At 71.8% G+C, this 43590-nt stretch carries 35 protein-coding genes and 3 pseudogenes; 19 read left to right on the forward strand and 19 right to left on the reverse strand.

Features of this window, described 5'->3' with window-relative positions:
• Window positions 1-1876 (reverse strand): glycosyltransferase family 2 protein (locus TR46_RS13850; protein WP_161790126.1); only part of this gene is annotated, 1876 nt, incomplete at its 3' end.
• A 398-nt stretch (window positions 1877-2274) separates the two neighbouring features.
• Between TR46_RS13850 and TR46_RS13855 the strand changes: the two genes are divergently transcribed.
• On the forward strand, window positions 2275-4485 hold the full coding sequence (locus TR46_RS13855) for a bifunctional glycosyltransferase/CDP-glycerol:glycerophosphate glycerophosphotransferase (RefSeq protein WP_042399569.1): 2211 nt from the start codon (window positions 2275-2277) through the stop codon (window positions 4483-4485).
• Window positions 4486-4512: 27 nt separating this feature from the next.
• Here the strand turns inward: TR46_RS13855 and TR46_RS45545 are convergent.
• Window positions 4513-5516 (reverse strand): annotated as a pseudogene (locus TR46_RS45545) (CDP-glycerol glycerophosphotransferase family protein); the annotation flags it as partial.
• A gap of 1220 nt (window positions 5517-6736) precedes the next feature.
• On the reverse strand, window positions 6737-8980 hold the full coding sequence (locus TR46_RS13865; protein ID WP_042399571.1) for a bifunctional glycosyltransferase/CDP-glycerol:glycerophosphate glycerophosphotransferase: 2244 nt from the start codon (window positions 8978-8980) through the stop codon (window positions 6737-6739).
• 241 nt (window positions 8981-9221) lie between these two features.
• Between TR46_RS13865 and TR46_RS13870 the strand changes: the two genes are divergently transcribed.
• Entirely contained in the window at window positions 9222-12758 is a 3537-nt protein-coding gene (locus TR46_RS13870) for a bifunctional glycosyltransferase/CDP-glycerol:glycerophosphate glycerophosphotransferase (protein WP_042399574.1), read from the forward strand.
• Between the two features lie 58 nt (window positions 12759-12816).
• Here the strand turns inward: TR46_RS13870 and TR46_RS13875 are convergent, their stop codons facing one another.
• Window positions 12817-14061 (reverse strand): glycosyltransferase 87 family protein, encoded by a 1245-nt coding sequence (locus tag TR46_RS13875; RefSeq protein WP_052432780.1) that lies wholly within the window; start codon window positions 14059-14061, stop codon window positions 12817-12819.
• A 128-nt stretch (window positions 14062-14189) separates the two neighbouring features.
• Complete coding sequence (locus TR46_RS13880) at window positions 14190-15464, reverse strand: glycosyltransferase family 39 protein (RefSeq protein WP_052432781.1); 1275 nt, start codon at window positions 15462-15464, stop codon at window positions 14190-14192.
• A gap of 302 nt (window positions 15465-15766) precedes the next feature.
• Here TR46_RS13880 and TR46_RS13885 point away from each other — a divergent pair, with 302 nt between their 5' ends.
• Both TR46_RS13885 and TR46_RS13890 read left to right on the forward strand, forming a co-directional pair.
• Entirely contained in the window at window positions 15767-16066 is a 300-nt protein-coding gene (locus TR46_RS13885) for a hypothetical protein (protein ID WP_152626459.1), read from the forward strand.
• A 264-nt stretch (window positions 16067-16330) separates the two neighbouring features.
• Window positions 16331-17392: a YihY/virulence factor BrkB family protein gene (locus TR46_RS13890; RefSeq protein WP_042399582.1), complete on the forward strand. Its 1062-nt coding sequence runs from the start codon at window positions 16331-16333 to the stop codon at window positions 17390-17392.
• On the opposite strand, the pseudogene TR46_RS13895 reads toward TR46_RS13890, so the two are convergent.
• A pseudogene (locus TR46_RS13895) lies at window positions 17383-17664 on the reverse strand (Uma2 family endonuclease); the annotation flags it as partial. The gene TR46_RS13890 and the pseudogene TR46_RS13895 overlap by 10 nt on opposite strands.
• A 39-nt stretch (window positions 17665-17703) precedes the next feature.
• Window positions 17704-17931, reverse strand: coding sequence for a hypothetical protein (locus TR46_RS13900; protein WP_042399585.1), 228 nt, complete (start codon window positions 17929-17931; stop codon window positions 17704-17706).
• 102 nt (window positions 17932-18033) lie between these two features.
• Here TR46_RS13900 and TR46_RS13905 point away from each other — a divergent pair, with 102 nt between their 5' ends.
• Both TR46_RS13905 and TR46_RS13910 read left to right on the forward strand, forming a co-directional pair.
• Window positions 18034-18774: a response regulator transcription factor gene (locus TR46_RS13905; RefSeq protein WP_042399588.1), complete on the forward strand. Its 741-nt coding sequence runs from the start codon at window positions 18034-18036 to the stop codon at window positions 18772-18774.
• Window positions 18771-20234 (forward strand): sensor histidine kinase, encoded by a 1464-nt coding sequence (locus TR46_RS13910; protein ID WP_042399591.1) that lies wholly within the window; start codon window positions 18771-18773, stop codon window positions 20232-20234. The genes TR46_RS13905 and TR46_RS13910 overlap by 4 nt, the downstream gene beginning before the upstream one ends.
• Before the next feature lie 5 nt (window positions 20235-20239).
• Here the strand turns inward: TR46_RS13910 and TR46_RS13915 are convergent, their stop codons facing one another.
• Window positions 20240-20494: a hypothetical protein gene (locus tag TR46_RS13915; RefSeq protein ID WP_174505121.1), complete on the reverse strand. Its 255-nt coding sequence runs from the start codon at window positions 20492-20494 to the stop codon at window positions 20240-20242.
• 70 nt (window positions 20495-20564) lie between these two features.
• On the opposite strand from TR46_RS13915, the gene TR46_RS13920 reads away from it, so the two are divergent.
• Window positions 20565-20957, forward strand: coding sequence for a hypothetical protein (locus tag TR46_RS13920; RefSeq protein WP_042399594.1), 393 nt, complete (start codon window positions 20565-20567; stop codon window positions 20955-20957).
• Window positions 20954-21151 (forward strand): hypothetical protein, encoded by a 198-nt coding sequence (locus TR46_RS41040; protein WP_152626460.1) that lies wholly within the window; start codon window positions 20954-20956, stop codon window positions 21149-21151. The genes TR46_RS13920 and TR46_RS41040 overlap by 4 nt, the downstream gene beginning before the upstream one ends.
• A 147-nt stretch (window positions 21152-21298) precedes the next feature.
• On the opposite strand, the gene TR46_RS13925 is transcribed toward TR46_RS41040, so the two are convergent.
• A complete protein-coding gene (locus TR46_RS13925; protein WP_063770590.1) occupies window positions 21299-22558 on the reverse strand; it encodes a D-alanyl-D-alanine carboxypeptidase family protein in 1260 nt (419 codons plus the stop codon).
• Window positions 22559-22642: 84 nt separating this feature from the next.
• Here TR46_RS13925 and TR46_RS13930 point away from each other — a divergent pair, with 84 nt between their 5' ends.
• Complete coding sequence (locus tag TR46_RS13930; RefSeq protein ID WP_042399600.1) at window positions 22643-22882, forward strand: SCO4848 family membrane protein; 240 nt, start codon at window positions 22643-22645, stop codon at window positions 22880-22882.
• A gap of 55 nt (window positions 22883-22937) precedes the next feature.
• Here TR46_RS13930 and TR46_RS13935 read toward each other — a convergent pair whose 3' ends face one another.
• The 6 genes from TR46_RS13935 to TR46_RS13960 all read right to left on the reverse strand — a co-directional run bounded on the left by TR46_RS13935 (window position 22938) and on the right by TR46_RS13960 (window position 28346).
• Window positions 22938-23732 carry a succinate dehydrogenase iron-sulfur subunit gene (locus TR46_RS13935; protein ID WP_042399603.1) on the reverse strand — a complete coding sequence of 265 codons (795 nt, stop codon included), beginning with the start codon at window positions 23730-23732 and terminating at the stop codon, window positions 22938-22940.
• A complete protein-coding gene (gene sdhA / locus TR46_RS13940) occupies window positions 23732-25486 on the reverse strand; it encodes a succinate dehydrogenase flavoprotein subunit (protein ID WP_042399606.1) in 1755 nt (584 codons plus the stop codon). Before sdhA ends, TR46_RS13935 begins: the two co-directional genes overlap by 1 nt.
• Window positions 25487-25514: 28 nt before the next feature.
• On the reverse strand, window positions 25515-25991 hold the full coding sequence (locus tag TR46_RS13945; protein ID WP_042399609.1) for a succinate dehydrogenase hydrophobic membrane anchor subunit: 477 nt from the start codon (window positions 25989-25991) through the stop codon (window positions 25515-25517).
• Between the two features lie 8 nt (window positions 25992-25999).
• Window positions 26000-26377, reverse strand: coding sequence for a succinate dehydrogenase, cytochrome b556 subunit (sdhC, locus tag TR46_RS13950; protein WP_042399611.1), 378 nt, complete (start codon window positions 26375-26377; stop codon window positions 26000-26002).
• A 312-nt stretch (window positions 26378-26689) separates the two neighbouring features.
• Complete coding sequence (locus TR46_RS13955) at window positions 26690-27232, reverse strand: 2-oxo-4-hydroxy-4-carboxy-5-ureidoimidazoline decarboxylase (RefSeq protein WP_042399869.1); 543 nt, start codon at window positions 27230-27232, stop codon at window positions 26690-26692.
• Between the two features lie 328 nt (window positions 27233-27560).
• Window positions 27561-28346, reverse strand: a complete 786-nt coding sequence (locus TR46_RS13960) for an SDR family NAD(P)-dependent oxidoreductase (RefSeq protein ID WP_042399614.1) — start codon at window positions 28344-28346, stop codon at window positions 27561-27563.
• A 320-nt stretch (window positions 28347-28666) separates the two neighbouring features.
• Here TR46_RS13960 and TR46_RS13965 point away from each other — a divergent pair, with 320 nt between their 5' ends.
• The 7 genes from TR46_RS13965 (at window position 28667) to TR46_RS13995 (ending at window position 37535) form a co-directional block, all read left to right on the forward strand.
• Window positions 28667-29896, forward strand: coding sequence for an amidohydrolase (locus TR46_RS13965; RefSeq protein WP_052432784.1), 1230 nt, complete (start codon window positions 28667-28669; stop codon window positions 29894-29896).
• Between the two features lie 188 nt (window positions 29897-30084).
• The gene (locus tag TR46_RS13970) at window positions 30085-31203 is read left to right on the forward strand and encodes a BMP family lipoprotein (RefSeq protein ID WP_052432785.1); all 1119 of its coding nucleotides are present in this window, start codon (window positions 30085-30087) and stop codon (window positions 31201-31203) included.
• Between the two features lie 158 nt (window positions 31204-31361).
• Window positions 31362-33008, forward strand: a complete 1647-nt coding sequence (locus TR46_RS13975; protein WP_042399622.1) for an ABC transporter ATP-binding protein — start codon at window positions 31362-31364, stop codon at window positions 33006-33008.
• On the forward strand, window positions 33005-34393 hold the full coding sequence (locus TR46_RS13980) for an ABC transporter permease (RefSeq protein WP_084718466.1): 1389 nt from the start codon (window positions 33005-33007) through the stop codon (window positions 34391-34393). Before TR46_RS13975 ends, TR46_RS13980 begins: the two co-directional genes overlap by 4 nt.
• A complete protein-coding gene (locus tag TR46_RS13985; protein WP_042399625.1) occupies window positions 34390-35691 on the forward strand; it encodes an ABC transporter permease in 1302 nt (433 codons plus the stop codon). Before TR46_RS13980 ends, TR46_RS13985 begins: the two co-directional genes overlap by 4 nt.
• Before the next feature lie 7 nt (window positions 35692-35698).
• Window positions 35699-36124: a cytidine deaminase gene (locus TR46_RS13990; RefSeq protein ID WP_042399628.1), complete on the forward strand. Its 426-nt coding sequence runs from the start codon at window positions 35699-35701 to the stop codon at window positions 36122-36124.
• A 124-nt stretch (window positions 36125-36248) separates the two neighbouring features.
• Window positions 36249-37535 carry a thymidine phosphorylase gene (locus tag TR46_RS13995; protein WP_174505122.1) on the forward strand — a complete coding sequence of 429 codons (1287 nt, stop codon included), beginning with the start codon at window positions 36249-36251 and terminating at the stop codon, window positions 37533-37535.
• Window positions 37536-37671: 136 nt separating this feature from the next.
• Here TR46_RS13995 and TR46_RS14000 read toward each other — a convergent pair whose 3' ends face one another.
• Window positions 37672-38973, reverse strand: a complete 1302-nt coding sequence (locus TR46_RS14000; RefSeq protein WP_042399634.1) for an MFS transporter — start codon at window positions 38971-38973, stop codon at window positions 37672-37674.
• A gap of 120 nt (window positions 38974-39093) precedes the next feature.
• On the opposite strand from TR46_RS14000, the gene TR46_RS14005 reads away from it, so the two are divergent.
• The 3 genes from TR46_RS14005 (at window position 39094) to TR46_RS14015 (ending at window position 41895) form a co-directional block, all read left to right on the forward strand.
• Entirely contained in the window at window positions 39094-40032 is a 939-nt protein-coding gene (locus tag TR46_RS14005; protein WP_042399637.1) for a LysR family transcriptional regulator, read from the forward strand.
• Window positions 40033-40080: 48 nt separating this feature from the next.
• On the forward strand, window positions 40081-41217 hold the full coding sequence (locus TR46_RS14010) for an adenosine deaminase (RefSeq protein WP_042399638.1): 1137 nt from the start codon (window positions 40081-40083) through the stop codon (window positions 41215-41217).
• Window positions 41218-41442: 225 nt separating this feature from the next.
• Window positions 41443-41895, forward strand: a complete 453-nt coding sequence (locus TR46_RS14015) for a hypothetical protein (protein WP_042399641.1) — start codon at window positions 41443-41445, stop codon at window positions 41893-41895.
• Between the two features lie 125 nt (window positions 41896-42020).
• Here the strand turns inward: TR46_RS14015 and TR46_RS14020 are convergent, their stop codons facing one another.
• From TR46_RS14020 to TR46_RS43080, 3 genes and pseudogenes are all read right to left on the reverse strand, one after another.
• Window positions 42021-42215, reverse strand: coding sequence for a PspC domain-containing protein (locus TR46_RS14020; RefSeq protein WP_201776404.1), 195 nt, complete (start codon window positions 42213-42215; stop codon window positions 42021-42023).
• A gap of 209 nt (window positions 42216-42424) precedes the next feature.
• Entirely contained in the window at window positions 42425-43009 is a 585-nt protein-coding gene (locus tag TR46_RS14025) for a VanZ family protein (RefSeq protein WP_052432786.1), read from the reverse strand.
• Window positions 43010-43121: 112 nt separating this feature from the next.
• Window positions 43122-43590 (reverse strand): annotated as a pseudogene (locus TR46_RS43080) (hypothetical protein); the annotation flags it as partial.

The following is a 43590-nucleotide window of genomic DNA, read 5'->3' on the forward strand; positions in this document are numbered from 1 at the left end:
AGCGGACCAGCAGGGCCCGGTCCTCGGACCGCACCGGGGCGCCCGCCCCGACCATGGGGAACTGGACCGATGACGGGCTGTCAGCCCCCTGGTCGACCACCAGGGAGAGGGTGGTGTCGTCGGCGAGGAGCAGTTCGGCGCTCCAGTGGTCGACCTGCCGCGTCCTGGCGCTTGCGCGGATCTCGGCCTCCTCCTGGCGCACCCGCTCCAGGTCGGCGGGGTCGATCCGGGTGCTGAAGGGCACCTGTCCGTCGGCCTCGGCGCCCAGCTCGACCGGGAAGGACAGCTTGCGGTTGCTGCCGTCCTCGGTGTGCCGCACCTGGAACCTGACCCCGTCCAGGCCCTCGCGCGCCCGGATCGAGCCGGCCAGCTCGATCAGGCCGTCGACCGGCCGGGCCGCGGAGACCCGGGCCCTGACCGTCTCGATCCGCAGGCCGAGGTGCTGGTCGGAGATCTGCGGGATGAGCCGCACGTCCTGGTTCAGCCAGACCGGGGTGGGGACCTGGCCGGAGCCGGTCCTGCCCTCCTTGATCCGGGTCCGCCGCGGGCGGCCGGCGCCGAACTGCGCCAGCGTCACCCCCCAGTTGCCGTCCTTCCACTCGCCGCGCTTCTTCAGGCGGTCCGGGTTGACCGTCACCGACCAGCCGGACCAGTCGGCGTGGTGGAACGGCAGGTTGCGCTCCCGGGCGGTCACGTCCGGGCGGCGCACGGTGCGGGTGGGCAGCAGCAGGGTGCGCTTGCTCTTGCCGCCCTGGCGGAGCATCAGCGCGCGGACCGAGTCGAAGCGGTGCTCGGCGCCGAGGTTCTTCTGGAAGGCGTGGCCCTCCAGCTTGAGCTCGCCGTCCTCCCAGGTGACCGTGTCCACGCTGGCGTGCAGGCCGACGGCGGCGACCAGGCTGGACACCGCCTCGTCCAGCGGTGGGCTGTCCTTGAGGGCGGGGTAGGCCGCCTTGGGCCGCAGCGTGCCCCGGGTCGGGATGGCCCGCGGGTACTCCTTCTCGAACTCCAGGATCGCCAGGATGTCGGCCATCCGGCGCTTGACGGTCAGCCAGAACTTGATCCGCAGCCCCTCGGGCAGGCGGTTCAGCACCGAGGGGTCGATGTCGTCCAGGATCGGCCCGACATGGTCCAGGAAGAGTGTGCGGTACTCCTCGTCGGCGAACGGCAGCACCCGGTAGAAGATCTGCATCTCCTCGACCAGCACATTGTGGTCGTAGGAGCGCAGGTACTTGCCGTATTCCTTGCCGGGCTGGGACTTCAGGAAGTCCCTGACCATGCTGATCGAGGCCATCCGGTCGATCAGGCCCTTGGGGTTGTCACGGTTCTGGGTGATCGACTTGGAGCCGACCTCGCGCATCCGCCACAGGTAGATCGGCTCCGACAGGGCGTCCACCTGCTTGGCCAGGTAGTGCAGCGGGATGCTCACCGGGGCGTCCTCGTACAGGATGCCGGGGTACTGCATCGCGTGCTCGTCCCAGAAGCTGCGCCGGTAGACCTTGTTCCAGGCGGTGCGGTCGGTGACCAGCGCCGGGAAGCTGCTGATGTGGGTGCCGATCCTGGTCTTCGCGAACGGCGCCTGGTGCACCCAGGACGGGTTGCTGCCGACGGCGCGGAAGCGGTGCACATTGCCGGCCACGAAGTCCGACCCGGACTGCTCCAGGGTCTCGATCATCAGCTGGTACGCCGTGGGCGGGACGATGTCGTCGCTGTCCACGAAGGCCAGGAACTCGCCGTCCTGGTGCATCTCGGCGGTGCCGGTGTTGCGGGCCGGGCCGAGGCCCTTGTTCTCCTGCTGGACCAGCCGGAACCGGGGGTCCCGCTGTGCGAACGCCTCGGCGATCACGGCGCTGGAGTCCGTGGAACCGTCGTCGACCATGACGACCTCGAAGGCGTTCGAAAGTCTGCGCGGCGAGGGATGCCAGGCACTCCTCGAGGTACAGCTCGACGTTGTAGATCGGGACGACCACGGAGAGACGGGGTGCCATGAGGTGGGGCGGACCTTTCTGGACTGACGGACACGGCGGACGTGCTCGACAGCGCGCACTGGTCCACTTGTACGACCCAGACTATCCGGCGCCCAGAGGGGTCGGCACCCTCCGTTCGGCTGGACGGCGGCAGCAGTAAAGGCCCCGGACATGTGCTGGACGGGGGCCCCGCGGCCGGACGCTAAGGTGTTCCCTCGGGTCGACCGCGTGGATGCCGCCTGCTCCACGCCCGCCACCTGGGTCTTTCGTGGGGGTTTCGGGGGTCGCTCCCGAAGAGATTGGAGCAGCCGTGCCCCGGTTCAGCATCATCGTCCCCGCCTACCAGGTTCAGTCCTACCTGGGCGAGTGCCTCGACTCCGTGCTCGACCAGTCCTTCGCGGACTTCGAGCTGATCGCCGTGGACGACGCCTCGCCCGACGGCACCGGGGCGATCCTGGACCGGTACGCCGCCCGTGACCAGCGGGTCCGGGTGCTGCACCTGCCGGACAACGTGGGCCTGGGCCGGGCCAGGAACGCCGGGCTCGACGTGGCCACCGGCGACTATCTGCTCTTCCTGGACAGCGACGACATTCTCACCGAAGGCTCACTCGCTGCGGTGGCCGCCAGGCTCGCAGCCACCGGCGACCCCGAGGTCCTGGTCTACGACTACGCCCGGCTGTACTGGGACGACCGCACCGTCCGCAGCCGCGCCGGCGACGAGGGCGAGTTCCGCCCCGGCGGGGGCCGGCCCGACGTGTTCACCGCCGCCGAGCGCGAGAACGTCCTGGAACTGCTGATGGTCGTCTGGAACAAGGCCTACCGCAGGGACTTCGTCGAGGCGGCCGGCTTCAGGTTCCCGGCCGGGTACTACGAGGACACCCCCTGGACCTACCCGGTGCTGCTGTCCGCCCCCGGCATCGCCCTGCTGGACCGGGTGGTGGTGCACTACCGGCAGCGGAGGCAGGGCGGCAACATCCTGGCCACCGTCAGCCGCAAGCACTTCGACGTCTTCAGCCAGTACGACCTGGTGTTCGCCTTCGTCCAGGAGCGCCCGGAGCTGCACCGGTGGCTGCCGCTGCTGCACCGCCGGATGGTGGAGCACCTGCGCACGATCGCCGCCCACCCGGACCGGGTGCCGGCCGAGTCCCGCAAGGAGTTCCTGGCCCTGGCCGCCGACGCCGAGCGCCGGCACCGGCCGGAGGGCGCCCCCGAACTGGCGGTCACCGGTGACTGGAAGTCCGGGACGCTGGGCCGGATCGCCCGCGGCGCCCGGCGCGGCGTCAACGAGGCCACCCCCAGGGCCAAGAAGGCGGTGGCCCGGCAGCTGCTCAGCACCTATCAGAGCGTCCAGCGCAGACTGCCGCTGGACCCGCAGCTCGCCCTGTTCTCCTCCTACTGGTACCGGCTGCCCTCCTGCAACCCGGCGGCGATCCAGGCCAAGCTCAGCGAGCTGGCCCCGGAGATCCGACCGGTCTGGGTGGTGGAGGCAGGCCGCCGCAAGGACCTGCCCAAGGGCCTGGCCGCGGTCTCGCCCGGATCCCGCGCCTACCGCGAGGCCGCCTCCCGGGCCACCTGGTCGGTCAGCAATGTCGACTTCCCGGTCAGCGTGCCCAAGCGCGAGGGCATGGTCTACCTGCAGACCCACCGCGGCACCCCGGTCAAGCAGATGGGTACGGCGCTGCGCGACTACCCGGCGGCCGGGTCGGCGCTGAGCTTCAACGCGATGCTGCGCCGGGTGGACTCCTGGGACTACAGCCTGAGCGCCAACCACTTCTCCACCCTGGTCTGGGAACGGGTCTACCCCTCCGACTTCCGGTCGCTGGAGTACGGCTACCCGCGCAACGACGTCTACTACTCGGCGGGCGCGGCCGAGGTGCTGGCCGCCCGCGAGGAACTGGGCATCAAGCCGGGGCAGACGGCGCTGCTGTACGCGCCGACCACCCGCGAGTACCGCAGCAGCTACCGGCCCTCGCTGGACCCGGCCGCGCTGGTGCGCGACCTGGGCCCGGACCATGTGCTGCTGTACCGCTCGCCGGAGCTGAACGCCGGGGCCGGATACGTCGCGCCGCGCCGGGCCACCGGTGCCGGCGTCGTCGACGTCAGCACGCACCCCTCGGTGGAGCGGCTCGCGCTCGCCGCCGACGCGCTGATCACCGACTACTCCTCGCTGATGGCGGACTACGCCAACCTGGACCGGCCGATCGTGCTGTTCGCCGACGACTGGCAGGTCTACCGGGAGACCCGGGGCACCAACCTGGACCTCTTCTCCGGCCGTCCGGGGCAGTCGCCGGGTCCCACCGCCGCCGGCCAGGCCGAACTGACCGAGCTGCTGCGCTCCGGCGAGTGGCGGTCCGCCGCCGGCGACGGGCTGCGGGCCGCCTTCAGGGAGCGCTTCTGCGAGTTCGACGACGGCCGCGCCGCCGAGCGGGTGGTCCGCACCGTGTTCCTGGGAGAGCAGGTCCCGCTGCCGGTGCTGCCGTTGGCGGACCGCACCCCGGCGCCCAGGCCCGAAGGGCTCTGAGGGCCGGTCCGGGAGCCTCCGTCGGGATCAGCCGAGACCGGCCGCGTCCAGGATGCGGTCGGCCACCGCGATGGAGGCCTTGCCGTCGTCCAGGTCGCAGAAGGTGTCGCGGAAGGCCCGGTAGGCCTCCTGGTGCCCGGCGACGGCGCGCTCGGGCGCGCGCAGCGCCTCGATCAGCTCGGCGGAGCCGGGGATGAGCGGCCCGGGAGCACTGGCGGCGAAGTCGAAGCAGAAGCCGCGCAGGGTGTCCCGGTAGTGCTCCAGGTCGTGGGTGTGGAACAGCATCGGCCGGCCGGTCGCGGCGAAGTCCACCATCAGCGAGGAGTAGTCGGTCACCAGGACGTCGCTGACCAGGTGCCGGACAGGTCGATGCCTATCCGCTTCAGCGGCGTGCCGTGCCAGGTCTGCACCACGAACTGGTCCTCGCGGCGCCTGAACCACTCCGGCAGCGAGTTGTTGGTGACCAGCACCCGGGACCGGGCCATCGCCCGGTGCCAGGCGGCGCTGCCGTACTCCAGCGTGCGGACGCCCTCGGGGACGGCGGCCTGCTGGTCCCTGACCACCCAGATGTGCTCCAACTGCGCGTCCCGGCGCAGTAGTTCCCGGTGCACGGCGCGCGGGGAGTCCGAGTACTGGCTGCCGTCGAAGCTGCTGTAGAGCACGGCCGGCAGCAGCGGGGCGCCGCGGTCGGCGCGGTACTGGGACTGCAGCCGGGCCTGCCGGTAGGCGCCGCGCTCGGCCGTGGCCAGCACACTGCCGGAGACCAGCAGCAGCCGGTCGTGGAAGCGCCGCTCCAGGCTGTAGTCCCGGCCGCCGAGCTGACAGGCCGTGGGGACCTGCGCGAGCATGGGTGCGGCGAGCCGGACCGGGTGCGGCGGCGCGTCCCCGGCGCCGTCCCGCTGCCGCAGGAAGAGGTACCAGTTGCCCTCGCCCAGCGGGAACGAGGCCCCGGCCCCGGTGACGGCGTCGGGGCGCAGCCGGACCCGGAACCGGGAGCCGTCGCGGTCCACCGGGAGGGTGATCTCCTCCTGGCTGCGGCTGTGCCGGGCGATCAGCTCGTAGCGGTGGCCGGCACCGACCGCGAAGGCCCCGGCGAGGGCGAGCCCGCCGTCCTCGCCCCACTCGGCCGAGTCGACCACCGGCCGGACGGCCTGAGTGCGAATCAGCAGGTTGCCGTAGGCGCTCTCGGCCAGGCACAGCTCCAGCCCGGTGCCATCGCTGTCGCCGCTGTGACCGGTCGAGGTGGGCAGCGGGCGGCAGCCGGGGAGCGCGGTGGCGGGGGCGTCGATCGGGAAGTCGCCGGCCGAGTCGACCAGCCGGACCGTGTACTGGGCCTCCTCCGCCCGGGCGAAGGAGGCCAGGGGTATCTCGGCGCTGAAGGAGGTCCCCTGCAGCCGGACCGGGCAGTCGGTGCGGCCGGAGCCGGACTCGCCGGAGCCGCCGGAGCCGCCGGAGCCGCCCGAGCCGCCCGGAGCAGTGATCCGGAGGGTCAGCGGGCCCTTCGGTGCGGCGCCGAGCAGGCGTCCGCGCAGCAGCAGCGAATCGGCGGTGTGCTCGCCGGCTTCGACCACCGCCCGGAGCCGCTCGGCCTGCAGCACCAGCGCGTCGCCCTCGATCGCGGCCACGATCCGGGTGCCGTCCGCCAACCGTAGCGCGGTGGGGGCGGCCGCGTCCTTGGCGGCGCCGACCGCGCCGCGCCGCAGCACCCCGGGGGCCGCGACCACGGCGTGCAGCCGCCAGGTGGTCCGGGCCCGGAAGCCGAACAGCCGCGCGGCGTCGATGCTGAGGTCGAAGCCGGCCCGGTCGTAGTCGCGGGTCCGCTGCCCGGCACGGAGGGTCGCCTCGGGCTCGGACCGTCCGCTCAGCCGCAGCGGGAGCACCGCGCCGCGATCCGAACGCAGCCAGGCGGTCCGGACCCGGCCCCGGCCGATCGGAAGATTGCGTATGTAGGCGAAGCCGTGCAGCCGAAGGGTCCCCTCCTGCCATTCCGCGCCGAGCACCTGGGCCTGCAGCGGGAGGTCGGCGGAGCGGCGGAGGCGGCCGGGAACGCGCAGGCCGGGACGGGACGACATGGTGAAGCGGTGACCCTCCGGGAGTACGACAGGTGTGACGCGCGCTGGGGGGCGCCGACACGTCGCAGCCTCCGCGACGGGGGGCTCTAACCTAATTTTCAATGAACACACAACGTCCTCATGCTTTCGAGGACATGAATGCGTGGTGCAGGCCGGTGCTGCCGGTGCTGTCAGTGCCGTCAGCGCACCGGGGCGGAGACCTGGAGCTGTGCCTGGCGGGGTGAGGGGGCGTGCGGCCGTTGCGCGAGCGGGAGCGGGGCCGGGAGCTCGCGCTGGTCCAGGAACAGCCTGCGGACCACCCGCTCGGCCGCCCGTCCGTCGTCGAGGGCGCAGAAGCGCTCCCGGAAGGCGGCGCGCAGCTTCGCCGAGTGCTCGCTTTCCCAGGCTCCGGAGCGGAACGCGTGCGCCAGGGTGTCCTCGTCCGCGGCCACCAGCCCGGGGGTCTCGCCGGGACGGCCGGACAGCAGGTCGAAGTAGACCCCGCGGGTCTCCCGGTACACCTCCCAGTCGGGGGCGTGCACGATGATCGGCCGGTCCAGGTTGGCGTAGTCGAAGAGGATCGAGGAGTAGTCGGTCACCAGGGCGTCGGAGGCCAGCATCAGCTCCTCCACGCTGGGGTGCTGCGACACGTCCCGGACCAGTCCGCGCCGCTGCAGGTCGCGCAGCCCGGCGTCCTCGCCGTAGAAGTAGTGGGCCCGGACCAGCAGGGTGCAGTCGTCGCCCAGGGCGCGGCAGAGCCGGGCGAGGTCCAACTGCAGCCGGAACTCCCGCTGGTGGTCCCGGTGCGTGGGCGCGTAGAGGATCGCCGTGGTGCCGGGGGCGATGCCCAGCCCCTCCCTGATCCGCAGCACGTCGGCACCGGTGGCGGTGGCCAGTACGTCGTTGCGCGGGTAGCCGGCCTCCAGGTTCTCGAAGGCGCCGGGGAAGACCCGGTCCCACACCTCGCTGGAGTGCCGGTTGGAGGACAGGCTCAGGTCCCACTGGGCGACCATGCCCATCAGCCGGTTCCAGTTGACCTTGGCGGAGCAGGCCGGGTGGTCCAGCTGGTCCAGGCCCATCTTCTTCAGCGGGGTGCCGTGATGGGTCATCAGGAACCGCTGCCCGGGGCGCTTGGGGAGGGCCATGCCGAGGCCCGAGTTGGTCACCAGGTAGCCGGCCCGGGTGGCGTACCACCAGAACCTGGGGGAGCGCAGCAGCACGTGGTCGGTGCCCGCGGGCGCCGACTCGGCTCCCTTCGGCGTCAGCACCCACACGCCGCGGACGCCGGGGGCCAGTTCGCGTGCCTTGGCCTGGACCGCCCCGGGGTTGCTCCCGGTCGAGTCCCCCCAGTACGAGCAGTAGAGCGCCAGGTCGCGGCGGATCGGCAGCATTCCGCCGATCCGCCGGGCGGCCCCGACCAGATGTCCCTCGATCCGCCGGTGCAGCCGCTCGCGGCCCTGCAGCAGGCGCTTGCGGGCCTGGTCCAGCGCCTGCCCGGCCAGGAACAGCGAGCGCGAGCCGGTCAGCACACCCCGGGCGCGCAGGCCGCCGAGCCCCGGCAGCCCGCCCGCGGTCAGACCCCGTCGGCGCGTACAGCTCTCGGCCGCGGCCCGGAAGAAGGCGGCGGTCTCCGAGCGGGACGCGTCGCCGGGGCGGGACAGCTCGTCCAGGACGGTGCGGACCAGCCGCTCCAGCACCGACCGGGCCAGGTCCGGCTGGTCCTGGACCCGGGTGAGCAGCTCCTCGAAGCCGTCCAGCAGCGCCGGGTCGCACGCGCGGACGGCGGACGGCACCCGGGGGTCGCGCTGGATCCGGCGCACCAGGCACAGCTCGGAGCTGGTGGCCACGGTCCCGGCGTCCAGCAGCGAGCGGTAGGCGAAGACCAGTTCGGAGTCGGCGCCGGGCAGCGGCCCGGGGCCGTGCGGGGCGCAGAAGTCGCGGCGCAGCACCCGGTTGGACCGCAGCGCGGGCAGCCGCAGCAGCGTCGGCCGGGCCGCGGCCCCAGCGGTGCTGCCGCCGTCGGACTGGGCCGGCAGCACCGCGCCCCTGGCCGGCTGCGGACGGCGCTGCCAGTCGTCGGTCCGGTGCGCGAACACCAGCACCTGGGGGTCGCCGGCGGCGGCGAGCGCGCGGTCCAGCACTTCCAGCGCCCGCGGGGTGAGCGCGTCGTCGGCGGACAGCAGCAGCAGGTACTCGCCGGAGGCCCGGTCCGCGCCGAGGCGCAGCGCGGCGTCCTGGTCGCCGCTCCGGAGCGAGGACAGCAGCAGGACCCGCGGGTCCAGCCGGGTGAACTCGCCCGCGATCGCCGCGGTGTGGTCGGTCGATCCGGCGTCCACCACGATGAGTTGGACGTCGCCCCGACCCTGGGAGAGGACCGACTCCAGGCACTCCCTCAAGTGCCGCTGCGCGTTGTGGACCGGGACGATGATGCTGAAGCGGGGCATGGGAATCCGTCGTGTCGAGTGCCTGGCGGGGGCGCGGCCGGCCCTGGGGTGGCGTCACGGCCTGCATCGACAGCGGAACGTATTGATCCGGTAACAGTCTGTCAAATCCGCTGTGCCGTCCAGCGGATGCGCCCTGGTTCACCTGAACGGGCGAGGGCGAGTGACCTTCTTCCGGCCGCCCTGGTTGGAGGTCCCATCGGGGACTCCCCGTCCGCGTCCCGCCCGGAGTCAGGTTGTTGCCATGTCACCCCAACTCAGTGTCATCGTCCCCGTCTTCAATGTGCAGGACTACCTCGCGGACTGCCTGGACTCGATCGCGGCACAGACCATGGCCGACCTCGAAGCGGTGATGGTGGACGACGGCTCCACGGACGGAAGCACGGCGATCGCCGAGCGGTACGCGGCCGCGGACCCGCGGTTCCGGCTGGTGCGCCAGCAGAACGGGGGTCTCGGCAGCGCCCGCAACCTGGGGGTCCGCTCGGTCCACCCGGAAAGCAGGTACCTGGGCTTCGTCGACAGCGACGACGTCCTGCCCCGGGGCGCGTACCAGTACCTGTACGAGGCGCTGGAGGAGAGCGGCTCGGACCTCGCGACCGGCAACGTGTACCGGCTGCAGGCCGACCGCCGGGTGCAGAACCACCAGCACGCGCATCTGGCCAGGACGGTGCTGGGCACCCATGTCAGCCGGGACCCGTGGCTGCTCACCGACCGGATCGCCTGCAACAAGCTGTTCCGCAGGGAGTTCTGGGAGCGGCACCGGCTGGCCTTCCCGGAGGGTGTGCTCTACGAGGACATCGCGCTGACCGTCCCCGCGCACTTCCTGGCAGAGGCCGTGGACGTGGTGCACCGGCACGTCTACTACTGGCGGATCAGAAGCGGCTCCATCACCCAGCGGGCCGCCGAGGCGCAGGGCGCCCGCGACCGGATCGAGGCGGTCAACCGCACCAGCCGCTTCCTGGCCGAGCGCTCTCCAGCCCATCAGCGGGCCTTCGAGAAGCAGACCCTGTCCTATGACTTCCGCTTCCTGATGGACGCCTTTCCGAAGGCCGGCGAGGAGTACCGGGAGGCCGTCGTGGCCGGGGCCGCCGACTTCGCCGAACGGCTGGAGCCGGAGGCCTTCGCCGACCTCCCGGTCGACCTGCGGGCCAAGTGGGAGCTGATCCGCGGCCGCCGGACCGCGGAACTGCTCGACCTGATGCTGCTGGAGCAGCGCAGCCACCAGGGCTTCGAGGTCGCCGGCGGGGTCCGGCGCCGCGCGGTGTACCGCTCCGGCTCCGGCAAGCCGATCCCGCTCCCGGCCCGGGTCACCACCCTGCGCGGCGGTGAACTCCCGCTGACGGCCAAGTTGGAGGAGGTGGGCTGGTCGCCCGAGGGGTTGCTGGAACTGCACGGCTGCGCCTATGTCGAGAACCTCCCGGACGGCTCCGCGCTCACCTCGTTCCGTACCGCCGTGCTCACCGGACCCGACCGGCGCCGCTCGCTGCTCCCGCTGCGGAGCCGTCCGTCGGTCGCCGCCGGGCGCGGCTCCTGGCAGGAACTGCACGACCACGGCGGCTCCGGCTTCCTGCTCACCGTCGACCCGGAGCGGTTCAAGCGCGACGGCCGTTGGCAGGTCGGCAGCTGGAGCCTGCGGATCGTGCTCGGGCGGGCCGGACTGCTGCGCAACGCGGGGCTGCGCGCCGCCGGGAGCAACGTCGACTTCACCCGGGTACGGCCGCTGGACCCGGACCGGCTGCTGCGGATCGGCTTCGACAAGGGGGTGGTGATCCTCAAGGTGGAGGAGGTGCAGGCCAGGATCGACGGCCACCGCCTGGTCGACGGATGCCTGGAGATCACCGGCCGGGTCCGCGAACGGCACCGCCCGGTACAGCTGACGGTCAATCAGAAGGGCTCCTCGGCACGGGTGGAGGTGCCGGTCCGCTGCGTCGCGGCGGAGGGCGGCTGGCGTCCCTTCCTGGCGGCCGTGCCGCTGGACACCGTCGGATCGGTCGCTCCCGCGGTCCAGGACGGCCCCCGTGAGCTGGCGCCCAGCTCGGTCGACGGCTGGTGGACCCGGCTGGTCACCGAGGGCGGGGCGCAGCTGGTGGTCAGCGCCGCGCCCGAACTCGCCTCCGGCAGCTACCCGCTGCCGCCGGGGCCGGGCGGACCTCATCCGCGCCTGGGCGAGGAGCTGCAGCTGTTCGCGGGCACCGAGGGACAGTTGATGCTGGAGCGGACCCGGCGCCCGGCGGCCGAGCAGCTCGCCTGGACGCCCGGGGGACGGCTGGAGATCGCGGGAACGCTGCCCGGGGACGCCGGCCCGGTGGAACTGGTGCTGCGCCACAGCGGGCTGCACGAGGAGGCGCGCGTCCCGGTCACCCAGGCCGACGGCGGCTTCACCGCCTCCCTCGATCCGGCCGCCCACCCGGGGCCGCGCGGCGGACACCCGCTGCGTGAGGGGCACTGGTACGGCTTCCTGCGCCCGGTCGGCGCCGACAGCAGGGACGGCGAGCTGTCGCTGCGGCTCGCCACCTCCACCCTGGCCCGGCTTCCCCTGGACCGCCCGGGCGAGGGGCGCCGGTTCGCGGTGACGGCGTGCTACCGCGACATGTTCGTGCTCAGCTCCGGCGCCGCCCCCGGCTTCGAGCAGCAGAGCCCCTACCGGACCCGGCAGCTGGCCCGGGAGGCCTACCCGGCGGCCCGCCGGCTGCCGCTCCGCGACACCGTGCTGTACAGCAGCTTCGACGGACGCCAGTACGGGGACGCGCCGCGCGCCGTGCACGAGGAACTGCTCGGCCGCGACCGGGAGCTGCAGCACCTGTGGACGGTGGACGACGAGCAGGTGCCGCTGCCGCTGTCGGCCCGCGCCGTCGCGCTGGGCGGCGCGGAGTGGCACGAGGCGCTGGCCACCAGCCGCTATCTGGTCACCAACACCCAGCTGCCGCCCTGGTTCCGGCGGCGGGAGGGCCAGACCGTGGTCCAGTGCGGCACCGGGGTGCCGGTCAAGCGCACCGGACTGGCGCTGCGCGGCTCCGTCTACGCCGACCACAGCCGGCTGGCGGAGCTGCCCGAGCAGTCCCGGCAGTGGAGCCTGCTGTTGTCGCCGAACCGGTCCGGCACGGCGGCGCTGCGCCGGGCCTGGGACTACCGGGGCGAGATCCTCGGCGACTGCTCCCCGCGCACCGACCTGCTGCACGCCGAGGACCGGGAGAAGCTCGCCGAGGTGCTGCGGCGCCGGCTCGACCTGCCCGAGGGCCGCCGGACCGTGCTGTTCGCGCCGACCTTCCGGGACCACCGGGCGGTGGCCGGCGGCCCGCTGCGCTACGACTTCGCCCCCGGCCTGGACCTGGCGGCGCTGGCCGGCTCCCTCGGCGACGGGTACCGGCTGCTGGTGCGGCGCCACCCCGACACGGTCGCCTCGTTCCCGATCGGCGGAGCCGTCACCGACGTCACCGCCCACCCGGACGCCGTCGAACTGCTGCTGGTCGCCGACGTCCTGGTCACCGACTACTCCTCGCTGGCGGTCGACTTCTGCCGCACCGGGAAGCCGGTGCTGCTCTTCACCCCGGACCTGGACCAGTACCGGGACTCGGTCCGGGGCCTGGAGATCGACCTGCCCCGGCACGCCCCGGGCCCGCTGCTGCGGACCCAGGACGAGCTGGTGCAGGCCCTGCTGGGGCTGGACGCGGTGGCGGCCGACCACGCCGAGCGCTACGCGTCCTTCCGCGAGGCCCACTGCGGCGTACTGGACGCCGAGGGCGCCCGCCGCGCGGTCGACCGGATGCTGGCGCTCGGCTGAGCCGGACGCGGCCGGGCGACGGCGCCCGAGCGAACCCACGACGGCCGACCCGCCTGGGCTACCGGCTGCCCACCGGCTGCGAGGCGTTCGCGATGGCGTCGTCGAACGCCGGTGCCGGAGCGGTCACCGGCTGCTTCAGCACTGACCGGAAGCCCAGCAGCACCGCGACGGCCAGGGTTCCCCACGCAGTCGCCGACCATCGGAGTTCGAGCAGCGTCCAGTGGGTGGCGCGGGCGTAGTCCCAAAGGCCGCCGCCGCTCCAACGGGAGTACAGCTCGGTCAGGAACAGCCCCGCAACCAGGTTGTAGGCCAGCCCGCCGTACAGGTCGGCGATGGCGGTACCGGCGGCGGCCCAGGCGAGGTACTGCGCCGCGCTGGCGGTGCTGAGCAGCAGCATCACGGCCAGCGACAGACCGGCGGCGGCACCGGCTTCCTGCGGCTCGCGCCAGGCGACCCAGAGGCCCGCGACCGCGGCGAGGAGCACCACGGCGAAGCGGCCCGGTCCCACCAGCAGCGCGAGCCAGTGCGGCGGAAGTTCCAGCAGGGCCACGAACTTCGGTACGCCCCAAGGGCGGTAGAGCACTCCTGCGTAGTCGAGGACATCGGCCCGCACCTGCGCCGGATAGCGCAGCAGCGGGCCGGCCCACAGGGCGGTGAGCGCTGCGGCCAGACCGACGCCGAAGCGGTATCCCCCGCGTCCGCACAACCGGAACGCCGCCAGCAGCAGGGCGGGCGCTGCGACGACCGGAACGAGTTTGACGCTGAGCGCGAGTCCCAGCGCGACGCCGCCCCACAGCGGCGACCGGCGCCGGGCCAGCAACCAGGCCGAGAGCAGGGTGAGTCCCACGAATACCGGGTCGGTATTACCGTGGAACCCGGAGACCGCCACCAGGACCGGGCTGAGCGCCACCACGATGGCGCACCAGCGGGCGCGGCGGATCCCCATCCGGTCCCGGGTCAGGTCGAGAACCAGCAGACAGGTCATCAGATCGGCGCCGCAGGCGGGGAGCCGGACCAGCAGGGGCATGGGAGCGCCGACGGCCTTCAGGTGCGCCATCATGTCGAGCAGGATGCCGGTGAGCGGCCCGTGGTTGTACACCATGGGCCCGGCATGGGCCGCGCCGTAGACGGAGACCGGACCCACTGCGGCGATGGTGTGTGCGAATTCCTCGAAAGTCCGCACGTCGCCGGTCCCGTGCGTGGAGGCCGCGACGGCAATCTTCGCCGCTGTTGCGATGAGGCCCGTCAGGAGAACCTGGAGGCGGGCGTTCCGCAGTGTGATCGCCGGTCCTGTGATTGCCATGGCGAAACTCTAGCAACAATATATTGGTGTACTGACGATCGAATTTTCGTTCGCGTCGGATGGGAAATGCGAAGGTGGGCCCCGTGATGGCGAATGCGAAACCGCGGGGAGCCGGGATTCGCGATCGTTCAGGCGGTCGCCTGCTCCCTGCCGGGCGGGGTGGATCCTGCGGCTTCGGCCACGGACTCCGTGTCGGGCCGGGGCTGCGGCAGGGCCGCGCTCCCGGCCTGCCGGACTTGCCAGGCGCCGTAGCCGATCCCGAGGCCGAGCACGGTCCAGGTGAGCAGCCCGAGGAACAGTTCGCCGTCGCTCCACCTGGTGACATGCACCTGGTGCCAGGGGAAGCCTCCGCTCCAGCGGGTGTAGATCAGCACCAGCAGCGAACCGCCGAGGACGTTGTACCAGAGCCCCGGCCACAGGCCCACGACCAGCATCGACGGGGCCGCCCAGGCCAGGTACTGCACCCCGCTCGCGGTCGACAGGAAGAGCAGTGCGGACACGGTGAGCCCGGTGATCGCGGGCAGTTCCTGCGGCCGCTTCCAGGCCAGCACCGCGCCGAAGGCCATCACCAGCGCGACCACCGGTAGATGGCCGCTGCCGTAGAGGAAGTCCAGCACCGGCCTGGGCACCCCGAGCCACCGCCCGGCCTGCAGCATTCCCCACTGGCGGTCGCCGCCGCCCTGGTACTCCAGCACATGATTCAGCAGCCCGCGCGGCGCCAGCACCAGGGCCGGGCCCCACAGCACTGCCAGGGTCGCCAGCAGACCGGCCAGGAAGCGCCGCGCGGTGCCCGGGCCGATCCGGAACGCGCCCACCAGCAGCAGTGGGAGCGCGACCACCGGGGGCAGCTTGACGCTCACCGCCAGCGCCGCCGCCACCCCGGCCCAGACCGGCGACCGCAGGTCGACCAGGAGCAGCACCGACGCCAGCGCGAACATCACGCAGAGCGAGTCGGTGTTGCCGTGGTACGCGGAGACGGTGACCAGCACCGGGCTGGCGGAGACGGCGACCGAGCACCCCAGTGCGGTCAGCGGCCGCTGCCGACGCCGCATCAGTTCGAAGACCAGCAGCGCCGAGCAGAGGTCGCCCAGGCAGGGCGGGATCCGGATCAGCGTGGTGAAGGCGATGCCGTGCCTGGCCAGATGCCCCAGCGCCAGCAGCACCCAGCCGGTGAGCGGCGGATGGTTGTAGACCGGGAGATGCCTCGGCAACCGGGCCTCGTACACCCGGTAGGGCCCCAGTCGGAGGATCGCGCTGCTGAACCCGTGGAAGAACTGGGCATCCGCGGAGCCGACCGTATGGGCGGCGATGTCCAGTTTCAGGAGCAGCGCGACCAGCGCGGCGGCGGCGGCGAGAAATCGCGCCGTCCCGGCCGGCCGGGACCTGAGGAAAAGCAGTCTCATGAAATCGGAACGACCCGGACGCGCCCCGGTGACGGCCGCGCACAGCGGATCATCAGGACGAGTGAAACCGACTCCGAGCGCATGCCGAGAGATATGAGCTAGGCCGTGTAATTGCGACTTCATGAGGGTCCCCGCGGTCGGCGTCCGCGCTGCTTCCGCACTATTCTGCCGTTATTTGATAGTGGAGCAGAATTGATGGAGAATTCCTTGCCGGACATCGATTCACCGGCCGATCCCCGAATCGGTGTTCTGGCCCGACCGGCGTCGACGAACTGATGGCCGCGCAGGCGAGGTGTTGAACCGTGTTGAAGAACTCCGTGCGACGTGTGCGTGCCTTCCTGTCGTGTGGCGGGGGACGACTTCCGGTGTGGTTCTGTCTGATCGCGGCTGTCTTCGCGCTCGTCCAGCTGACTGCGGTCACCGGGCGGGCGTCGCCCGACACCACGCAGTACGTCTCGTACAGCCTGATGCTGTCGGGCCACGGCCGTGCCCAGGCCGCGAGCGAGACAAGCCGGTACTTCTGCGCCAGCCGTAGGACCCAGGCCGCGCAATCGGCACGTCTGGACGTCAGGGAGATGGACGATGCCGGCAGAGCGGGTTGATGGTCCTGGTCTGGATCCTCCCGTGGTGGGTCTGCCCCTCCTGTGGATGCACCGGAACGGGCCGGTACAGGGTCCGTCGGATCGCGTGTCCCGCCAGGCTGGTCCGCGCTCTGCTGTCCGTCCGCACCTGGCGGCAGCCGCCGCTGCTCCGACGACCACGGCGGTGCGTGACAAGTAACGAATATGACCGGAATCGACCGGTCGGAGCGGTACGTTCTTGGTCATGCAAGGATCGATGGTCCAGCCTCCGGGGGCGAACCCGCGATGGACTGGCTGACCAGGCTGCCGGTGGTCGGGCCGCTCGTGGCTTGGGTGCTGCGGAGCCGGGCCTACCTGGCTTTCGAGCACTTCAACGAGGCGGGTTCGAACCGGATGGCCGGTGCGGTCACCTTCTTCGGCTTCCTGGCGCTGTTCCCGCTGCTCACCGTGGCCATGGCGATCGCCGCGGCCACCCTGAGCAGCGGGCGGGTGGCCGACATCCAGAGCGCCGTCGCCCGGCAGATCCCCTCGCTGTCGCAGTCCCTGGACCTGGACTCGCTGGTCCGCAACGCCGGCACGGTTGGGGGGATCAGCGGGACGCTGCTGCTGGTCTCCGGCCTCGGCTGGGTGGACACCACCCGGGTCTCCATCCGGACCGTGTGGCGGCTGCCGGTCGAACCCGGCAACGCGGTGCTGCGCAAGGCGCTGGACGTGGGCGTGCTCATCGGCCTCGGTGCGGTGGCCGCGGTGTCCATCGCCGCCTCCGCCGCGACCTCGGCCCTCGCCGGACAGCTGGCGTCCTGGTTCGGTGTGGACAGCGCCTCCTGGGGCCGGGCGCTGCTCTCGGCGGCGAGCTTCCTGATCGCGGTCGGCGCCGACACGCTGATGTTCGCCTATCTGCTGGTCGGCCTGCCCCGCATCGGCGACCAGCGCAAACGCGCGGTGGTCGAGGGCGCGCTGCTGGGCGCGGTCGGTTTCGAACTGCTGAAGCAGCTGCTCTCCGCCTACCTCAGCAATGTCGCCGCCAAGAGCATGTACGGCGCCTTCGGCACCCCGGTGGCGCTGCTGCTGTGGATCAACTTCATCTTCCGCTGGCTCTTCTTCTGCGTCGCGTGGACCGCCACCGACGACCCGGACGCCGCCCGCGCCAGGGCCCGCGACCGCGCGGCCGAAGCCTGGACCGAGGCCGGCGGCAGCGGAAGCCCGACGGTTCCGCCGGAAGCGCCTTCGGCGGCCCCGGCGGTCGAGCACCGCAGTCCGAGGCGAGCCCTTGCCTTCCTGGCGGGGACGGCCTTCGGTTCGTTGGCCACCCGGTGCCTGAACCGACTGAGGAGGCGTCAGGTGTAGCGGCGGAACCGGTCGGTTACCAGCGGCCTGCTGATCGGGTGCGGCAGTGGAACCGCCTCACCGAAGGGATGGTCGGCGGGTTCAAGATAGCGTCCGGCGCCCACATCGGGCCGCGAGTGGACGGTGGACATGCCAGTGGTCGGATCGACCACCAGATACACCGGGATCGACCCCCTTGCGTACAGCTCCCGCTTGTCGTGGTGATCCATCCGCTTGCCGGAGTCGGAGACGACCTCCAGGACGAACAGGACCAGGGCGGAAGGATCTCGCCGGGATTGCCCTCGACCACGTCGGTGTCGGTGAGGAAGAGATCAGGATCCGGGCGGTCGTTCCGGCCGGTCGGGGGCGATCGCCATGGTGGACCAGCGGTCGTAGTCCTCGGTGGAGAACTGGTCACGAACCAGGTCGACGATGCGATTGTGCAAGGCCTTGGGCATCGCCGTCATGATGATTCGGTTGTTGATCAGTTCGACGGACAATCCGGGAATCGGCTCCATGTCCCGGTGCAACCGGAGCAGCCGATCATCGGTCACGCTCATCAGCGCCTCCCTCCTGTGCTTGCACTATAGGCCGGGTCTGGGACAGTGGCCCCGTAACCCAGCGGGGCGGTGACGCCGAGAGAGAAGGCACAGGGACCGGCGATGGCGGAGCGGCACGGCAGGGTGCTGGTGGTCGACGACGACGCGGCGATCAGGCGGTCCCTGGAACGGGGGCTGCGGCTGAGCGGCTTCACGGTGGCCCTCGCCGCCGGCGGCCTCGCGGCGCTGGACGCGCTGACCCAGGCGCCGCCGGACGTCCTGGTGCTGGACGTCTCCATGCCCGACCTGTCCGGCACCGACGTCTGCCGCAGGCTGCGCGACCGGGGCGACGAGACCCCGGTGCTGATGCTGTCGGCGCTGGACCAGCTGGAGGACCGGCTGGCCGGACTGCAGGCCGGCGCCGACGACTACCTGGTCAAGCCGTTCGCCCTGCAGGAACTGGTGCTGCGGCTGCACGCGCTGCTGCGGCGCAGGCCGCCGCGCGCCACCGGGCTGCTGGCCGTCGGCGGCCTCACCGTGGACCCGGCCACCCGCGAGGCCCGCTACCGGGGCGACCCGGTGGAACTGACCCGCCGTGAGTTCGACCTGCTGGAGGTGCTGACCCGGAACGCCGGGCTGGTGCTGACCCGGGACCAACTGCTGGAGCGGGTCTGGGGCTACGACTTCGACGTCCGCACCGATGTGGTGGACACCTTCGTCAGCTATCTGCGCCGCAAGCTGGAGGCCGGCGGCCGCCCCCGGCTGGTGCAGACCGTCCGCGGCGTCGGCTTCGTGCTGAAGCCGGACCTGCCGGACCTGCCGGACCAGCCGGACCAGCCGGCCCCCCAGGGTGGTGCCGAGTGAGGCTCGCCACCAGGATCGCCCTGGTCACCGCGGTGATCGTGCCGGTGTTGGTGCTGCTGGCCGGGCTGCTGCTGCTCGGCCTGGTCGGCCGGGACCTGCGGGCCGGACAGGACGGGCAACTGCGCGACCGGGCCGCCGCCGCGCTCCCGTACGCCCGCACCGAACTGCACGCCGCCGACGCGGGCCGGCTGCGGCAGGAGGCCAACCAGCAGAGCCGGCTCGGCGCGGCCGCGCTGGACGTCGGGGTACGGCTGACCGCCGCCGACGGCACCGTACTGCTCAGCCAGGGCGCCCAGCCCGCCGCCGCCGACCCGCTGCCGGCCGTCACCGCCACCACCGCCGTGCGGACCGTCACCGGCAGCGACGGCACCGCCTGGCGGGCGCTGGCACAGCCGATCCCCGGCACCGCCGCGCAACCCGGCGGCACCCTCTGGCTGTTCGCCCGGGCCTCGGCCGTCCAGCGCGAGGTGCGGACCGTGCGCGGCCGGATCGTCCTGATCGCCCTGGTCGCCGCGCCGCTCGGCGGGCTGCTCGCCTACCTGGTCGCCGAGCGCGCCGCCGGTCCGCTGCGGCAGCTGCGCCGCCGCACCAGCGGGCTCGACCCGGACGACCCGGCGACCAGACTGCGGCTGGCCGAGCGGCCGACCCGGGTGGTCGAGGTGGACGAGCTGGCCGGAACCCTGCAGTCGGTGCTCCAGCGCTACGACGAGCAGGCGGCCCGCACCGCCGAGGCGTTGGCGACGGCGCGGGCCTTCGCCGCCTCCGCCTCGCACGAGCTGCGCACCCCGCTGATGAGCATGCGCACCAATCTGGACGTCCTCACCGAGCACCCCGGGCTGGCCCCGGAGGACCGTGCCGAGATCCTGGCCGACCTGCAGGCCGAGCACGCCCGGCTGCTGGGCACGCTCACCGCGCTGCGCGCGCTGGCCCAGGGCGACCTGGTGGAGCAGGACGCCTTCGGCCCGGTGGACCTGGGCGACCTGGTGGAGTCGGCGGCGGCCGACGCACGCCGCCGCGATCCGCGGGCCCTGATCACGGTCCGCTCCTCGGCCGGGTCGCTGCGGATGCACGGCTGGGAGCCGGGCCTGCGGATGGCGGTGGACAACCTGCTGGCCAACGCCCTGGTGCACGGCCGCTCGGCGGACGGCACGGCCCGGATCGAGCTGGCGCTCGGCCGCGTCGGCACCGACGCGGTGCTGACCGTCGCCGACCACGGCCCGGGGATCCCGCCGGACCTCCGCGACTCGGTCTTCGACCGCTTCCGACGCGGCCCCGACAGCCCGGGTTCCGGGCTGGGGCTGACCCTGGTCGCCCAGCAGACCGCCCTGCACCGCGGCACCGTCCGCTTCACCGAGCCGCCGCCCGGCACCCCCGGCGCGCTGGCCGAGCTACGGCTCCCGCTGGCCGCCTCGGCGCCGACCCTGCAACTGCGCCGGGACTGGCTCAGCGCCGAGGGCTGAGGCGGTCACTCCTCCGGCCCGGCACCGGGCAGTCGGTACTCCGCAGCCCAGCGGGCCCATTCGGCCAGCGCCTGGTAGACCCTGACGCCGCCCTCGATGGTGATCCGCATCGACTGCACCCGCGGCGTGTGGCCGAACTCGCCGGCGTCCTTGCGCTGCGCGTAGGCCCGGTAGGCGGCGGCCTGGGCGGCCAGGGACCGGGCGCTGGGTACGGGTCCTGGGGCTGCCGAAGGCCTCTTGGGAAGCCACAACGTTTCCACAAAGAGGGTTCCTAGGCTCCCCGCAGAAGGGACGTCACCCGCCGCCCCGACCCTGTGGAGGAGACCTGCCATGCCCATCCGCCGCGCGACCCTCGCCTCGGCCCTCGCCGGGACCGCCCTCGTCGGAGCGCTGATCGGCGCCGGCACCCCGGCCTCGGCGGCCGCGCAGCCCCCCGCCCAGCGGGAGGCCAAGGCCGTCTGCACCCGCGCCCCCCAGGTCGACGCCCGGATCACCCGGGCGCTGGCCCGACTGCACGGACCCGCGAGTGAGCGGGGCTCCATCGCCCGCCTGCAGAAGCGGGTGGGTGTCGCCAAGGCGGCCGGCGACACGGCGATCGAGACCTACCTCAACAACCGGCTGACCGCCCGTCAGAACATGGTCGGCACCCTCACCACCCGGCAGAGCGATCTCAAGCAGGTGGAGACCTGGTGCACCGCCAACCACCTCGGCGGCGCGAAGTGACACGCCGTCACCTGGTCTGGCCCGCAGTGCTGATCGCGGTACTCGCGCTCGGCGCCTGCTCCCACACCCCGGCGCCGTCGGCCACGCCCTCCGGGGTGTCCAGCAGCACCGTCCAGCAGATGCAGCAGCAGGTCGACGCGGCCCAGAGCGCCGCGGCTGCCGCCGACTCCGACGCAGCGAGCGACCCGAACTAGGGTGCAACGGGCTGCATGGCTCATCGCGCAGTTCCCGCGCCCCTGAGGTGGGTGCAACTGACCCACCGTGGTTCAGTTGCAGCCCCCAGGGGCGCGGGGCACTGCGCCACCAGCCATGCAGCCCGCCGCAGCCGGAGACGGCGACACCTACACCCGCGGCAGCGCCTGCCGCCGCCGTTTGGCGGCATACCGTCGCCGCCGCATCAGCACCAGCCCGCCGCCCGCCGCCACGGCGACCGCCACCAGCCCTGCCCCGGACGCCCCGGCCCACCCCACCGCTCCGAGCCCGGACGAACCCGAGGCGCCGACCGACACCCGCGCGGCCCTGGACGGCGCCGACACCGAGTCTCCGGCGGTCCCGGCCTTCGGCGCCGTGGAGGGTACAGCCGCGGCACCGTCCAGGCTGCCGACCGGGGTGACCCTGCCGTCGGCTGCGAAGCCCCAGTCGAGCAGTTCCCTGGCCTCGGCGTAGACCGCGTTCAGCTCACGGTCCTGCGGATTCATCACCGTCGCCATGATGGTCCGGTCACCCCGCCGGGCCGCCACCACCAGCGTGTTCCCGGCGTTGGTGGTGTAGCCGTTCTTGACGCCGATCAGGCCGTCGTAGCGGGGGACACCGTCGATGCCCATCAGCATCCGGTCGGTGTTGTCGATCTCGAACGGCTTGCCCTTGGTGTTCGGCCCACCGGGGAACTCGGCCTTCCAGGTCCCGGCGTAGCGCGCGAAGTCCGCGTTCTTCAAGCCGTCCCGCGCGAACAGGCTGAGGTCGTACGCCGAGGACACCTGCCCCGGCATGTCGTAGCCGTCGGGCGAGACCACATGGGTGTCGTTCGCGCCCAGCCTGGCGGCCTGGGCCTGCATCTGCGCAACGGTCGCGGCCACCCCGCCGTTCATCGAGGCCAGTACGTGCACCGCGTCGTTGCCGGAGCGCAGGAAGACGCCGAGCCACAGGTCGGACACCTTGTACGTCTGCCCGGGCAGCACACCGACCAGGCTGCTGCCCTCGCCCATCCCGGCCAGGTCCGCGTCGGTGACCTTGTGGACGGCCCGGGTCGGGATCTTCGGCAGCACGGTGTCGGCGAACAGCGTCTTCAGCGTGCTCGCCGGCGGCAGCGCCCAGTGCGGGTTCTGCGCCGCCAGCACCTGGCCGGTCGCGGTGTCGGAGACGATCCAGGACAGCGCGCTCAGCTTGGCCGGCAGCGCGGGCGCCCCCGGGCCCGGCTGCACCTGTACCCCTGGCAGCCCCAACCGCTCACCGCCGACCGTGGACATCCGGGCCGGCGGTTTCGGTGCCGCGGTGGCGCTCGCCCTGGGCGAGGGCGTCGCCGCGGCGGGAACGGCGCCAACCAGCCCTACGGCGAGCGCGGTGGAGCACACGGCTGCTGCGGTACGGAGATCGAAGTGCACCGGTCGACCGTACCCAACCGATCCCTCCGTCCCAACCACCCCCCCGAAAAAAACACACCAATGCCAGGCCGGGATACTTGCCCCATGAGACTGAGCCGCCGCGCCTCCTGGTTCCTGACCGCCTTCGGCGTCTGGAGTCTTTGGATCTGGGCAACCTTCTTCAAGAACCTCTGGGCCGACGGCGAGGGCCTCGCCTTCACCGGCGGCGACCACTCCCGCCCCACCGCCTACTTCTGGATCCACGCCACCCTCGCCCTGGCCTCCCTGGTGCTCGGCCTGGTCGTCGGCTCAGTGGGCGTCAGATCCCTTCGCCACAAGTCCTGAGACGCGAAAAGGGGCGCGGGGAACTGTGGAACAGTTCCCCGCGCCCACGGAATCCCTAGAAGCGACGGGTGACCAGCGCCCGCTTCACTTCCTGGATCGCCTTGGTGACCTCGATGCCGCGAGGGCAGGCGTCGGTGCAGTTGAAGGTGGTGCGGCAGCGCCACACCCCGTCGCGGTCGTTGAGGATCTCCAGCCGCTGCTCCGCGCCCTCGTCGCGCGAGTCGAAGATGAAGCGGTGGGCGTTGACGATCGCGGCCGGGCCGAAGTACTGGCCGTCGTTCCAGAACACCGGGCAGGACGTGGTGCACGCGGCGCAGAGGATGCACTTGGTGGTGTCCTCGAAGCGCTGCACGTCCTCCTCGGACTGGATCCGCTCGCGGGTCGGCTCGTTGCCGGTGGTGATCAGGAAGGGCATCACGTCGCGGTAGGCCTGGAAGAACGGGTCCATGTCCACGACCAGGTCCTTCAGGACCGTGAGGCCCTTGATGGGCTCGATCGTGATCGGCTTCTCCGGCGAGACGTCCTTGATCAGGGTCTTGCAGGCGAGCCGGTTCTTGCCGTTGATCCGCATGGCGTCCGAACCGCAGACGCCGTGGGCGCAGGAGCGACGGTACGTCAGGGTGCCGTCCTGCTCCCACTTGATGGTGTTGATCGCGTCCAGGACGCGGATCTTCGGGTCGACGGTCAGCTGGTAGTCCACCCACACCGCGTCCGGGTGCTCCTCCGGGTTGAACCGGCGGATCCGGACCGTGATGGTGATCAGCTCGACCTTGCCGGACTCGGCGGCGTCCAGACCGGCGGAGTGCGGGTTCCCGGCCTGCGGTGCGTCTTCGATCGTGGGGGTGCTCATCAGTACTTACGCTCCATCGGCTGGTAGCGGGTCACCACGACCGGCTTGTAGTCCAGGCGGATGCTGGTGTTCCCATCGGCGTCCACCTCGCGGTACGCCATGGTGTGCTGCATGAAGTTGACGTCGTCACGGGTCGGGTAGTCCTCGCGGAAGTGACCGCCGCGGGACTCCTTGCGGGCCAGTCCGGACACGGCGGTGACCTCGGCCAGGTCGAGCAGGTTGCCCAGCTCCACGGCCTCCAGCAGGTCGGTGTTGAACCGCTTGCCCTTGTCCATCACCGAGATGTGCTTGTAGCGCTCCTTCAGCGCGGCGATGTCCGCCACGGCCTGCTTCAGCGTCGCCTCGGTGCGGTACACCATCGAGTTGGTGTCCATGGACTGCTGCAGCTCGCTGCGGATGTCCGAGACGCGCTCGCTGCCGTTGCCGTTGCGGATCCGCTCCAGCTGCTCGACGACCTGGGACTCCGGGTTCTCCGGGAGCTCCACGTAGTCGGCGGTGGCGGCGTACTCGGCGGCGGCGATGCCGGCCCGGCGGCCGAAGACGTTGATGTCCAGCAGCGAGTTGGTGCCCAGCCGGTTGGCGCCGTGCACCGACACGCAGGCCACCTCGCCCGCGGCGTAGAGGCCGGGGACGACGGTGTCGTTGTCCATGAGCACCTCGCCCTGGACGTTGGTGGGGATGCCGCCCATGGCGTAGTGCGCGGTCGGCTGGATCGGGATCGGGTCCGTGTAGGGCTCGATGCCGAGGTAGGTCCGGGCGAACTCGGTGATGTCCGGGAGCTTGGCGTCCAGCTGCTCCGGCGGAAGGTGCGTCAGGTCCAGGTAGACGTGGTCGCCGTCCAGGCCGCAGCCGCGGCCCTCGCGGATCTCGGTGTAGATCGCCCGGGAGACGACGTCGCGCGAGGCCAGGTCCTTCATGACGGGCGCGTACTTCTCCATGAAGCGCTCGCCGTCCTTGTTGCGGAGGATGCCGCCCTCGCCGCGGGCGCCCTCGGTGAGCAGGATGCCCATCCGCCAGATGCCCGTCGGGTGGAACTGGAAGAACTCCATGTCCTCCAGCGGCAGACCGCGCCGGAACGCCGCGGCCTGGCCGTCGCCGGTCAGGGTGTGCGCGTTGGAGGTGACCTTGAAGAACTTGCCGTTGCCGCCCGAGGCGAAGATGACCGCCTTGGCCTGGAAGACGTGGATCTCACCGGTGGCCAGCTCGTAGGCGACCACGCCGGCGGTCCGCTTGACCCCGTCGACGTCGGCCATGAGCAGGTCCAGGACGTAGAACTCGTTGAAGAACTCCACGCCCTCCTTGACGCAGTTCTGGTACAGCGTCTGGAGGATCATGTGACCGGTGCGGTCGGCCGCGTAGCAGGAGCGGCGCACCGCCGCCTTGCCGTGGTCGCGGGTGTGGCCGCCGAAACGGCGCTGGTCGATCCGGCCCTCGGGCGTGCGGTTGAACGGCAGGCCCATCTTCTCCAGGTCGAGGACCGCGTCGATGGCCTCCTTCGCCAGGATCTCGGCGGCGTCCTGGTCGACCAGGTAGTCACCGCCCTTGACGGTGTCGAAGGTGTGCCACTCCCAGTTGTCCTCCTCGACGTTGGCCAGTGCGGCGGCCATGCCGCCCTGGGCCGCGCCGGTGTGGGACCGGGTGGGGTAGAGCTTGGTCAGCACGGCGGTGCGGCTGCGCTTGGTCGACTCGATGGCCGCGCGCATTCCGGCGCCGCCGGCGCCGACGATGACGGTGTCGTACTTGTGTACCTGCATGTCAGTCTGCTGCCTCGTCCGTCCGCGCTCAGCTGATGTTCGGGTCGAAGGTGAAGATCACCAGAGTGCCCAGCAGCACGGTGAACACCGTGGCGGTCACCAGCAGGACCTTCAACCAGAAACGGGTGGTGTCGCGCTCCGCGTAGTCGTTGATGACCGTGCGCATGCCGTTCGCGCCGTGGAGCATCGCCAGCCAGAGCATCAGCAGGTCCCAGCCCTGCCAGAACGGGGACGCCCAGCGGCCCGCGACGAAGGCGAAGCTGATCTTGGTGACACCGCCGTCCAGCACCAGCTGGATGATCAGGTGGCCCAGCACCAGGAAGACCAGCACCACGCCGGACAGGCGCATGAACAGCCAGGCCAGCATCTCGAAGTTGGTCCGCGACTTGCGGCCGGTCCTCTTGGTACGGGCACGCGGGGGCTCGATCAGAAAGGCCGAGGGGTCCGTCGGTGCGGCGTTGGTGAGCTCGACGCCGGAGACGGAGCCAGTGGTTTCAATAGCCATTACTCGCCTCACCCGAACCAGTTGCGGAGGGTTTCCTGCAGGATCGGGTAGAAGGCACCAGCCATCAGCACGACCCACACAGTCACTACGGTCCAGAGCATCTGCCGCTGGTACTTCGGGCCCTTGGCCCAGAAGTCCACCGCGATGACCCGCAGGCCGTTCAGCGCGTGGAACAGGATGGCGGCCGTCAGGCCGTACTCCATCAGGTTGACGGGCCAGGTCTTGTACGTCGCGATCGTGCTGTTGTAGGCCTCTGGCGAGACCCGGACAAGAGCGGTGTCGAGGACGTGGGCGAACAGGAAGAAGAAGATGAGGACGCCGGTGACTCGATGAGCCACCCACGACCACATGCCTTCCCGGCCGCGGTAAAGCGTTCCAGCCGGCACGGAACAACCCTCCGGAAGCGGGGCGGGGGCTCGGCCGGCATCAGTGTCGGTCGTCAGCCCGGCCGGGTATGGTCCACCGGCCCCGGCCATCGTAGCCACGGGAACAGGCAGACAGCCCGCCGGGGGTCCACCGGATGATCAAACAGCCCTGCCCGGCGCAACCACCGCCCGGCTTTGTGGCCTGCTCCGATGGCCGGCCCGCCGCGGATCGGTGCCGCGGCCTGCGACGGACCCGTGCCTGCGGGCTCCGGGCCAGGTCAGCCGGGACACGCCGACAGCGGTGGCCGTGTGGGGGAGATCACCCCCGCTGTCTCATGTTGCCGCCGAGGCGTGAGACGCCACCAGGTGCTCAAGCCGGTGCAGGGCGATCCTCCGCAGCTCCTCGGCCGCCGTGCTGCGCTCCTCGTCTGGGTCGTTGCCGAGCCTGGCCCGCAGGCTGACCAGGACCTGGTCCAGCATCTCCTCGGCCGGGCAGTCGTCCAGGCTCACCACGAACACATGGCCGAACCGCGCCTCGTAGGCGGCATGGGCCGCCTGCAGCGCGGTGTGCGCCGCCTGGCTGCCGGGGGCCCGCATCCCCAGCAGCGGCTGCGGCATGCTGCTCTCGTCGGCCAGAGCCTCCGTCAGGTCGGTGAACGAGAGGTCGTACGAGGCCTCGCTGGCGGCGGCCAGCAGCGAGGAGACGGTCGGATAGGGACGGTGCACGGCCAGCCGCAGCGCCCAGCGGCGGCTGCCGCAGCAGGCCAGCAGGGCCTCCTCGGCCGCGCCGAAGTCGGCCTCGTTGAATCGCCGCAGACCCGCGGGCAGCGCCGACGCCGGGGCCGCCAGGCCGGCGGCGGCCGTGGCGGGGGGCATGCTGTCCTGGTTCGGCTGCGCCGGGATGTCGCCGGTCAGCGGGTCCTCCTCGGTCGAACGGGGTGAGGGCGCTTGGAGACTGGTGCGGTTCGCCATGCCCCTCTTCTATGGGCACCGACGGTGGAGTGACAGGACCGGTTGCGTGGGGCTGGTGGGACCTCAGAGCCGTACGGGCCGGCAGAACCCTTGCGGGACAAGGCCTGTCCAAGTCTGCGGCATCGTTTTCCCCGAGATAAGGATTCACTCGAATCGGCTATTAAGTCGAGACCTTGTCCGCCGAATGATGGGACGGCTTCGTACGGGTGAACGGGCTCCTCCGCCCGGTCGGCTACGGCTTCCGGGCGATCCTGTGCTGGGCCGCCTGGGCGCGCGGACGGACCACCAGCAGGTCCACATTGACGTGCGGCGGGCGGGTCACCGTCCAGGCGATGGTGTCGGCGACGTCCTCGGCGGTCAGCGGCTCGTCCACACCGGCGTAGACCGAGGCGGCCTTCGCGGCGTCGCCGCCGAAGCGGGTGAGTGCGAACTCGTCGGTGCGGACCATGCCCGGGGCGATCTCGATCACCCGGACCGGTTCGCCGACCAGCTCAAGGCGGAGCGTTCCGGCGATGGCGTGGGCGCCGGCCTTGGCCGCGACATAGCCGCCGCCGCCCTCGTAGGGGGTGAAGGCGGCGGTGGAGGAGAGCACCAGCACCGTCCCCGCGCCGTCCGCGCCGTCGCCGCCCGCGGCCCGCAGGGCGGGAAGCAGCGCCTGGGTCATGTGCAGCACACCGAGGACGTTCACCTCGTACATCCGGCGCCAGTCCTCCGGGTCGCCGTCCGCGACGGACTCCGCCCCGAAGGCCCCGCCGGCGTTGTTGACCAGCACGTCGACCCGGTCCAGCGAGGCCGCGAAGGCGGCCACCGCGGTCCGGTCGGTGACATCGAGGACCTGGGCGGTGGCCGCCGCGCCGATCTCCTTCGCCACCTCCTCGATCCGCTCGGCCCGCCGGGCCACCAGGACCACCCGGAAGCCCTCGGCCGCGAGCCGCCGCGCGGTGGCGGCCCCGATCCCGCTGCTGGCGCCGGTCACCACGGCGACCTGCTCCCTCTGCTGACCCTGCTGACCTGCCATGTCGTCACTCCTCCGGTCTCGTGCCCGTGCCGGGATCATCGTAGGCGGCGAGGGTGACACTGCGGCCTGCCACGGCAGGGAACCCGGCCGGGTGACTCCGCGTCAGCCCCGGGTGATCCAGCTCACCCGGCGTCAGCCGTGACCTGGCGGGCAGGCGATCGTTTGGACGATTGTCCGGGCTCGGCGGGAGGGGAGCGAACCATATGTCATACCCAGCGGCAGCCGGTCCAAGCGCCGGGAAGGCGGGTTCTTCCCCGTTCAGCGGTATTGATTCCGGCGATCCCCTGCCTCAGCCGCCCCAGGGTCGTACGCTCAATGAGATGAGCCAGTCAGTCGACGGTGCGTCCGCCCCCGCAGAGACGTCCCTCCCTTCCTCCCCCTTTCGCGCCCGCGTGCAGGCCCTGCTGCCCGAGCTGGTCGAGATCCGCCGGGATCTCCACCGGAACCCGGAGCTGGGGCGGCAGGAGGTCCGCACCACCGAGCTGCTGAAGGCCCGGCTGGAGCAGGCCGGCCTGGAGCCGTGGGTGCTCCCCGGCGGCACCGGACTGATCTGCGACCTTGTGCCCCAGGACGCCGCGGACGCCCCGCTCCTGGCCTTCCGGGCCGATATCGACGCCCTGCCGATCGACGACGCCAAGCCGGACACCGTCCCCTACCGCTCCACCGTCCCCGGCCGCGCCCACGCCTGCGGCCACGATCTGCACACCTCGATCGTGCTGGGCCTCGGGCTGCTGCTCGCCGAGGAGCTGCGCGAGGGGCGGCTGGGCCGCCCGGTGCGGCTGATCTTCCAGCACGCCGAGGAGGTCATGCCCGGCGGCGCCCTGGACGTGATCGCGGCCGGCGGGATGGAGCGGGTCGAGCGGATCTTCGCGGTGCACTGCGACCCCAAGGTCGACGTCGGCCGGATCGGGCTCAAGGTCGGCGCGATCACCTCAGCCTGCGACCGGCTGGAGATCCACCTGGACGGCCCCGGCGGCCACACCGCCCGGCCGCATCTGACCACCGACCTGGTCGGCGCGGTGGCCGGCGCCGCCGTCGAGCTGCCGGGCCTGCTGGCCCGGCGGATGGACCCGCGCTGGGGCGTCAGCCTGGTGTGGGGCCGGATCGCCGCGGGGTCCGCGGCCAACGTCATCCCGCAGCGCGCCGAACTGGAGGGCACGGTCCGCTGCCTGGAGCTGCCGGGCTGGCGCGAGGCGCCGGGCGCCATCGAGGAGCTGGTCGGCCAGGTGGCCGAGACCTACCGGGCCAAGTGGGTGCTGGACTACCACCGCGGCGTCCCCCCGGTGGTGAACGAGGCGGTCTCGGTGGGGATGCTCAGCGACGCCATGGACCGCTGCTTCGGCCCCGGTCAGGTCGAGGGCACCGAGCAGAGCCTCGGCGGCGAGGACTTCTCCTGGTACCTGGAGCAGGCGCCGGGGGCGCTGGCCCGGCTGGGCGTCCGCGGCCCGGACGAGTCCGGCTCCCGCGACCTCCACCAGGGCACCTTTGATGCCGACGAGGGAGCCATCGGCGTGGCTCTGGAGCTGTTCACCTCCCTTGTGCTGGGATGATGCACAGGCGATGCTCCAACATCTGACGAATGGAGCGGTCGGGTAGCCCGCAAACGCACTCCGCAAGGGTGGATTGCGACGATCTGATAACGCCCAGGCATACGTGACACAATCGTGTTCTACGCGCGTTAACGTCGCATTCAATCCGCGCCGGACCGGTGCGCGGGCTCTTGTCGGGAGGAACTGTGATGAGGAAGCCCCTCGCGCTGGTGGCGGTAGCGGCAGCGGTCGCTCTGACTGCGACGGCCTGTGGATCGAAGCCTGTTGCGACGTCGGGTTCGGGCTCCAGCTCGTCCGCCGCGACCGGTTCGAGCTCGGCCGCCTCCGGCACCGCCTACAAGGCCTGCATGGTCACCGACACCGGCGGCCTGGACGACCACTCCTTCAACGCCGAGTCCTGGGCCGGCATGCAGGCCGCGGCCAAGGCCGACCCGAACATCAGCGTCCAGAACGCGACCTCGGCCACCGAGAACGACTACGCCAGCAACATCGCCGGCTTCGTCTCGGCCAGCTGCAAGATGATCGTCACCGTCGGCTTCGCGATGAACGACGCCACGGTCGCCTCGGCCAAGAAGAACACCACCCAGGACTACGCGATCGTCGACAACACGTCGACCGGCTCGCAGATCAAGGGCCTGGAGTTCAACACCGCGCAGGGCGCCTTCCTCGGCGGCTACTTCGCCGCGGCGATGACCAAGACCGGCAAGGTCGCGACCTTCGGCGGCGCCAACTACCCGACCGTGACCGTCTACATGGACGGCTTCTGGGAGGGCGTGCAGTACTACAACCAGAAGCACGGCACCAAGGTCCAGGTCCTCGGCTGGGACGAGACCAAGCCGAAGAGCGGCACCTTCGACCCGACCCAGAGCTTCACCGACCAGGCCGGCGGCAAGCAGATCGCCGCCACCTTCCAGGCCCAGGGCGCGGACATCATCTTCCCGGTCGCCGGCGGCACCGGCATCGGCGCGCTCGCCCAGGCCAAGGCCAGCGGCGGCAAGCTGAACGCCATCTGGGTCGACGACGACGGCGCGCTGTCCAACGCCTCCTACGCCTCGGTGATCATGACCTCGGTCACCAAGGGCATCGCCAGCGCGGTCACCGCGGCGGTCACCGACGCGGCCAAGGGCAACTTCTCCTCCACCCCGTACATCGGCACCCTGGCCAACGACGGAACCGGCCTGGCCCCGTACCACGACTTCCAGTCGAAGGTCCCGGCCACGCTGACCAGCGAGCTGGCCACGGTCAAGCAGGACATCGTCAGCGGCACCATCAAGATCACCTCGAAGAACCAGCCCACCGCCGGCTGACCGAGGAGTTCCCTGGAGCGGGCGCGCTGCACAGCGCGCCCGCCCCGTTCTCATTTCCCGTCCTACCTGTCCCCGTGGTCCGTCCGGACCGGGGCAGCTTTCGCCGATCGGCAATCTGATGCGCGGCGTGAGGGGCCATAAGAATAGTTGGAGCCTAGGTGCGTCTTGAATTGCGCGGAATCACCAAGCGATTCGGTTCGCTTGTCGCCAACGACCACATCGACCTGACGGTCGAACCCGGCGAGATCCACTGCCTGCTGGGGGAGAACGGCGCCGGCAAGTCAACGCTGATGAACGTCCTCTACGGGCTGTACCAGCCCGAGGAGGGCCAGATCCTGGTCGACGGCGAGGCCAGGACCTTCAACGGCCCCCGCGACGCCATCGCCAACGGCATCGGCATGGTGCACCAGCACTTCATGCTGGTCCCGGTGTTCAGCGTGGCCGAGAACGTCATCCTCGGCGACGAGGCGGAACTGGGCGCCCGACCCGGCCCGCTCGGCCTGCTGGACCGCCGCCGGGCCCGCAGGCACGTCCGCGAGGTCTCCGAGCGCTACGGCCTCCCGGTCGACCCCGACAAGCTGGTCGAGGACCTGCCGGTCGGCGTCCAGCAGCGGGTGGAGATCGTCAAGGCGCTGGTGCGCGACGCCCAGACGCTGATCCTGGACGAGCCCACCGCGGTGCTGACCCCGCAGGAGATCGAGGACCTCTTCGCGGTGATGAACTCGCTGCGCGAGGCCGGGAAGTCCATCGTCTTCATCACCCACAAGCTCAAAGAGGTCAAGGCGATCGCCGACCGGATCACCGTGATCCGCCGCGGCGCCGTGGTCGGCGAGGCGTCCCCCTCCTCCAGCGAGCAGGACCTGGCCTCGCTGATGGTCGGCCGCTCGGTGCGGCTGGTGGTCGACAAGCAGCCGAAGACCCCCGGCGCCGACGCCTTCAAGGTCGAGAACCTGACCATCCGGGACCAGCACGGCAACGCCGCCGTCGACGACGTCTCCTTCACCGTCCGCGAGGGCGAGATCCTCGGCATCGCCGGGGTGCAGGGCAACGGGCAGTCCGAGCTGGCCGAGGCGATCCTGGGGCTGGCCCCGGTCGAGTCCGGCTCGATCAGCCTGGACGGCAAGGAGCTGGTGGGGCTGACGCCGCGTCAGGCCCTGGACACCGGGATCGGCTTCATCCCCGAGGACCGCGGGCACGACGGGGTGGTCGGCGACTTCACCATCGCCGAGAACCTGGTGCTGGACCTCTACAAGTCGGCGCCGTTCGGCAAGGGCCTGTCCATCGACCTCGCCGAGATCGAGAAGAACGCCAGGCACCGGATCGAGGAGTTCGACATCCGGCCCACCGCCCCGGCCCACCCGGCGGGCAAGCTCTCCGGCGGCAACCAGCAGAAGGTGGTGGTGGCCCGCGAGCTGTCCCGGCCGCTGCGGCTGCTGGTCGCCTCGCAGCCCACCCGCGGTGTGGACGTCGGCGCGATGGAGTTCATCCACAAGCGCATCGTCGCCGAGCGGGACCAGGGCCGACCGGTGGTGGTGGTCTCCACCGAGCTGGACGAGGTGCTCGCGCTGGCCGACAAGGTCGCCGTGATGTACCGGGGCAAGATCGTCGCCACGGTCTCCCCCGAGACCTCGCGCGAGGAGATCGGCCTGCTTATGGCTGGCATCACCGGCGACGACTCCGCCACCACGGCGGGCGCGACGGGCGCCACCGCGAGCGGGGCCGCCGGCGCACCGTCCGGTGCCACCCCCTCCACCCCTGACGCCGACGACGACGCCACGACCAGTACGGAGGAGGCGACCTCATGACCACGCCCACCCCGGATCAGAACTCATCCGAAGAGACGCCGCCTCCGGCCGCAGGGACACCCGCGACACCCGAACCTGTCGAGCAGCCCGCCACGGCGCAGCCGACCGCCGACCCCGGGTCGGACCGCAGCCTCGGCACCGTCATCCGCAATGTCTTCACCGCCGAGAACAGCGCCATGGTCACCTTCCTGGCGATCGTGCTCTCGCTGGTCGTCGGCGCGGTGCTGATCGTCCTGTCCAACACCGCGACGATGGACAAGGCCGGCTACTTCTTCGCCAGCCCGGGCGACTTCCTCTCCTCGGCCTGGGGCGACATCTCCAGCGCCTACTCGTCGCTGTTCAAGGGCGCGATCTTCGACCCGGCGACGGTGTCCGGCACCCCGTCCCAGTTCTTCGGGCCGATCACCACCACCCTGGAGTACGCCACCCCGCTGATCTTCGGCGGCCTGGGCATCTCGGTCGCGTTCCGGGCCGGGATGTTCAACATCGGCGGCCAGGGCCAGACCATCATCGGCGCGATCTTCACCTCCTACGCGGCCTTCACCTTCACCTCGCTGCCCGGTGCGCTGCACCTGATCGTCACCGTGCTGGCGGGCCTCGTCGGCGGCATGCTGTTCGGCGGCATCGTCGGCTGGCTGAAGGCCATGCGCGGCGCCCATGAGGTGATCGTCACGATCATGCTCAACTACGTGGCGCTGCTGCTGCTCGGCGGCTGGCTGCTGAACACCGGCGCCTTCCACGACCCGACCCACGCCGGCCAGGCCATCTCCAAGCCGGCCGACCCGGACGCGGTGCTGCCGCACCTCTTCGGCAGCGGCCTGAACACCGACATCGGCCTGCTGCTCGCGCTGCTCGCGACCGTCGCCGTCGCCTGGTTCTTCCAGCGCTCCAAGCTCGGCTTCGAGGTGCGGGCCGTGGGCCTCACCCCGAGTGCCGCGCGGACCGCCGGTATCAACGTCCGCCGGGTGCAGATCGCCTCGATGCTGATCTCCGGCGCGCTGATGGGCATGATCGGCGTGACGCAGACCATCGGTCTGGCCAACCCCAACAACAACGCGATCGCCCCCAACATCGACGCGGGCCTGGGCTTCACCGCCATCACCGTGGCGCTGCTGGGCCGCACCAAGCCGTGGGGGGTGGTCTGGGCGGCACTGCTGTTCGGCGCACTCCAGGCCGGCGGCGCGCTGATGCAGACCCAGGCACAGGTCTCCATCGAGATCATCACCGTCGTCCAGGCCATGATCGTCATCTTTGTCGCAGCCCCCCGGCTGGTGAAGGAGATCTTCCGGCTCCGGGCCACGAAGATCGAGAAGGGCGCGGCGCCGACCGCGACCCCGCCGAGCCCCGATCCCTTCCACACCACCTCTGTCGGAGGCCAGGCATGACCACCGCTTCCACCCTGACCGGCAAGTCCACCGAGGACGCCCCGGTGGTCAGGACCGACCGGTCCAAGCTGATCGGCGGCATCGCCCAGGCCGTGATCGGCCTGTACGGCCTGTGGGCCTTCGGCCTCGGCTCGCGCACGTCCCACAACGCGCACACCCTGTTCAACCTCAAGCTCGACCCCGCCTCCAGCGGCCCGAGCCCGATCTCGGCGCCCGCCGAGCCGGTGGCCATCGCGCTGGCGTCGATCGCCATCGTCTGCGGTCTGGTCCGGGCCTTCGCCCCGATCTCCGCCAAGGTCCAGCGCTGGCTGGCGGTGGGCTACTTCGCCTCCTTCGTGCTGGCGTTCCTGGTCTGGGCGGCGGCCGGCTCCGGCATCGGGCTGAACGTTCCCTCGATCATCCAGCAGACGTCCATCGCGGCGGTCCCGCTGATCCTGGGCTCGCTCAGCGCGCTGCTCTGCGAGCGCTCCGGCGTGGTCAACATCGCGGTCGAGGGCCAGTTCCTGTTCGGCGCCTTCGCCGCGGTGATAACCGCCTCGATGACCCACTCGGTCTGGGCAGGCCTGGTCGCGGGCTGCCTGGGCGGCGCGCTGATGTGCGCGCTGCTCGCGGTCTTCGCCAACCGCTACCTGATCGAGCAAGTCGTCCTGGGTGTGGTGCTCAACCTGCTGGCGTCCGGCGTGACCGGCTTCCTCTACGACCGGCTGATGTCCACCGACGGAGCCACCTACAACAGCCCGCCGAGCTTCAACTCCATCGCCATCCCCGGCCTGTCGAAGATCCCGGTCATCGGTGAGGCGCTGTTCAACCAGAACATCCTGTTCTACGCGGCCTACCTGCTGGTCCCGCTGGTCTGGTTCCTGCTCTTCCGCACCCGCTGGGGCCTGCGCACCCGCGCGGTCGGCGAGCACCCGACGGCGGCGGACACGGTCGGCATCAAGGTGGTGGGGCTGCGCTACCGCAACGTCATCACCGCGGGCCTGCTCTCCGGCCTCGGCGGCGTCTGGCTGACCCTCGGTCTGGCCAGCCAGTTCGGCAAGGACATGAGCGACGGCAAGGGCTATATCGCCATCGCCGCGCTGATCGTCGGCCGCTGGTCGCCGATCGGCTCGCTGGGCGCGGCGGTGCTGTTCGGCTTCGCCACCGAGCTCAACCTGGCGCTGTCCTCGCTGGGCACGCCGATCCCCACCGCGTTCCTCTCGATGGCCCCGTACCTGGTCACCATCTTCGTCGTGGCGGCGCTCGGCGGCCTGGCCCGGCCGCCGGCGGCGTCCGGCAAGCCGTACCTGAAGGGCTGACACCGCGATGGGCACCGACACCGACACCGACACCGACACCGACGCTGGGAACGGCATCGACTGGGACAGGCTGCGCGCGGCCGCCAAGGAGGCGATGGGCCGCGCCTACGCCCCGTACTCCAAGTACCCGGTCGGGGCCGCGGCGCTGGTCGACGACGGACGGATCGTCAGCGGCTGCAATGTCGAGAACGCCTCGTACGGGCTCGGGCTCTGCGCCGAGTGCGGACTGGTCTCGGCGCTGCACGCCACCGGCGGCGGCCGTCTGGTCGCCTTCACCTGCTGCGACGGCGACGGCTCAGCGCTGATGCCGTGCGGCCGCTGCCGGCAACTGCTCTGGGAGCACGGCGGCGCGGGGCTGCTGGTGGAGTCGGTCTCCGGGATCCGCCCGCTGGCGGAACTGCTCCCCGAAGCGTTCGGCCCCGAGCGGCTCTGACCTCGCGGCAGGCCTCCCGCTGGCACACGCAACGCGCGTAGAGTGGCGCGGTACGGGCACCCCGTACCGCGCCACTGCTCTCTGTTCCTCTCCTCTTGTTGTTCTTTCGCTCCCTCCCTTGGAGATTCCCATGGATGCCATCTCCGTCATCCGCGCCAAGCGCGACCGCGCCGAGCTGACCGACAGCCAGATCGACTGGGTCATCGACGCCTACACCCGCGGCGAGGTCGCCGACGAGCAGATGTCGGCCCTCGCCATGGCGATCCTGCTCAACGGCATGAACCTGCGCGAGATCAGCCGCTGGACCGACGCGATGATCCGCTCCGGCGTGCGGATGGACTTCTCCTCGCTGCCGATGCCGACCTCGGACAAGCACTCCACCGGCGGTGTGGGCGACAAGATCACGCTGCCGCTGGCCCCGTTGGTCGCCGCCTGCGGCGCGTCCGTTCCGCAGCTGTCCGGACGCGGCCTCGGCCACACCGGCGGCACCCTGGACAAGCTGGAGTCCATCCCCGGCTGGCGCGCGCTGCTCTCCAACGACGAGATGATGCACGTCCTGCGCGAGGCCGGCGCGGTCATCTGCGCGGCGGGGGACGGGCTGGCCCCGGCCGACAAGAAACTCTACGCCCTGCGCGACGTGACCGGCACGGTCGAGGCGATCCCGCTGATCGCCTCCTCGATCATGTCGAAGAAGATCGCCGAGGGCACCGGCGCACTGGTGCTGGACGTCAAGGTCGGCACCGGCGCCTTCATGAAGAACCTGACGGACGCCCAGGAGCTCGCCCGCACCATGGTCGGCCTGGGCAAGGCGGCGGGCGTCAACACCGTCGCACTGCTGACCGGCATGTCCACCCCGCTGGGCCTGACGGCCGGGAACGCGCTGGAGGTCCGCGAGTCGGTGGAGGTGCTGGCCGGCGGCGGACCGGCGGACGTGGTCGAGCTGACCCTGGCCCTGGCCCGGGAGATGCTGGCGGCGGCGGGAGTCGCCGGTGGCAAGGACCCGGAGACGGCGCTCAAGGACGGCTCCGCGATGGACCACTGGCGCCGCATGATCACCGCCCAGGGCGGCGACGTGGACGCCCCGCTGCCGGTCGCCCGCGAGCAGCACGTCCTCACCGCCGGTGCCTCCGGCGTCCTCACCGAGCTCGACGCCTACGCCGTCGGCGTTGCCGCCTGGCGGCTGGGCGCGGGGCGCGCGCGGAAGGAGGACCCGGTGCAGGCGGGGGCGGGCGTGGAGATCCACGCGAAGCCCGGCGCCCAGGTGACGGCGGGTCAGCCGCTGCTCACCCTGCACACGGACACCCCTGAGCGCTTCGACTACGCGCTGGAGGCCCTGGCCACCGGCATCACCGTCGCCCCGGCCGGAACGGCGTTCGAGCCGTCCCCGATCGTTCTGGACCGCATCGCCTGACGCAGTAGGGCGGGTGCGGCGTGTGCATGGATGATGTTCGCGCAGTGCCCCGCGCCCCTGTCTGGTGCAACTGGGCCAGTTGCAGACCCCCAGGGGCTCGGGGCACTGCGCGACAAGCCAGGCACACGCCGCACCGTCAGGCCGGGTGGACGACGAGCCGCTTCCGTGAGGTCACGGTGCCGTAGAGGGTGACGCCGGCCGCCAGGGCCATCGCCGCGAGGGCCACCAGCACCGCTGCGGACCACCCGCCGCCGTGGTAGGCGTCGGCGCCGACGGTCCCTCCGAGGCTGTTGCCCAGGTAGTACGCGGCGAGGTAGAGCGCGGAGGCCTGGGCCCGCCCGTGGGTGGCCGTGCGGCCGACCGACGCGGAGGCCACACAGTGGCCGGTGAAGAAGCCCGCGGTGATCAGGACCAGGCCGAGCAGGGCCAGCGGGAGCGAGTTCGGCAGGGTCAGCAGCAGGCCCGCCGAGGTGGTGCCGATGGCGAGGTAGAGGGTGCCCCGGCGCCCGAGGCGGCCGGTGACCTTGGCCGAGACCGCGGAGGCGAAGGTGCCGACGATGTAGACCGCGAAGATGGAGCTGGCCAGCCCCTGCGACAGCCCGAACGGGGCCGCGACGAGGCGGTAGCCCATCACCGTGTAGACCGCGCCGAAGACCGTCATGAAGAGCAGTCCCAGTGCGAACAGCCATCCCAGCAGCGGGTTGCGCAGGTGCGAGGTGACGGTGCCGAGCAGCGCCGCCGGGTTGATCGGTCCGGGGCGGAAGTGCCGGGCCTTGGGGATGAGCACGCGGAAGGCCACCGCGCAGAGCAGCGAGAGGATCGCCACCGAGGCCAGCCCCCAGCGCCAGCCGTAGGAGCCCGCGACCATGCCGGAGATCAGCCGCCCGCTCATGCCGCCGATGCTGTTGCCGGCCACGTACAGGCCCATGGCCGAGGCCAGCGCGGTGGGGTGCACCTCCTCCGCCAGATAGGCCATCGCCGTCGCCGGGAGTCCGGCCAGGGCGATGCCCTGGAGGGCGCGCAGGGCGGTGAGGGTGCCGAGGTCGGGGGCGAAGGGCAGTACCAGGGCGATGGCGGCGGCCGTGAAGACGGAGGCCGTCATCACGGCGGTGCGCCCGTAGCGTTCGGACAGGGCGCTCACCGGGATCACCGCGAGGGCCAGGCCGATCGCGGCGGCGGAGACGGTGAGGCTGGCCTGACCCGGCGTCAGCTGCAGCGAGGCGGAGAGCGCCGGCAGCAGTGCCTGGGTGGAGTAGAGCAGCAGGAAGGTCGCGAGCCCGGCGCCGAAGAGGGCGAGCTGGGTGCGCCGCAGGCCCCGGCTGCCCGGGAGGTGGCGCAGGTCCGGCGCACCGGCACCGATCGTGGTGGCGGCGGGGGACGGCGAGATGAGGGCACCCGGCGACGATTGCTCGGATGCCCCGCTAGTGGCGGGCGGCATACCTGAGAATCTAGGCAGCGGGCGCTGATGCGTCCAATGCATGGAAGCCGGATGATTGATGCGGCAGGGTATGAGCGGAGGTCAGCGATGGGGCGGAAACACCTGCGTGACGCAGAAGACATGACCGTCGGCGGCGCTGCCGAGCTGGCGCCGGAGGCGGCGGCCGTGCTGCTCGCGCCGCTGCTGGCGCAGTTCGCCGCCGTCGCCCGGGTGGAGCACGTGACACGCGCCGCAGCCGAGTTGGCGATGCCGCAGCCGACCCTCAGCAGGGCGGTGGCCAGGGTCGAGCACGAACTGGGCGTCGCACTGCTGGCCCGTGAGGGGCGTACGGTGCGGCTGACCCGGGCCGGGCGGATCTTCCTGGCGGCGGTGGAGCGGGCCCTCGCCGAGGTCGAGCGCGGGGCCGAGGCGGCCAGGGCCGAGGCGGACCCGGTCGGCGGCCGGGTCGCCTTCGGCTTTCTGCACACCATGGGGTCGGAGGCGGTGCCGGCGCTGCTCCGCGGCTTCCGGGCGGACTTCCCGAAGGTGCGCTTCCAACTGGTGCAGGACTACACCGACTCGATGCTGCAGCGGCTGCGCGAGGGCGAGCTGGACCTGTGCGTCGTCTCGCCGCGTCCGGAAGGACCCGAGCTGACCTCGCGCCGGCTCGGCGAGCAGCGGCTGCGGCTGGTCGTCCCCGCCGACCACCGGCTCGCCTCGCGGCAGCGGGTGCGGCTCGGCGAGGTGGCCGAGGACGCCTTCGTCACCCTGGAGCCCGGGTACGGCCTGCGTCGGATCACCGACGCGCTGTGCGCGGAGGCGGGGTTCACGCCCCGGGTGTCGTTCGAGGGCGAGGAGGCCGAGACCCTGCGCGGGCTGGTCGCGGCCGGGCTGGGGGTCGCGGTGCTGCCGCCGGCCACGGCCCCCCGGCCCGATGTCGCGGAACTGCAGCTGTCCTCGCCCGGCGCACGCCGGGAGATCGCGCTGGCATGGGTCACCGGCCGCGCGCTCACCCCGCCGGCCGAGGCCTTTCGCACATACGTGCTTTCCGCGCGCGAGCGGCTGCCGCTGCACAGCTGAGACCTGAAATTCACCTCCATCTACGCGCGTAGGAGTTATCGTTGGGTGATGGAGAGCACCCTTCCCCCCAGCGTCCCCACCGCGGATGCCCCCGGCGTCCCCACCGCGGACCAGATCCGCCGCGTCCCCAAGGTCCTGCTGCACGACCACCTCGACGGCGGGCTGCGCCCCGAGACGATCGTCGAACTCGCGGCCGGGATCGGCTACGACGGCCTGCCGACCACCGACCCGGCCGCCCTCGGCGTCTGGTTCCGCGACGCCGCCGACTCCGGCTCCCTGGTCCGCTACCTGGAGACCTTCGCGCACACCTGTGCGGTCATGCAGACCCGCGAGGGCCTGATCCGCGTCGCCGCCGACTGCGCCGAGGACCTGGCCGCCGACGGCGTCGTCTACGCCGAGGTGCGCTACGCCCCCGAACAGCACCTTGAGCGCGGGTTGACCCTCGACGAGGTGGTCGAGGCCGTCAACGAGGGCTTCCGCCTCGGCGAGGCCCGCGCCGCCGCCGAAGGCCACCGGATCCGCATCGGCACCCTGCTCACCGCGATGCGGCACGCCGCCCGCTCCCGGGAGATCGCCGAGCTGGCCAACCGCTACCGCGACCTGGGCGTCGTCGGCTTCGACATCGCCGGCGCCGAGGCCGGCCACCCGCCGACCCGGCACCTGGACGCCTTCGACTACCTCAAGCGGGAGAACAACCACTTCACCATCCACGCCGGCGAGGCCTTCGGCCTGCCGTCCATCTGGGAGGCGCTGCAGTGCTGCGGCGCCGACCGGCTCGGCCACGGCGTGCGCATCATCGACGACATCTCCGTCGCCCAGGACGGCGTCGTCAAGCTCGGCCGGCTCGCCGAGTACGTCCGCGACCGCCGGGTGCCGCTGGAGATGTGCCCCACCTCCAACCTGCAGACCGGCGCCGCCGCCTCCTACGCGGAGCACCCGATCGGACTGCTGCGCCGACTGCACTTCCGGGTGACGGTCAACACCGACAACCGGCTGATGTCCGGCACCAGCCTGAGCCGCGAGTTCGAACACCTGGTGGAGGCCTTCGGCTACACCCTGGACGACCTCCGCTGGTTCACCATCAACGCGATGAAGTCGGCCTTCATCCCGTTCGACGAGCGGCTGGCGCTGATCAACGAGGTCATCAAGCCCGGCTACGAGAAAGTCGCCGCCGAGACCGTCTGATCGGCGTCCCCACCGGCGTCCGCAACGGCCTCCCATCGGCGTCCCGATCGGCGTCCCGACTGGCTCACTGACATCGGGTTAGGCCGATCGGGGGACGGGGATTTGGGCGTGTTGTCACCTCGTGGATACGTTTGGCGGCCAGTCGGACACGTGGCGTAACCGTCGATGCGATGCCGTTGACCCGGTTCGCCGCCGTCCCCACCCGAGGACACGAGGAATCAGCTCATGAAGAAGGCAATGCTCCAGGCCGCCGGAACCGCCGTGCTGGGTGCCGCGCTGGCGGCGGCTGCCGTGACCCCGGCTGCCGCGGACGGACTCGGCGGCGCGCTCGGCGCGGCCGACAACGTCCCGCTGCAGGGACTGGCTGCCGGACCGGTCTCGGACGGCCAGTCGGTGCTCTCCTCGCCGAACGGCAGCGTGCACGCGGTGACCGGCACGGCGCAGGGCCTGGTCAACAGCGCTGCGCCTTCGGTGCAGAACGCCACCCAGAACGCGACGCTGCCCAGCGTCCGCTCGGCCGCCCCGCAGACCCGTGACGGTCTGCCGGTCTCCACCTCGGCCCTGCCGGTGGCCGGCAGCCTGAACAGCCTGCCGGGCGTCGGCACGGCCACCGGCTCGGTGCAGTCGGGCCTCGGCCAGGCGACCTCCGCGCTGCCGGTGCACACCCCGCTGGGCTGACACGGCGCCGCGCGCCCCGCGCCGTACGCAGCGAAAGGGCCGGGCCCGCCACCGTCACGGTGGTCGGGCCCGGCCCTTCGCGTCGGTACGCTGCGCCGGCCTCACGCTTCGCGCGCGGCGGGCGGTCAGGCGGACTGGGGGAGCAGCAGCCAGAGCGCCAGGTAGACCAGGAACTGCGGCCCGGGCAGCAGGCAGGACAGCAGGAACAGCACCCGCACGGTCCACGGGGTGAGGCCGAACCGCTCGGCGATACCGGCGCAGACACCGGCGATGACGCGGTTGTGGCGGGGACGGGACAGGGTGGTGGCGATGGCGCTCATGGCAGATCTCCGTTGGCCGGTGCTCGGTTCCCCGCTGCGGGGCCCCGTCGTTCTCTGCTACCAGCCTCCTGCCCCGCAGCGCCGGATTCCTCAGCCGCCTCGACGATTCCGGCCCTGGCCCGGCCCCGCTCCGGGATGACCCCGGTCTCGGGGTGCTCTCCGGGTCCGACCCTGAGCCGGAGTCCCCGCCCGGTCGCGCCGACCGCGGGTCAGGGTGCCAGGTGGGCGATCTCGAAGGGGTTCAGCGACCCCCGGGGACCGCCGCCGTTCCCGCCGTTCCCGCCGCTCCCGTGGTTGCGGTGCCTGCGGCGCAGTGCGGCCCTTGCGGCCGGGACGACGGCGAGGTGGGTGAGCGCGACGCCGACGCCCGCCAGCAGCACATCGTCCACGTCCAGCAGATGGCTGGTCATGGTGGACATCAGTACTTCCAGCCCGGTCGCGACGAGGACCGCGGCGAACCCGGTGCGGATGAACGACGACAGCGTGGACGCGTACAGCCGCCCGCCAGCGAGCGGCAGCAGCACGCCCAGCGGAGCCAGCAGCAGCAGGCCCCGCAGCAGTTCCAGGTAGGCGTGCGCGGTGCCGGCGCTCAACTCGGAGCGGACGGTGGCGAACGGCGTCAGATTGCTGTCCGCCATCCAGGCCGCGGACACCGGCTGGAACGCGGACCACAGCACCAGCCCGAGGTGGACCGCGAGCAGCAGCAGGCCGAGACGCCGTGCGTTGCGGTGCACAGCGGAGGGGTCGCCGACGGCGCCCTCCGTCGGGGACCGCTTGTCGATACCGGTTCGCACGCCGGTGTCTCCTTGCTGCACGCCGGGGAGGACGCGCCTCTGGTCGGTCTCGGTTCCACTGTTCCCACGAACGGGTGCTGCCCGGGTCCGCCCGGCGGGGTACGGGGTCTGCTCAGCCGGAGGAGCCGCTGGGGTGCAGACAGGAGAGGGTGCCGTCGGACTCGGTGGCGGAGGCGGAGGGGGTCAGCCCGGCGCGGGCCGCCGCCTTGGCCGAGGCGGCGGCAGCGGCCCGCGCCGAGGACGCGGCCGCGGCGGCACTGTCCTGCTCCTCCTTGGTCATCGGCGGCCACAGCCTGGTCGGCGCGGCGGACGGGACCAGGCTGGCGTCGTTCTCCAGCGCGGTCAGCGCGGCGCTGGGTCCGGGCGGGCAGGCGGTTCGTGACGCCGGGTCGCCCGCGTCGACCGGGACGGCGGTGTCGCGGATCCCGCAGCCGCTGAGCGCGACCGCGAGCACCGCGGCGCACGCGGCCAGCGAGGCGGCCGCGGCGAAGCGGGCCCTCCGCCGGACCGGGCGCGCCGGACGGACCGGCGGGGCCGACGCGACCCTGCGGACGGGGGTGCTGTGCTGCCTCATGCGCTGT

Origin of the sequence: Streptacidiphilus carbonis, from assembly GCF_000787775.1 — a bacterium.
In the GTDB taxonomy this organism is placed as follows: domain Bacteria; phylum Actinomycetota; class Actinomycetes; order Streptomycetales; family Streptomycetaceae; genus Streptacidiphilus; species Streptacidiphilus carbonis.

Excerpts from the sequence above, each read along its gene's own strand:
- TR46_RS13865 (WP_042399571.1), bottom strand. The coding sequence starts at position 8,980 with ATGCCCCGCTTCAGCATCATCGTCCCGGTCCACAACGCGCAGCGGCAC.
- TR46_RS13870 (WP_042399574.1), top strand. The coding sequence starts at position 9,222 with ATGTCACCCCAACTCAGTGTCATCGTCCCCGTCTTCAATGTGCAGGAC.
- TR46_RS13875 (WP_052432780.1), bottom strand. The coding sequence starts at position 14,061 with ATGGCAATCACAGGACCGGCGATCACACTGCGGAACGCCCGCCTCCAG.
- TR46_RS13880 (WP_052432781.1), bottom strand. The coding sequence starts at position 15,464 with ATGAGACTGCTTTTCCTCAGGTCCCGGCCGGCCGGGACGGCGCGATTT.
- TR46_RS13890 (WP_042399582.1), top strand. The coding sequence starts at position 16,331 with ATGGACTGGCTGACCAGGCTGCCGGTGGTCGGGCCGCTCGTGGCTTGG.
- TR46_RS13900 (WP_042399585.1), bottom strand. The coding sequence starts at position 17,931 with ATGAGCGTGACCGATGATCGGCTGCTCCGGTTGCACCGGGACATGGAG.
- TR46_RS13905 (WP_042399588.1), top strand. The coding sequence starts at position 18,034 with ATGGCGGAGCGGCACGGCAGGGTGCTGGTGGTCGACGACGACGCGGCG.
- TR46_RS13920 (WP_042399594.1), top strand. The coding sequence starts at position 20,565 with ATGCCCATCCGCCGCGCGACCCTCGCCTCGGCCCTCGCCGGGACCGCC.
- TR46_RS13930 (WP_042399600.1), top strand. The coding sequence starts at position 22,643 with ATGAGACTGAGCCGCCGCGCCTCCTGGTTCCTGACCGCCTTCGGCGTC.
- TR46_RS13935 (WP_042399603.1), bottom strand. The coding sequence starts at position 23,732 with ATGAGCACCCCCACGATCGAAGACGCACCGCAGGCCGGGAACCCGCAC.
- sdhA (WP_042399606.1), bottom strand. The coding sequence starts at position 25,486 with ATGCAGGTACACAAGTACGACACCGTCATCGTCGGCGCCGGCGGCGCC.
- TR46_RS13945 (WP_042399609.1), bottom strand. The coding sequence starts at position 25,991 with ATGGCTATTGAAACCACTGGCTCCGTCTCCGGCGTCGAGCTCACCAAC.
- TR46_RS13955 (WP_042399869.1), bottom strand. The coding sequence starts at position 27,232 with ATGCCCCCCGCCACGGCCGCCGCCGGCCTGGCGGCCCCGGCGTCGGCG.
- TR46_RS13960 (WP_042399614.1), bottom strand. The coding sequence starts at position 28,346 with ATGGCAGGTCAGCAGGGTCAGCAGAGGGAGCAGGTCGCCGTGGTGACC.
- TR46_RS13965 (WP_052432784.1), top strand. The coding sequence starts at position 28,667 with ATGAGCCAGTCAGTCGACGGTGCGTCCGCCCCCGCAGAGACGTCCCTC.
- TR46_RS13970 (WP_052432785.1), top strand. The coding sequence starts at position 30,085 with ATGAGGAAGCCCCTCGCGCTGGTGGCGGTAGCGGCAGCGGTCGCTCTG.
- TR46_RS13980 (WP_084718466.1), top strand. The coding sequence starts at position 33,005 with ATGACCACGCCCACCCCGGATCAGAACTCATCCGAAGAGACGCCGCCT.
- TR46_RS13985 (WP_042399625.1), top strand. The coding sequence starts at position 34,390 with ATGACCACCGCTTCCACCCTGACCGGCAAGTCCACCGAGGACGCCCCG.
- TR46_RS13990 (WP_042399628.1), top strand. The coding sequence starts at position 35,699 with ATGGGCACCGACACCGACACCGACACCGACACCGACGCTGGGAACGGC.
- TR46_RS14000 (WP_042399634.1), bottom strand. The coding sequence starts at position 38,973 with ATGCCGCCCGCCACTAGCGGGGCATCCGAGCAATCGTCGCCGGGTGCC.
- TR46_RS14005 (WP_042399637.1), top strand. The coding sequence starts at position 39,094 with ATGACCGTCGGCGGCGCTGCCGAGCTGGCGCCGGAGGCGGCGGCCGTG.
- TR46_RS14010 (WP_042399638.1), top strand. The coding sequence starts at position 40,081 with ATGGAGAGCACCCTTCCCCCCAGCGTCCCCACCGCGGATGCCCCCGGC.
- TR46_RS14015 (WP_042399641.1), top strand. The coding sequence starts at position 41,443 with ATGAAGAAGGCAATGCTCCAGGCCGCCGGAACCGCCGTGCTGGGTGCC.
- TR46_RS14020 (WP_201776404.1), bottom strand. The coding sequence starts at position 42,215 with ATGAGCGCCATCGCCACCACCCTGTCCCGTCCCCGCCACAACCGCGTC.